Below are 46659 nucleotides of genomic sequence, written 5' to 3'. Positions count from 1 at the left end.
CGCCCATGCCCCCGGGGCCCCCCGCGTGGGGCGGGGCGCCCCCCCCCCCCGGCCCCCCCGGGGGGGGTTCGACGTCAGAGCCGGATGGCGAGGACCTGGCCGGGCCAGACGCCGCCCGGCTGCTCGACCTCGAAGCCCTCGGTCTCGGTGAAGCCGAGCGCCCGGTACTGGGCGACGAGCTTGCGGTCGGCGCCGCCGTAGCAGTCGACCCGCAGCAGGCCGATGCCGCGCCGCCGGGCCTCCTCGACCGCGTCGGCGATCAGCGCGGCGCCGATGCCCGAGCCCTTGCGGGTGCGGTCCGTGACCAGGTTGCGGACGAACAGCTCGCGCTCGTCCACGGCCGGGACGTACGAGCCGCACTCCTCGGACAGCACGCAGGAGCCGACCGTACGGCCCCCGCCGTCCACGGCGAGGCGGATCAGGAACGGCTCGCGGCCGTACCGCTCGACGTGCTCGACCCGCTCGGGCGTGGTGCTGAACGGCTGGTCGCCCCACTGGCCGGTGCGGTCCCGGCCGGCCAGCCAGGCCACGGCGCCGTCGAGCAGGGCGAGGATGTCCGGGACGTCCTCGGGGCCTCCGGTGCGGATCTTCAAGCTGCTGGAATCGATCACGGACCCGTTCTAGCCCAATGCCGCGCGGGTGGGAAGACGGCCCTGCCGGGGACCGCCCCCGCAGGGGCGGAGCGGTCGCCGGGGCCGTAGGGGGCGGAGCGGCGGCAGGGGTCGCAGGAGCCGTAGGAGCCCCTCCGGGCCGCCGGGGTCCGCACCGGGCGCTCCGCGCGGGAGGATGGGCCCATGAGGCTCTTCGTGGCGGTGCTCCCGCCGGCCGAGGCGTTGCAGGGGCTGTCCGACGCGGTCGCGCCGGTGCGCGGGCTGCCCGGGGCGGACCGGCTGCGCTGGACCACCGTCGCCGGCTGGCACCTCACCCTGGCCTTCCTCGGTGCGGTCCCCGCCGAGCGGCTGCCCGAGCTGGAGGAGGCCCTGGCCGCCGTCGCCGGGGTGCACCCGGCGCACCGGCTGCGCATCGCGGGCGCCGGGCGGTTCGGCGACCGGGTGCTGTGGGCCGGCGTCGAGGGGCGGACCCGGGAGCTGCGCAGGCTGGCCGAGGCCGTCGCCGGGGCCACCGCCGAGGTGGTCGGGGAACCGGCCGACACCTTCGCCTTCCACCCGCACCTCACCCTCGCCCGGGCCGGCTCCACCCGCGGCCACCGGCGCGCCGTCCAACGGGTCGCGGCGGCCGAGCTGGACGGCCTGGCGGCGGCGCTGGCGGACTACCGGGGGCCGGAGTGGGAGGCCGCCGAGCTGCACCTGATGAAGAGCGACCTGGACGGCGGCTTCGCGCACTACGAGTCACTGGGATCCTGGGCGCTGGCCGACCGGGACTGAGCCCCCGGGCGCCCTCGCCGTCCGGCGGGGCGGACGGCGGAGGTACTCTCGTTGACCGTGGATCCCAAGACTCGTATGCGCATCGTCTCCGGCACGCTGGTGCTGCTGCTGATCGTCGTGCTGTTCAGCTCACTCGCCGGTCGCTGAGGCCGGCCGGCGGGCATGCCTGCCGGGCGCGGTTTCCGGGGCCGCATACCGGGGTCGGCCGACGGGCCGGTGGCCGACGGCGGCCCCTGCCCGGTCCGGGCCCGACCCCGCCCCGAACGGCCGTGAGGGCCACCACCCCGGGTGGGTGGTGGCCCTCACGCATGCCTCAGCGGGTGCTCAGAGCTGCTCGACCACGTAGTCGATGCAGTGGGTGAGCGCCTCGACGTCCGCCGGGTCGATCGCCGGGAACATCGCGATGCGCAGCTGGTTGCGGCCCAGCTTGCGGTACGGCTCGGTGTCCACGATGCCGTTGGCACGCAGTGCCTTGGCGACCGCGGCGGCGTCCACCGACTCGTCGAAGTCGATGGTGCCGACCACCTGGGAGCGCTCGGCCGGGTTCGCCACGAACGGGGTGGCGAAGGAGGACTTCTCGGCCCAGCCGTACAGCCGGGACGAGGAGTCGGCCGTCCGGGCGACGGCCCAGTCCAGCCCGCCGTTGCCGTTCAGCCACTCCAGCTGGTCGGCCAGCAGGAAGAGCGTGGAGATCGACGGGGTGTTGTACGTCTGGTCCTTCGACGAGTTGTCGATGGCCGTCGGCAGCGAGAAGAACGGCGGAACGTAGCGGCCGGAGGCGGCGATCTCGGCGGCGCGCTCCAGGGCGGCCGGGGAGAAGGTGGCCAGCCACAGGCCGCCCTCGGAGGCGAAGGACTTCTGCGGGGCGAAGTAGTAGACGTCCGTCTCGGTGATGTCCACCGGCAGGCCGCCGGCGCCCGAGGTGGCGTCCACCAGGACCAGCGAGCCCTCGTCCGCGCCCACCGGGCGCCTGATCGGCATCGCGACGCCGGTCGAGGTCTCGTTGTGGGTGAGTCCGTAGACGTCCACGCCGGCCTCGGCGACCGGCAGCGGGTGGGTGCCCGGGGCGGACTTGATCACGCTCGGCTCGCCGAGCCACGGCGCGGCCTTGACCGAGGAGCCGAACTTCGAGGAGAACTCGCCGAAGTCCAGGTGCTGGGACTTCTCCCGGACCAGGCCGAAGGCGGCGATGTCCCAGAAGGCGGTGGAGCCGCCGTTGCCGAGCACCACCTGGTAGTCCTCGGGGAGCGAGAAGAGGCTGCTCACGCCCTCGCGCACGCGCTTGACCAGGTTCTTGACCGGGGCCTGGCGGTGGGAGGTGCCGAGCAGGGAGGTCTGGGTGGCGGCGAGGGCACTCAGGGCCTCGGGGCGCACCTTGGACGGTCCGCAGCCGAAACGGCCGTCTGCGGGCTTGATGTCAGCGGGGATCCGGATCTGAGCCACGCGCGCAGCCTACCGGCCGGGCACCGGGCGGGGGTACGGTCGTCCGCCCGCTGAGACTGTGATCTTGGCTGCTCGGAGACGCCGACAGCGGGCCCGGTCGAGACCGGACCCGCTGCTCAGAGGCACTGTTCGGACGTACGTCCGGTGCGGTCAGTGGCCGATGGCGTCCCAGCCCTCGATCGCCTCGGGGCGGCGCGGGCCGGGGCCGATGTAGCGCGCGGAGGGGCGCACGAGCCGGCCCGTGCGCTTCTGCTCCAGGATGTGCGCCGACCAGCCGGCGGTGCGGGCGCAGGTGAACATCGACGTGAACATGTGGGCCGGAACCTCGGCGAAGTCCAGCATGATCGCGGCCCAGAACTCGACGTTGGTGGCCAGCACGCGGTCGGGGCGGCGGTTGTGCAGCTCCTCCAGCGCGGCCTTCTCCAGCGCCTCGGCGACCTCGAAGCGCGGCGCGCCGAGCTCCTTGGCCGTGCGGCGCAGCACGCGGGCGCGCGGGTCCTCGGCGCGGTAGACGCGGTGGCCGAAGCCCATCAGGCGCTCGCCCTTGTCCAGGGCGTTCTTGACCCACGCGGTGGCGTCGCCGGTGCGCTCGATCTCCTCGATCATGCCGAGCACGCGGGAGGGCGCGCCGCCGTGCAGCGGGCCGGACATCGCGCCGACCGCACCGGACAGGGCGGCCGCCACGTCCGCGCCGGTGGACGCGATGACCCGGGCGGTGAACGTGGAGGCGTTCATGCCGTGCTCGGCGGCCGAGGTCCAGTAGGCGTCGACGGCCTTGACGTGCTTCGGGTCCGGCTCGCCCCGCCAGCGGATCATGAACCGCTCGACGACCGTCTCGGCCTTGTCGATCTCGCTCTGCGGGACCATCGGCAGGCCCTGGCCGCGGGCGGACTGGGCGACGTAGGACAGGGCCATCACGGCGGCGCGGGCGAGGTCGTCGCGCGCCTGCTCGGCGGAGATGTCCAGCAGCGGCTTGAGGCCCCAGACCGGGGCGAGCATGGCGAGGGCGGACTGCACGTCGACCCGGATGTCACCGGAGTGCACCGGGATCGGGAACGGCTCGGCGGCCGGCAGCCCGGGGTTGAACTTGCCGTCGACCAGCAGGCCCCAGACGTGGCCGAAGGAGACGTTGCCGACCAGGTCGTCGATGTCGACACCGCGGTACCGCAGGGCGCCGCCTTCACGGTCGGGCTCGGCGATCTCGCTCTCGAACGCGACGACTCCCTCAAGCCCGGGTACGAAATCGGACATGCGACGGCTCCTTCAGTTCTGTGATCGGCGCTCCGCCGTGGTGGGGCGGCGCGCCAGTGACCGAATCGTGGTTGGCACTGGGTGCCAGAGTGACAGGCACGGGGTGCATTGCGCCATACACCACCGTGGTGATGTTCGCCCCGTGCCCGCTTGACTTTTCCGTCGAGGGTCGGTCGTGCCCGGGAGAAAACACGGAACCAGGCACCCGGTTCCGGACAATTCCCCGTACGACGGTCGGCCAAGCGGTGGCGAGTCACCTTATCTCCCACCGCGGTTTGTCCGGAGGTAGCGGTGCCGGCCGCTTGTCGTACGGGATGATGTTGGCGTGCAGACCCCGGAACGCGCCCAGTCGACGCCCCCGAGCCCCGCCACCCGGACTCCGTCCGGCGCGGCCCGCCCCGGCCCGGACCCCACCGTGATGCGCGAGCACTACGTCCACGAGGGCCTGGTCGAGGAACAGCTCGCGCCCGACCCGATCGGCCAGTTCACCCACTGGTTCCACGACGCGGACGACGCCGGAGTGACCGAACCCAACGCGATGGTGCTCTCCACCGCCGACGCCGACGGCCGGCCCAACTCGCGCACCGTCCTGCTCAAGGGCTACGACGCGCGCGGCTTCGTGTTCTTCACCAACTACGGCTCCCGCAAAGGCTCCGAACTCGCCGCCAACCCGCACGCCGCACTGCTCTTCCCGTGGATCGCGCTCGCCCGCCAGATCATCGTCCAGGGCCGGGTGGAGAAGGTCGGCCGGGACGAGACCGCCGCCTACTTCCGCACCCGCCCGCACGGCTCCCAACTGGGCGCCTGGGCCAGCGAGCAGTCCAGCCCCGTCGACGGGCGCGAGGTCCTCGAACGGCGCTACGCCGAACTGGAACGCCGCTACCCGGAGGGCGAGGGCGTGCCCGTCCCGCCGTTCTGGGGCGGGTACCGGGTGATCCCGGAGACCGTCGAGTTCTGGCAGGGGCGCGAGAACCGCCTGCACGACCGGCTCCGCTACCTCGCCGACCCGACGAGCCCGACGGGGTGGCGGGTGGAGCGGCTCTGCCCGTGATCGCCGGGGGTCGGCGCGCCGTACGCCGGATGACTCCGGCGCACGCGGGTAGGTAGGTGGGGCCCGATCCACCCGTCTCCGAAGGGGCTCGGACTTCAGATGCGTGAGGCCGCGATCACCGGATCCGATGCCGCTGTCGAACTCCCGTCCGCCGAGCCGGATCCCGACCGCTCCGGACCCTCGCTCGACGAGCTCCTGGCCCGCTGCACGCCCGAGGCCGTCGGACGGCTGATGCGCCGGGTCGGCCTCGTCGGCGAAGGCCCCGGCACCGCGTCGGTGATGCGGTTCCAGTCCGCCATCTGACCGGTCGGACCCTTGTCGTCACCGGCCGTCGGGCCGGATGCGCCGCCTCCGCCACGGCTTTCCCCAACCCCCGGTACGGTAGCCACGTCGGCCGACCGGGGGGTGCCGTGGAGCCCTTGTTCTTCTTCAGTTACGCGCGGCGGGACCACCTCGCCGGCGGTGCCTTCGTCGATCAGTTCTTCCACGACCTCAAGGACGAACTCGCCCGGATCGAGCCCACGGTCGGCGCCGCCGAACTCGGCTACCGCGACACCGAATGGCTGCGCGTCGGCGACGACTGGGAGCGACAGCTCTCCGGAATGCTCGCCTCCTGCCGCAGCATGGTGGCGCTGTACTCCCCGGCCTACTTCGAGAGCCCGTACTGCGGCAAGGAGTGGACGGCCTTCCACGAACGGGTCGGTCGGCACCGGGAGTTGACCGGGGAGGTGGTTCCGGCGCTGATCCCGGTGCTGTGGGAGCCGCCGTCGCAGGAGCTGCCCGCCGAAGTGCGGCGGATCCAGTACGTCCAGCACGACATGGGCGAGGACTACGCCGCCGGAGGGCTGCACGCACTGCTGCGCGCGGCGCCGTACGGGCCGGACTACCTGAGGGTGGTCCGGGTCATCGCCGAGCGGGTGCGCGAAGCCGTGGTGCGGCCGGTCACGGCGCTGACAGCGCTGGACCTCGGCGCGGTGGAGGGCTGCTTCCCGCTGCCCGCCGCCGATCCGGCGCCGGCCCGGACCGGCCTGGTCCGGCTGTTCGTGGCGGCAGACCGGGCGCGGCCGGGTGCCCCCGCGCCGCAGGGGCCGTACCGCGGTGGCTGGTACGGCCCGCAGCCCTGGGACTGGGCGCCCTACCACCCGCCGAGGATGCCCTCGCTGGTCGCGCGCGCCCAGCAGGTGATCACCGGGGCCGGCCACATCACGACCCTGGACGAGGTCGGGCCCGGCCTCGTCGCCGACCTGGACCAGGCCCGGGAGAACAACCAGGTCAGCCTGCTGCTGGTGGACCCGTGGACGGCGGGGCGGGAGCCGTACCGGCAGGCACTGCGCGAGTACGACGGCCAGAACCACCCGGTCACCGGAGTGCTGGTGCCCGCCGGCACCGACGACCCGCCCGAGGGGCCGGCCCGCGCGCACCTGTGGGGCGGGGTGCGCGCGGTGTTCCCGCGCAACTGGTTGCACCGTTCGGGACCCGAGCCGCTCTTTCGGGTGCACGTCACCCGGGAACGCTTCGAGAGTGAACTCCTCAGAGCCGTGACCGTGGCGCAGAACCGCCTGTTGGACGAGGAGGACGTCACCGATCCGGTTGCCGCCCGCGCGTCGTTCGGGCTCGGTACGGAGGCGGCGGGCATACCTGGACTGACCATCCCGGCCTGGCCGCCGTCGGAAGCGGAGGACCTGCCGCCCCGGCCGAGCCGGCCGCCCGGAACCGCTTCCGACCACCCGCGTGAAGGAGACCCGCAGCGATGACCGCCGACCAGGCCGCACTGGCAGACGCCGGAACCGCCGCCCCGCCGGCGACCGGCTCGGTCGTCACGTTCTACTCCTTCAAGGGCGGCACCGGCCGGACCATGGCCCTGGCCAACCTCGGCTGGATCCTGGCCAGCCAGGGACTGCGCGTCCTGGTGGTCGACTGGGACCTCGAAGCCCCGGGCCTGCACCGGTACTACCACCCGCTGCTGATCGACCCCGAACTGCGGGACACCCCGGGCCTGATCGACCTGCTGCGCGCCTACGTCGACCAGGCGCTGCCCCGCTCCGGTGACGCCCCCGCCGCCGGGCCGAGGGAGTGGCTCACCGTGCCCGGCCGACTCGACGGCTACCTGTGCGGCCTCGCCCTCGACCTGCCGTCCGACGGCCGACTCGACCTGATGCCGGCGGGGCGGCAGAACGGGGCCTACTCGGCGGCCGTCACCAGTTTCAACTGGCGGAGCTTCTACACCCGGGCGGACGTCCGGGGAGCGGAGTTCCTGACGACGCTGCGGGAACAGTGGATCGGCTCGTACGACTACGTGCTGATCGACAGTCGAACCGGGGTGAGCGACACCTCGGGCATCTGCACCGTACTGATGCCCGACAGCGTCGTCGACTGCTTCACCCTCGGTGCCCAGAGCATCCGCGGCGGCGTCGACGCGGCCCGCGCCATCGCCGAGGCCGACATCCGGGAGATCCGGGTGCTCCCGGTGCCGATGCGGGTCGAGGAGACGGAACGAGCCGGGCTCGCCGCCGGTCGCGACCTCGCCCACGAGGCCTTCGCGCCGTACCTGGACCGCTGGCTCGGGTCGGCACGCCGGGACGCGTACTGGCGGGACGTGGAGGTGCCCTACAAGCCCTTCTACGCCTACGAGGAGGTGCCGGCGACGGTCGTCGACCGGCCCGGGCAGGACCGCAGCCTGCTCGGCGCCTTCGAACGGCTCGCGGACTGGCTCACCGAAGGGCGCGTGCGGGAGCTCGCGCCCGTCCCGGACCGGGTCCGCCGTCGGCTCTACGCCGCCTATCTGCGGCCCGGGCGGGCCAGGTCCCGCCGGGTGCAGGTGAGTTACGCCCCCGGGGACCGGCCCTGGGCGGAGTGGGCAGCCGCCGCCATGGCCGGATTCGGCTACCTGGCCTCCCTGCACAGCGCGGCCACGCCGCTGGACGACGCCGGCGCACTCCCGGAGGCCGACGGGCCCGCCGAGGGCGACGGACGGGTGCTGGCACTGCTGTCGCCCGAGTACCTGGCGCTGCCCCGGGCGGGCGAGTTGTGGCGCCGGCTCCGTGCGGGGGAGGACGGCGCGCTGCTGGCGGTGTCGGTGACGGCGGAGCCGCTCGACGGGGACCACGGGGAACCGTTCGACAGCGGACCGGTCGCGGTCGGGACGGCGGTCCGACTCGCGGGCTGCCCCGCCGAGCAGGCGGAGTCCCGACTGTTCGAGCTGATCGGTCCGCCACCCGGCGCCGGGCGCTGGGTCGGGGCGGAGGATGAGCCCGCCCCGCCGCCCGCCCGCTACCCCGACGGCCGCCCGCCGGTGCACACGCTGCCACCGCGCGACCCGGCCTTCACCGGCCGCGGCCGACTGCTCGATCGCCTGCGGGACGGCTTCACGGCTCCCGGTCAGGCCCGCTCCGTCCAGGTGCTGTACGGCATGGGCGGAGTGGGCAAGTCGCAGACCGCCGCCGAGTACGCCCACCGCTTCGCGGCCGCGTACGACGTCGTGTGCTGGATCCGGGCCGAGGAACCGGCCGGCGTCCCGCAGCAGCTCGCCGACCTCGCCACCAAGCTCGGGCTGACCGTCGACGACGACGTCCAGCGGGCCGCCGCCGACCTGCTGCGCCACCTCGACCGGGCCCAACCGGGCCGGCCCTGGCTCCTGGTCTACGACAACGCCGAAGACCCGGACCGGCTGGCCCGCTGGCTGCCCGCGGGAACGGCCGACGGGCACGTGCTGGTGACCTCGCGCAACCGGCGCTGGGCACGGCACCCCGGCCGCGCGGAGGTCGCGGTCTTCGACCGGGCCGAGAGCGTGCAGCTGATGCGGCAGTTCAACCCGGCGATGCGGCCGGCCGACGCCGACCGCATCGCCGAACTGCTCGGCGACCTCCCGCTCGCCGTCGGCCAGGCCGCGCGGTGGCTGCAGGAGACACCGATGCCGGCCGCCACGTACCTGCGCATGCTGGGCGAGGCCCTCACCGAGGTGCTGGACCGACCGGTTCCCGGCGAGTTCTCCACCGCCACTGCCGCCACGGCCCGGATCGCCGGCGCCGACCTGCGCCGGATCAACGCCCCGGCGATGCGACTGCTGGAACTGTGCGGCTTCCTGGGGCCGGACGCCATCCCCGTCGACCTGTTCTACTGCGAACCGGCCGTTCGGGCGATCAGGCCGCCGCAGGGCGAGGACGAGCGGATGGCGATCGGGGAGATCCTGCGCACCGTCAACCAGTACGGCCTGGTCCGCTACGACGCCGAGGGGGGCGGGACGCTCGGGGTGCACCGGATCGTCCAGGCGCTGCTGCGCGACCAGGTGGCCGCGGCCGACCGGCCGGCCGTCCGGGCCGCCGTGCACGGGGCGTTGGCGGCGGTCGGCACCGGAGCCCCGGAGAAGCCGGCGGACTGGCCCGGGTTCGCGGCGCTGCTGCCGCACCTGGAGCCGTCCGGGGCGGTGGAGAGCACCGATCCGCAGGTGCGGCGCTGGATCACCGACACGGTCCGCTACCAGCGCCACCGCGGGCTGCTGGACGCCGCGCGTGAGCTGGCCGAGCAGGCGCTCGCGCACTGGCCCGACGAGGAAACGGCGGCGCTGCTGATGCGGGTCGAGCTCGGCAACGTGCTGCGGCTGCAGGGCGCCGCGCAGGAGGCGCACCGGATCGACCGGGAGGCGTGGGAACGACTGACCGAACTGCTCGGCCCCGACCACGAGAACACCATCGCCGCAGCCGGCGGACTCGGTGGTGACCTGCGCCAACTCGGCCGCTACACCGAGGCGCAGGCGCTCGACCGGCAGACGCTGGAAGCCGCCGAGCGCGTCCTCGGACCGAACCACCTCCGCACCATGATGATCCTCAACAACCTGGCCCTCTCCGACTTCCTGGCCGGCGACCTCGGCAGCGCCGTCGAACGGCACTCGACCGCCCTGGCCCGCCAGCGGGCGGAGCTCGGTGCCGACGCCCTGAACACCCTCGGCTCCGAACTCAACCGGGCCCGCGCCCTGCGGGAGGCCGGCCGGTACGAGGAGTCCCGGGCGGTGTTCGCGGACGTCGTCGAGCGCTCCCGCGCGAGCCTCGGCGAGGACCACGACAGCACCTGCCGGGGCCTTCGCCACCTCGGCGGCGTCCTGCTGCGGCTCGGCCGGTACGAGGAGGCACGGGCGGCCGACGAGGAGGCGTACCGCAGGCTGCTGGCCCGGCACGGGGCCGACCACCCGGAGACCGCCGCCGCCGCCGGGAACCTCGCCGCCGACCTCGCGGCGCTGGGCCGGACCGGGCGGGCGGTCGAGCTGGCCCGGGCGGTGGTCGAGTACCACCGCAGCCACCTCGGAGAGGAGTACCCGACCACCCTGCTCGCCGCCGGGAACCTCGCGGTGCTGCTGCGGCGGGACGGCCGTACGGAGGAGGCCGTGGAACTGTCCGGGCGGGTGCTGGAGGGGCTGCGGGCGCACCTGGGAGAGCAGCACCGGTATGTCGGGGCGGCGCTGCTGAACCACGCCAACTCGCTGCTGGCGGTGGGTGATCCGGACGGCGCCCGGGAGCTCGACGAGCAGGCGGCGGCGGTGCTGGCGCGGACGCTGGGACCGGACCACCCGGACACCCGGGGGGCGTTCGGCAATCTGGCGCTGAGCCGGGCCGGCCGTGACGCCGGTGTGTCCGGCGCTGCCGGGCGGGTGGACATCTTCGTGGAGGCGCCGCCGGTGTGATCACTGATCCGTGAACGGCCCGTGCTCCGGTCGGAGTTCGCCCGTCGTGCCGGGTGGCCACGGCCCGGTGTGTCCGAGGCGGTCGACCGCCCGGTGGACGGCGTTGCGGTTCCCGTACCGTCCTTCGCCGAGGAGTCGGCTCGTCCCGTCCGTGGAACCGGGCGGGTCAGGCGGCGCGGCTGAGCGCACTGGGCCGTTCGGAGTCGCCGGGTACCGCACCGCCTCGCCCGCGTTCGGGAGCGGGCTCGAAGAGGCTCGAACACCTGCCCCTGCCAACGCGCTTCGGCGTGCGCCATGGCGAAGTGCGCGACCGCTGAACGGGTGAATTATCGGGGCTCTGCGCGCCGTGGTACGGCGTCGACCGGGTGGGCAGCCCAACTTGAGGAGGCAAGGTGCCGCGCGGAGACCGCGCTGGCACTACATTGGTCGCAACCGGGTGGCCTACCCGCACTCGGCAGGTCCTAACCGCGTCTAAGGAAACGAATATGACTCCGGTAACCAGCACCAGGCCCGCCGGCAACCTCACTGACACTCAGGAGGCGCCGGAACGCCCGTACCTCGCCGAACTCGCCGCCCTGGGCGCGGAAGAACTCGCCGCCCGGCTGCGCCGAGCCCTCCCAGGCACGGGATCCGGCGTCGTGCCGGTCGCGGCCTTCAACTCGTCGATCTGACCCGGCCCCGAACACCGAACGGATCCCAGGCCCAGTCGAACCCGCCACACCCATGATGACGCGAATTCCGGTGCCACTGACGCAATTCGTGGTCAAGATGCACAGCCGGTGCGATCTCGCCTGCGACCACTGCTACGTCTACGAACACGCGGACAGCAGCTGGCGCACCCGCCCCAAGGTCATCGGGGACGAGATCCTGACCAGAGCCGCCGAGCGGATCGGCGAGCACGCGGCCGCCCACCGACTGTCCGCCGTCCGGGTCGTCCTGCACGGGGGAGAACCCCTGCTCGCCGGCCCGGACCGGTTGCGCCACGCCGCCGAAGCACTCCGAGCGGCCCTCCCACCGGGCTGCGGCCTCGACCTGCGCATCCACACCAACGGCGTGCTGCTGAGCCGCACCTTCCTCACGCTGTTCGCGGAGCTGGACGTCAAGGTCGGCATCTCGCTGGACGGCGACCGCGTGTCCAACGACCGCCACCGGCGCTTCGCCGACGGACGCAGCAGCCACCCCCAGGTGCTGCGGGCGGTCGCGCTGCTGAACGAGCCCGAGTACCGCCGCCTGTTCGCCGGGCTGCTGTGCACCATCGACGTCGAGAACGACCCGGTGGCCGTGTACCGGGCACTGGCCGAACTCCGCCCCCCGGCAGTGGACTTCCTCCTTCCGCACGCCACCTGGGACGAGCCGCCGAAACGGCTCCCGGGCGGCGACCGGACTCCCTACGCCGACTGGCTGCTCACCGTCCACAGGCTGTGGGAAGCGGACCGGCGGCCGTTCGCCGTCCGCACCTTCGAATCCGTCCACCGCACCGTGCGCGGGTTCTCCAGCCTCACCGAATCGCTCGGGCTGGAACCCTCGGACCTGGCGGTCCTGGAGACGGACGGGACCTTCGAGCAGGCCGACAGTCTGAAGACCGCGTACGACGGGGCGCCCGCCACCGGGATGAACGTCTTCGAGCACAGCCTCGACGACCTCGCCCGACACCCCGGCATCGCCGCCCGCCAGTCCGGCCTGGCCGGGCTGAGCCCGACCTGCCGGGCCTGCCCCGTGGTGCGCTCCTGCGGTGGCGGGCTGTACGCGCACCGCTACCGGGCGGACACTGGCTTCGACAATCCCTCCGTCTACTGCGGTGACCTCATGACACTCATCAACGGCATTGCGGGCGAGCGCGGTTCGGCTGCCGTGCCCGCCGCCCCGACGATGTCGGCCGACCAGGCCGACCAGGCCGTTCCGGCCGTTCCGGCTCAGGGCGGTGAGTCGCTGCTGCCGACCGCGCTCACCGCTGCGCAACTGGACGAACTGGCCCGGGGGTACGGGAGCTCCGCCACGGTGGCCGCCCTCGCCCATGCGCAACTCTCCATCACCCGAGCCATGTTGGCCGCCGCCTGGGACGCCTCCGGGCAGGGGCGGGCCGAGGCGTGGGAGCTGCTGGCGGCGCTCGACGCCTCGGCTCCCGCAGCGGTGGACGCCGTCCTGGCCCATCCGTACGCCAGGGCCTGGGCCGCGCGGCGACTCGCGGGAGACCTCTCGGTGGGGCTCGGGGAGCTCGCCGCGCTGGCGGCCGCGGCGGCGGTGCGGGCCGGGCGGGGGGACACGGTCGCGGTGCCGGTGCGGGGCGGGTGGCTGCACCTTCCGACGCTGGGGCGCCTCGCGGTGCCGGACGGGGAAGCGGTGGTCACGGGGTCGCCCGAGGGCATCTCGGTGCGGGCGGCGGACGGGTCGGTGTTCACGGCCCTGGACCAGCCGCTGCGGCGGGTCCGGCTGGTCGGTGGCTGGACGGTCGCGCTGGAGGACCTCGACCCGCTGCGGGACAGCCACGACCACGCGGTGGCCGAGCGACTTCCGGACAGCGAACTCCTCGCGTGGACAGGTGCGTTGCGCGAGGCCTGGGAACTGCTCGGGCGCGACCTGCCCCGGTATGCGGAGGGCATCCCGGCCGGGCTGACGACGGTGACCCCGCTGCGGCCGGGGCCGGCGGGCCGGGACGTCAGTTCGGCGGCCCGGCAGGCCTTCGGCGCCGTCGGCATCGCCCGGCCGGCGACCGCGCCGACGCTGGCGCTGCTGCTGGCGCACGAGTTCCAGCACGTGAAGCTGGGGGCGGTGCTGGACCTGTTCGACCTCCACGACCGGGCCGACGACCGGCTGTACCTCGCACCCTGGCGGCCGGACCCGCGGCCCCTGGAGGGGCTGCTCCAGGGCACCTACGCGCACCTGGCGGTCACGGAGTACTGGGGCACGCGCACGGTCGCGTACGGCGGGCTTCCGGGCGAGGCCGCGGACCGGGCGCGGGCACAGTTCGCGCTCTGGCGGCGGTACACGGCAGAGGCGGTGGAACGGCTGGTCGAGTCGGGGGCGCTGACGGGGCTCGGAGTCCGGTTCGCCGAGGGGATGGGCGAGAGCGTCGCCCCCTGGCTCGCGGTGCCGCTGCCGGCGGCCGCCGAGCAGTCCGCCGACCGGATCCGGGAGGGGCGCGGCCACGCCCGTCCCGTCGAAGCCTGAGCCTGGTAGAACACAGTCATGCTCACCGAGACCGCCCTCACCGCAGGGCAGCTGGCCGAGGGATTCGTCGAACTCGGCGTCCGCCCGGGCGCGGTGCTCCAGGTGCAGGCGTCCCTGCGTTCCCTGGGGCCGGTGGTCGGCGGAGCCACCGGGGTGGTCGACGCCCTGCTCGACACCCTGGGCAGTGCCGGGACACTGGTCGCCTACACCGCCAACCCCGAGAACTCGGCCACCTCGCGAATCCACCGGACCGCCACCGCAGGACTGTCCCCGGCGGAGGTCGCCGTCTACCTCGACGGGATCCCGCCCTACGATCCGGCCACCACGCCCTGTTCCCCGACGATGGGGGCCCTCTCCGAGGCGATCCGCACCCGCCCCGGAGCCCTGCGCAGCAGCCACCCGCAGACCTCCTGGGCCGCCCTCGGCCGTCTGGCGCGCGAGATCACCGCCCACCACCCCCTCGGTTCCCACCTCGGCCCGGACACCCCTCTCGGCCGCCTGTACGACCTCGATGCGAAGGTCCTGATGCTCGGCGCCCCGATGGCGAAGTTCACCGCCTTCCACCTCGCCGACCTGCGGATGCCCGACGTCCCCATGCAGGAGTTCTGGTGCCGGGGCCCGGAGGGCTCGCTCACCTTCAAGGCGCCCTTTCTCGACGACCTCCACTTCGCCGACCTGGGCGCGCAGGTCCTCGCCGCCGCCACCGGCATTACCGCCGCCCGCATCGGCACCGCCGACTGCCTCCTGGTCCCGGTCCGGGAGGCCGTCGACCTCGCCGACCGCTTCCTCCGCCACGCCCGAGCCTGACCCGCTGCCCGCTCGCCCCGCCGGGTCCTCGGTCGTCGCCTCGGGAGCGGGCCGTCCTGGTCCGGTCCGCGGTGCGGGCCCGGCTCCGCTGCAGCGGTGCTGACGGAACGGCCGGCACCGGCACGCCGGCCGCACGCGGCCGTTCGCCGGTGCCTACCGGCGCTGCTCCCACACGGCCCGGGTGAGCTCGTACTCGACCTCGCCGTGCTCGGAACCGGGGATCGCGTCCGGCCAGTCCCCGGTGAAGTTCCGCAGGAACGACAGGCCGGACTTCTCCATCACGCGCCGGGAACGGGCGTTCACGGTCATGGTGTTCGCGGTGACCCGGTCCACTCCGAGGTCGGTGAAGCCCTTGTCGATCAGGGCCAGTGATCCTTCGGTGGCGTAGCCCTTGCCCCAGGCGGCCTGATTCAGCCGGTACCCGAGCTCCACGACGGCGGGGCCGTGCTCGTCGAGGGGACGGAACTCGAACCAGCCGAGGAAGGCTCCGGTGGCCTTCTCCTCGGCGGCCCAGTAGCCGCGGGTGCCGAAGCACGGGTGGTCGTGGAGGAGGCGTGGCAGGACCCTCGTCCGGACCGTCTCCAGGCTGGCCGGCGCACCGCCGTTGATGAAGCGCATGACCTCGGGGTCGTCGTCCAGGGCGAAGAGGCGGTCGGTGTCGGCTTCGGTGAACGGGCGCAGCACGAGCCGTTCGGTCTCAAGGAAGACATGCATGCCGTGATCCTCTTTCCTCCGCCACCGGGCGTGCCACCGGATATTCGGGCCGTGGGCCGTCCGGTGCGGCCGCGTCCCGTGCGGCGGTCGTCCGGGGGACGGGGTGGCGCGTCGGGAGCGGGGCGCGTGCCGGGGGCGTGCCGTTCAGGCGGCCGCGCGGGCGGGCGGGGCGGTGAGCCCGCGGACGGCGTCGATGACGGCGCGGACGTCCCGGCGGAGGATCTCGGCGTGGGTGCTCGCCGCCCTCGGGCCGACCTCGATGTCCGGGTGGCGGGCGAGCGCGGGGGCGAGGCCGGCGCGGATCCCCTCCGTCACCTCCGGGCCGCCGCCGAGGTCGGGCCCGGCCTTTCCACGATCTGCTGTTCCACGGGGTCCTCCCGGGTGTCCGGGTGCGTGGGTCAGAGGCTGCGGGCGGTGATGTCGCCGTGGGAGGTGGTGGCGCGGATGTCGAGGGTGGGGGTGCCGTCGTTGCGCAGGGTGTTGTGGGTGCGGCCGTGGGCGGTGCCGGCGTCGAGGGTGGCCGAGATGCCGGTGGCGGCGCCGACGGTGATGTTCCCGGCCCGGGTGGTGAGGGTGAGGGTGCCGTGGTGGGCTTCGGTGACGTGGATGTCGCCGCGGGCGGTGGTGAGGTCGGCGGTGCCGGTGAGGCGCCCGATCCCGATGTCGCCGTCGGTGGCGGTGAGGTGCACGTTCGCGGCTTCGTCGATCTTGGTGTGGCGGTAGGCGCCGTCGAAGGCGAGGTCGCCGAGGCGGCCGACGACGCGCAGTTCGCAGGCGGCGGCGCGGCCCTCGACGCGGGAGCCGGCGGGCAGCCGGACGGTGACCTCGACGGAGCCGGCGCCGAGCAGGGCCTTGCCGCTCTCGGGGGCCTGGATCCGCAGGACGCCGTCGGCGTGGGTGACGGTGGTCTGCTCGGCGCTGCGCACGTCGCGGTTCTTGGCGGGGTCGGCGGGGCGGACCTCGACGACGGTGTCGGTGCGGTCGGCGGCGATCAGCCGGACGCGCCCGGCGGGGATGTCGAGGACGGCGGTGATCGGCGCGGCGGTGGCGAACTTCTGCATCGTGCTCTCCTTCGTTCCGCGGCGGGCGCTCCGTCGGCCCGCTGCTTTCTGACGATGGAAAAGCTACGTTGCGTTCGAGGATGCGGCAACGCTCCTGTTGCGCACAAACTGCATAACTGCAGGTAGTTGCCGTTAAATCGTTGCAGTGGATGTGAATCTAATGCAACGTCATGAGGATTGATCGTTGCAATGGGTCAACGGCGAACGCAATTGCCGGACCGATGGAGGCGTCGTCAGGCGACGAAGTGGTCGAACTCGCCGGCCTTGGCCCCGCGGACCCAGGCGAGGAACTTGGCGCGTGTGGTGGTGACGACGCGGTCCGGGTCGTTCGACTCGCGGATGCGGACGAGCTCGCCGTCGGACGCGATCTCGATGAAGTCGGCCCCGTCGTCGCTGAGGCTGGACCTCTGCCAGTCGAGGTGTTCCACGGGTGTCCCTTCCGGTGGTTCGCGGCGACCGGGACGAGGGTACTGCCCCGAGAGCACCGACGGCGGCATCGTTTCGGTCATGTCAATTCGTGCGAGTCGTTGTGCTATTCCATTGGGGTGTCAGTCGTTCCTACACTGAAGCCCCGCCGCACGGGGGCTGCGGGAGGCAGGTTGCCGACGGGCCCGGGGGAGGCGCGTGTGACTGACCGGGGCTGGGAAGACGACGACACCCGGCCGTACTTCTTCCTCTCCTACGCGCACACCCCGAAAGCCGGTGCGCGGGGCGCCGGCGACCCGAACCACTGGGTCCGCCAGCTGTACCGGGACCTGTGCGAGGCGGTGCTGCAACTCACCACCGTCCCGGACGGGGTGCCCGTGGGCTTCATGGACGAGTCCATGCACCAGGGCGAGTTGTGGGCCGACCGGCTGTCCGACGAACTGGCGTCCTGCCGCGTCTTCGTCCCGCTCTACTCGCCCCGGTACTTCAACAGCGTGCCGTGCGGGCAGGAATGGCACGCCTTCACCCGGCGCCCGGTCTACCCGGCGAACCTCGACTCCGAGCGCACCAGCGGCATCGTCCCCGTCCTGTGGGCGCCGATGAGCCGCTACCGGCTGCCCAAAGTGGCCGGCGAACTCCAGTTCAACCACGCGAGTTTCGGGCCCGACTACGCCACCGAGGGCCTGTACGCGCTGATGAAGCTCACCTACTTCCGCTCCGCGTACGAGCTGGCCGTGCACCGCCTGGCGGCCCGGATCGTGCAGGTCGCGGAGGAGACCGTGATCCCCATCGGGCGCCGGCTCGAATTCAACGGCCTCCCCAGCGCGTTCAACGTCACCGCGCCGACCAAGCAGCTGCGGATCTCCGTGCTCGCCTACCACCAGGGCGAGCTTCCCGAGGACCGCAGCCCCGACTACTACGGCGAGCGGCGCACCGACTGGCACCCGTACCGGCCCGTCGGTTCGCCGATCGCGCAGCACGCGGTCCGGCTGGCCCGGCAGCTGGGGTTCCAGCCGACCGTGCACGAGTTCGACGAGGAGGCCGAGTCGATCATCGAGGGCCACGCGGAGGCCCCCGGCCTGCTGCTGCTCGACCGGTGGGCGCTGCGCGACCCGCGCCGGCGCGAACTGGTGCGTCGCTTCGACCGGTCGGACTCCACCTGGGTGAGCGTCCTGGAGCCGTGGAACGCCGACGACCCGGAGTGCGAGGAAAGCGCGGGCGAGCTCGGCCAATTGAGCGACGACGCGCTGCGCATCACCCGGCGGGCCGGCCGCCCGAGCTTCCTCGGTGCGACCGGCCCGACCGGGCTGCACACCCTGGAGGACTTCGACGACGCACTGCCCCGGGCCGCGATGAAGGCCAAGTACGCCTTCGAGGGCCGCACCCGGGCCGAGCCGGAGGAACCGCCGCCGCCCCGGCCCAGCCTGCGGGAGGCGTTCCGGCGCGGCGGAGGCGGACCGGGCCCGGACGGATCCGGGCCGGACCCCTTCGAGTCCGAGGACGACCAGGACCAGGGCAACGGCCCCCACGGCAACGACGCCCACGGCAACGGCGCCACCGCCCGGGGCGCCGACCCCGGCGCCCGGGGCAACGGCGACGGCCGGGGCCCCCACGGCGACCGCACCGGCAACCGCAACGACCCGTACCGCGAGCACGACCCGTACCGCGACGACGGCGATGACCCCGATGACGGGATGGCGCCCCTGGGAGGACGAGGAAACCGATGACCGAGAACCGCACCAGGAACCTCCGCCTCGGCGGCCTCACCGCCGCCGACCTGACCGCCCAGCGCGAGGCCGAGCGGCAGACCGCGGCACAGGACCGCAACGGCCGGATCATCACCTTCTACTCGTACAAGGGCGGCACCGGCCGCACCATGGCCCTCGCCAACACCGCCTGGATCCTCGCGGCCAACGGCTTCCGGGTGCTCACCGTGGACTGGGACCTGGAGGCACCGGGCCTGGCCAAGTTCTTCCACCCCTTCCTCGATCCGGCCTCCCTCGCCGGAACCACCGGGATGATGGACCTGATCGCCGAGTACCGCGAGGAGGCGCTGCGCCCGGTCGAGCACGCCGAGGGCTGGCACCTGGACTTCGCCCGGGTGCACCCGCACGCGCTGTCGCTGTCCTGGCCGCACTTCCCGTCCACCGGCAGCCTGGACTTCCTCTCCGCGGGCCAGTTCAACCGGGACTACTCCGAGGCCGTCACCCACCTCGACTGGGACATCTTCTACGACCGCTTCGACGGCGGGCAGTTCTTCGACGCCCTCAAGGCCGACATGGCCAAGCGCTACGACTACGTGCTGATCGACTCCCGCACCGGCCTGTCCGACATCGCCGAGATCTGCACCGTCCAGATGCCCGACGACCTGGTGGTCTGCTTCACCCTGAGCGACCAGTCCATCGACGGCGCCTCCCGGATCGCCCAGCACATCCACGACCGCTACCGCGAGCGCGGCATCCGCATCCTGCCCGTCCCGATGCGCATCGACGAGGGCGAGAAGGAGAAGGCCGACGCCGGCCGCGCCCTCGCCAGGGTCCGCTTCGACGGCCTGCCCGCCGGCCTCAACGGCGAGGAACTCGCCCAGTACTGGGGTTCGGTGGAGATCCCGTACCGGCCGTTCTACGCCTACGAGGAGATCCTCGCGACCTTCGGCGACCAGACCGGCACCCCCACCTCGATGCTGGCCGCCTGCGAGCGGCTGACCTCCATGCTCACCGACGGCCGGGCCCCCGGGCTGCCACCGATGGACGAGACGGTCCGGCTGCGCTACGTGGACGCGTTCACCCGCCGCCGCCCGTCCGTGCCCGCCGACCTGTACCTCTCCTACGTCCCCGAGGACCGGATGTGGGCGGACTGGATCGAGTCCGTCCTCACCCGGGCCGGCTTCCGGGTGCTGCCCCGCGACCTCAGCGCCGGCACCGACCCGCGCGAGGAGACCGAGCGGGGCATCGACTCCGCGTTCCGGACGGTCGCCGTGCTCTCGCCCGCCTACCAGCGCTCCCCGCAGGCCCGGGCGCTGTGGGAGTCGGTGGTCAGCTCCGACCCCTCCGGCACCCGCCGCCAGCTGCTGCCCGTCCGGGTCGGCGACGTCCGGCTCACCGCGCCGTTCAGCAACCGCAACCCGGTCGACCTGGTCGGCCGCGACGAGACCCAGTCGGTCCTGAGCCTGCTGCGCGCGCTCGGCCGCGGCGACGTGCCGCTCGACGACGCGCCCAACGGCGGGCCGCGCTTCCCCGGCAGCAAGCCGTCGGTCTGGGACGTCCCGCCGCGCAACCCGTCCTTCACCGGCCGCTCCGCCGTCCTGGAGCAGCTGCGCAACCAGCTGCGCGGCGGCATGGCGGCCGTGCTGCCCACCCCGCAGACCCTGTACGGGCTCGGCGGCGTCGGCAAGACCCAGGTCGCGCTGGAGTACGCCCACCGCTTCATGTCCGACTACGACCTGGTCTGGTGGATCGACGCCGAACAGACCGAGCTGGTCGCCCCGGCACTCGCCGAACTCGCCCGCCGGCTGGGCCTGCGGGTCGGCGACTCGGTGACCGAGGCCGCCGAGGCCGCCCGGGAGGCGCTGCGCCGCGGCGTGCCCACCTCGCGCTGGCTGCTGATCTTCGACAACGCCGACGAGCCCGCCGAGATCCGCCGCTTCTTCCCCGGCGGATCCGGCCACATCCTGGTCACCTCCCGCAACCAGGCCTGGACCGGGCACGCCGAGGCGCTGGAGGTCGACGTCTTCACCCGCGGCGAGAGCGTCGAGCACCTGTGCCGGCGCGCCCGCAGCCTCTCCCGGCCCGACGCCGACCGGGTCGCCGAAGCCGTCGGCGACCTGCCGCTGGCCGTCGAGGTCGCCGCCGCCTGGCTGGACACCACCGGCACCCCGGTCGACACCTACGTCACCCAACTGCACGCCGAGGCCGCCCGCGCCCTGGCCGTCGGCCGCCCCGCCGACTACCCGACCCCGGTCGCCGCGACCTGGAACGTCTCCATCGGCCGGCTGCGCCAGCAGTCCCCGGCGGCGGTGCGGCTGCTGCAGCTGTGCGCGTTCTTCGCACCCGAGCCGATCTCGATGAACCTCTTCTACAGCGACCAGATGATCCGGGCGCTGGTGAGGTACGACGCCGACCTCAGCGACAAGTTCATGCTGGGCAAGGTCATCCAGGCGATCGGCCGGTACGCGCTGGCCAAGGTCGACGCCGGCAGCAACAGCTTCCAGGTGCACCGCCTGGTGCAGGCGGTGATCCGGGCCGAGATGACCGCCGACGAGCAGGAGATCGCCGTCCACGAGGTGCACCGCATCCTCACCGGCGCCCGGCCCGTCCTCGGCGACACCGACGACCCGGCCAACTGGCCCGCGTTCGACGAGATCTGGCCGCACCTGTCGCCGTCCAAGGCGCACAACTGCGACGAGGCCGACACCCGGCAGCTGCTCATCGACCGGGTCCGCTACCTGTGGAAGCGCGGCGAACTCGACCGCGCCCGCGACCTCGGCCACGCCCTCGACGCGGAGTGGACCAGCAAGCTCGGCGAGGACGACCGGCAGACCCTGCTGCTGCGCTTCCAGCTCGCCAACGTCCTGCGCTCCCAGGGCAACTACGCCGAGGCCCTGGCCCTCGACGAGTCCACCCTGGAACGCCAGCGGGCCCTGCTCGGCGAGCACCACCCGTACACCCTGATGACGGCCGGCTCGCTCGGCGCCGACCGCCGGGCGCTCGGCCGCTTCCAGGCCGCGCTCGACCTCGACCGCGAGATCCTCGACCAGTTCCGCGAGCTGTTCGGCGACGACAACCCGCGCACCCTCTCCATGGCCAACAACCTGGCGATCGACTACCGGCTGGTCGGCGACAGCGAGGCCGCCCGCGAACTCGACCAGGAAACCCTCGACCGGCGCACCGCCGTCCTCGGCCCCAAGCACCCCTACACCCTGTCCACCAAGTCCAACCTGGCCCGCGACCTGCGCGAACTCGGCGACTACCGCGGCTCGGTGGACCTGCTGCAGGAGGTCACCTCCGACCTCGGCGACGTGCTCGACCCGGACCTGCCGGAGAACCTGCGCAACGCCAAGTCACTGGCCGTCTCGCTGCGCCGGATCGGCCAGCTCGCCGAGGCCCGCCGGATCACCAAGGAGACCTACGAGCGCTACCTGGAGCGGTACGGCGCCGACGCCCCCGACGCGCTCGCCTGCGCGCTCAACCTCGCCGCCGACCACAGCGCCTCCGGCGACAAGGAGGCCGCCCGAGACCTCTGCTCCACCGTCTTCGAGGGCCACCGCCGGCTCTTCGGCGACGAACACCCCTTCACCCTGGCCTGCGCCAACAACCTCGGCATCTACCTGCGCGGCAGCGGCGACGTCCAGGGCGCCATCGAACGCGGCCGGCTGACCGTCGAGGGGCTCACCCGCTCGGTCGGACCGGAGCACCCGTACACCCTCAACGCGATGATCAACCTGGCCAACGCCTACGGCGACGACGGGCAGCCGGCGCTCGCCGAACAGCTCGGCCGGGCCGCCCACCAGGGCCTGTGCGAGCGCTACTCGGCGCAGCACCCGGACGCGGTGGCCTGCGAGGCCAACCTGGCGGTCACCCTGCGCGGCGCCGGCCGGCACACCCAGGCCGCCGAACTGCGCTCGCGCTCGATCGCCGAGCTGATCCGGCAGTTCGGTGAGGAACACCCCAACACGGTGTCGGCGCGGGGCTGGAAGCGGATCAACCGCGACCTGGAGCCGCAGCCGGTCTGACCGGGGAGGGGACGGGGACGGGCGGAGTACGCTGCGGAGCCATGAGCGAGCGCAGCGAGCGGATGGTCAAGAGGTGTGCGTGGGCGAGCGCCCCTGCCGAGCGGGGCGGGGCGGGCGCATGAGCGAGCACGACGGGCGGACCACCGGCCGGGACACCCCGCCCCCGGTCCTGGTCACCCGGCGCCTCGCGCCCGGCGTCATCGAACGGCTCACCGCCCACCACGCCGTCACCAGCCACGACTCCGACCTGGCGATGGACCGGGCCGAGCTGCTCGCCGCCGTCCGGGGCCGGCGGGCCGTGCTCACCACCCTGGACGACCGGGTGGACGGCGAGTTCCTCGACGCGGCCGGCCCCGGGCTGCGGATCGTCGCCAACCACGCGGTCGGCTACCACAACGTCGACCTGGCGGCCTGCGCCGAGCGCGGCGTGCTGGTGTCGCACACCCCAGGCGTGCTCACCGCCGCCACCGCCGACATGGCCTGGGCGCTGCTGCTGGCCGCCACCCGCCGGCTCGGCGAGGGCGAGCGGCTGCTGCGCTCCGGCACGCCCTGGACCTGGGCGCCCGACTTCCTGCTCGGCATGGAGCTGGCCGGCACCCCGCTGGGCGTGCTCGGCATGGGCCGGATCGGGCAGGCGGTGGCCCGCCGGGCCCGCGCCTTCGACATGCCGGTCAGCTACCACAACCGCCGCGAACTGCCGCCCGAGCAGGCCGGGGGCGCCGACCTGAAGCCGCTGGAGGAACTGCTCGCGACCTCCACCGTGCTGGTCGTCACCTGCCCGCTCGGCGACGCCACCCGGCACCTGCTGGACGCCCGCCGGCTGGCGCTGCTGCCGCGCGGCGCGGTGGTGGTCAGCATGACCGCCGGGGTCGTGGACGAGGAGGCGCTGGCCGCCGCGCTGGAGTCCGGCGCGCTGTTCGCCGCCGCCGTCGACAACTTCGAGCACGAGCCCGCCGTCCCCTCCGCGCTGCTCGCCCAGGAGCGCGCGGTGCTGGTCCCGCACCTGGGCAGCGCCACCCTCGCCACCCGGCAGGCGATGGGCGGCCTGGCGGTGGACAACGTGCTGGCGGTGCTCGACGGGCGGGAGCCGGTCACCCCGGTACGGCCCTGAGGGGTCAGCCCGCCGCCCAGGCCAGGGCGGTGGTCATCACCCGGAACGCCCCGAAGTGCGCGGCGCCGGGCTCCAGGAAGAGTTCGGCGTCCGGGATGTGGTCGGCCAGCCAGCGGGAGTGGTCGACCGGCGAGAACTGGTCGTCGGCGCCGTGCCAGAGCCAGGTCGGCACCCGGATGGACCCGACCTGGAAGCCCCAGTCGGCGGTGAAGGCCAGCACGTCGTCGATCCAGCCGTCCGCGCCGTGCCGGAACGCCTCCCGGTAGTTGCTCTGCAGCATCCGCCGCAGCCCGCTGTCGGCCACCACCTCCCGGTCGGCGGGGGAGAGTTCGGTGCGCAGCCCGTTCAGCAGCCGGACCGGGTCGTCCTTGATCTGCCGGGAGCGGAACTCCATCGCGTCGGCGATCCGCCCGTGCCCGCGCTCGGCTTCCTGGTACGCGTGGACGTTGGACGGGGTCATCCCGGCGTACCAGTCGAGGCCGGTCGCGTTGCGCGGTGCGAGACCCACCAGCACCGCGACCCGGCTGACCCGCTCCGGCAGCAGCGCCGCGCAGGCCAGGGCATGCGGGCCGCCGCCGGAGCGGCCGAGCACCGCGAAGCTCTCCAGCCCGAACTCGTCGGCGATGGCCCGCACGTCGGCCGCCGCCGCGCACACCCGGCGGCCGGACAGCCGGGTCGAGTCGCCGTAACCGGGCCGGTCGTACGAGATCAGCCGCACGCCGAGCCGGTACAGCACGGTGCTGCGCGGGTGCGGGCCGACCCGGCTGCCGGGCATGCCGTGCAGCAGGAACACCGGCCGGCCGCGCGGGTCGCCGAGGGACTCGACCGCGAGGGCGCGGTCGTCCGCGGTCTTGACCATCCGTAACGACACCTGCGGCCTCCTCAGTGCTCCCGGTCGGTTGGGTGCTCCGGGCCGGCCCCCGGGACCCGGTCGTTCCGCTGCTCCCCGTCGTCCTCGTGCTCCTGGTCGTCCTCGTGCTCCCGGTCGCTGGTGGTGCGCACCTCCCGGCGGGCCTGCCAGGTGGTGTGCTCGCGGGAGATCGCATCCTCGGCGTCCCGGGCCAGCCGGGCCCAGACCTCCTCGGCGTCCAGGGCGTCCAGGTCCAGCTCGGCGAGCTGCTGCTGGATCTGCGCCAGTTCCTCGGCGGCCAGCGCGTACGCGGCGGCCAGCGGGCGGTACTGGCGCAGCTGCGCCCAGGCGGTGACCGAGGCGGCCACCGCGGAGACGGTGCCCAGCGCGTCGTAGGTGAACGCGCCGAGCGCCCGCAGCAGCGCGAGGACCAGCCCGAGCGCGGGCAGCAGCACGCCCAGCACCCCGGCCCAGTGGCCGGCCCGCGCGCAGTAGCGGGCCTTGGCGCGGTACCAGTCGTGCTGCACCTGGATCCGCTCGCCCAGGTACACCTCGCGGCGCACCGCGAGCGGCTGCTCACGCAGGTCCCGCATCGCCGCGGTGATCTCCGTCCCGCCGCCCGGCACGGCGACCGGGCTGTTCCGGAAGGCGCCGAGCACCCGGCCGAGCTGGAAGCGGTACAGGCCCTCGGCGTCCGGCAGGGTGCGCGGCGGCGGCTGGTAGGCGTCGGCCCGGACGGCGTACTTCCAGACCAGGGTCTTCACCGATTCGGCGGCCGCCCGCCCCTCGTACCAGAGGCCCTGCGGGTTCTGCCGGCTGATCACCACCGCCAGCGCGACCGCGCCGAGGTAGGCGACGGCGGCGGGCCAGGCCCAGGGCTCGCCGTCGGCGGAGCCGGTCGCGGCGGCGACCACCAGCAGGACCAGCTCCCAGGCGGAGAGCAGCACCGAGCGCCGCTGGCCGCGCAGCGAGGCCGTGTCGGCGGCCCAGAAGAACCCGGGCAGCAGGTCCCGCTCACGCACCCACCCGGTCCGTCCCGCACCAGACGCCATGTTCGGCCCCCACCCGTCGCTCCGGTCGCACCGCTCTCCTGCCCCGGGCGGCTTCCCGGTACGCCTGGTGCCGCCCGGGGCGGCCCGCAATGGCCGGGAAGGCCCGGTGGATTGTCCGGTACGCCCCGTGGTCGGGCAGCCACCCAGCGTGCGGGGCGCGGAGGGCGGCGGGCGCGCCGGGCTCCGGCGGGTGCGGCCGGGTCCGGGTCCGGGGGTTCCGGGCGATGCGGCCGGGGTCAGTAGGTGTAGTGGACCCGGTCGGCGTTGTCGGCCATCTGCCGGGCGTTCCACTCGGTACCGCCCGGGACGTTCCCGGAGCGGAACAGCGGCGGGGCGGGGGCCTCGCCGGCGGCCGCCAGGTCGGCCAGCCGGCCCACCGCCGAGGCGACCACGGCCTGCATCAGCGCGCTGGTCACGATGGTGGAGACCGGGCCGAAGGTGGTCTCGGCGCCCGGGTGGGTCAGCTCGCCGTCGCCGACCGCGATCTTGCTGTCCAGCACCACGTCGCAGTGGTCCTTCAGGTACGTGCCGGACGGGTGCGCCGAGGGCACCTCCGCGGGGTAGGCCAGCGAGGTCACCCCGACCACCTTCAGACCGCGGTCCCGGGCGTACCGGGCCAGCTCGACGGGCATGACCTGACGGCCGGACAGCGAGATCACGAACAGCAGGTCCCCGCTGGTCGCCGGGGTCAGGTCCAGGGTCGCGGTGGCCAGCCCGGGGACCCGCTCCAGGGCGCTCGACAGCGGCGCGGGCATCACCGTCACCCCGGCCGTCCCGGGCACGTTCAGCAGGTTCACCGGGACCAGGCCGCCGGCCCGGTAGACCACGTCCTGGGCCGGCAGCGAGGAATGTCCGGCACCGAAGGTGAAGACCCGGCGGCCCTGCGCCATCGCCTCCGCCAGCAGCTCGGCGGCGGCCTCGATGGTGTCGGCCTCCTCCTCGCGGACCCGCTGGAGGTGACCGATCGCGGCGTCGAAGTACCTGCCGACCAGGTCGTTCATCTGGGGCCTCCGCTCTCTGCCGGTGGGGGAGCCGGCCGGGTGGGACGGTCCGGGTGGTCCAGACCGCCGGTGGAGAAAGCTACGGCGAGCACGGTCGCGCCCCGGCGGTCCCGCTGTCAACAGGAACGAAATCCCGTACCCGAAGCCCCCGCGCGGGCCCGGTTGCCGCCCCGGTACGTCAGAATTGGCGATGAGGACACCGAAGAACGGAGCCAGCGGCGATGTCTGGGCTGATCGACACCACTGAGATGTACCTTCGCACCATCCTGGAGCTGGAGGAGGAGGGCATCGTCCCGATGCGCGCCCGGATCGCGGAGCGCCTGGAACAGAGCGGCCCCACGGTCAGCCAGACGGTCGGCCGGATGGAGCGCGACGGGCTGCTCCAGGTCGCCGGGGACCGCCACCTCGAACTCACCGAGGACGGCCGCCGCCTCGCGGTGCGCGTCATGCGCAAGCACCGCATCGCGGAGTGCCTGCTCGTCGACGTGATCGGCCTGGAGTGGGAGCAGGTGCACGAGGAGGCCTGCCGCTGGGAACACGTGATGAGCGAGACGGTCGAGCGCAAGGTGCTCGCCATGCTCGGCCACCCGACCCAGTCCCCGTACGGCAACCCGATCCCGGGCCTGGACGAGCTGGGCGACGCCAAGGCCGAGGGGGAGGGCTTCGACGCGGGGCTCGTCCCGCTGGACAGCGTCAAGCCGGGCGATTCCGGGGCCGACGTGGTGGTCCGCCGGATCGGCGAGCCGATCCAGACCGACAGTGCGCTGATGAGCACGCTGCGCCGGGCCGGCGTCCGGCCGGGCTCCACGGTCAAGGTGAGCGCCGGGGTGGCCGGCGTGCTGGTCGGCAGCGGGGACAACGCGGCGGAGCTGGGCAAGGACATCGCCCAGCACGTCTTCGTCGCCCAGGCCTGAGGCCGGGGGGGGGGGGCGGGGCCCCCCCCCCCCCCCCCGCCGGGGCTCCCGGTACGGCGATGCCGTGAAGACGGCCAGGGCCCGCTGCTCTCCCTGCAGCGGGCCCTGCTCGTCCTCCCCGTCCCTCCCTCTTCCCTCCCTGCTCCCCTCCGTCCCTCCCTGCTCCCTCCCTGCTCCCGCCCGGGCTCCCTCCCGGCTCCCCTCCAGCGCCTCGCCCGGCTTCCCCGTCCGAGCGACCCTTCCGGCGTTCCCACGCACCGCAATTCCTCCCCTCGGCCGATCATGGCAATCCTTGAGCGCTGTCACTCGTACGAGGGGCTTCTCCGCTTGACCAGCGGGTACACGGAAGCCTTATCCGGACATGCGTATGACGGGCCCCGTCTCCGGTGGGAGACGGGGCCCGTCAGTCGCGCGCGTTGTGTCGCGCGGTGCGCGCCCTCGCCCGATCGGCGTAGGGCGGCCGTTCGGGGGAGAGCGAACCGGCGGCCGACCGTGCTCAGCCCACCGCGGCCGGCTGGGCGGCGGCGCGGGCGGCGTGGTGGGCGGGTGCCTCGCGGCCGCAGGCGTACGCGAGCGGGCTGATCAGTTCGGCGGCGTCGGGCAGCCAGCGGTTGAGCGCGGAGGGGGAGCGGGCCCACTGGGCGTAGCCGGTGGAGCCGATCCGGGACGGCGGGGCGACCGTCCAGTCCCCCTCGCCGCGGGCGACCAGGTCCAGCCGGCCGGGCGGCCAGCCGAGCTTGCGGAGCATCTCCGGGAGCTTGGCCGCGACCCCGGGCAGCACCAGGAAGTGCAGCCGGCGGCCGATCCGGCCGGGGGCGACGGGCAGCACCGCGACCGGGCCGAGCTGGAGGTCCATCCGTTCCATCCGGGCCAGCGCCAGGCAGCCCGCCGTCTCCGGGACGTCCAGGACGTCGAAGGAGCGGCCGGTGGGCAGCAGGATCGAGGCCTGGGGGCGCTCGGTCCACCAACGACGCACCGCGCCCGGCCCGGCGCTCGCCCTGCGGGCCCAGTCCGCGTCCAGCGGGTGGGCGCCCGGCAGCGTGCAGCGGTGGTCGCCGCAGGAGCAGCGGGCCGGCCCGTCGCCGTCGATCAGCCAGGCGCCCGGCGCGACCTCCCAGTGGCGGTTCTCGGCGTAGCCGACGGCTTCGATGAGCAGCGTGGGCGGGTCGGCGTTCTTGTCCTGGCCGGAGGCGTCGGGGATGTCTTCCACGGGCTGCTCAACTACCGTGTGTGAGCCTGGTTACGGCCCGGCGCTGCCCGGTTGGGTGCATCCCGGCAATGTCACCCGTTCCGGTTACTCGACCGAGTTGGGGCGGCCGAGGGCAGGCGCAGCGGGGGCGCACAGGAGCATTTCCCAGGGCGCAAGGGGGGTGCGGATCGTCACCGTGGGTATCCCGGTGGCGTTGCTGATCGCTAACCTGGTGTCAGATTCCTTGGACGGTCGGACAGTCGGCAACAGATCAGCAGAATCGTCGCCCGCCGGCCGGGACCGGAGGGTGTGGGGAGGCGAAGCCCAATGGCCGCGAGACCACTCGTCGCACGACAGCCCAACGAGCGTCTGCAGCAACTGATCCAGGAGGCCAGCTGCTCCAACGCCGGCCTGGCCCGGAGGGTCAACCTCTGCGGCGCCGAGCACGGTCTGGACCTGCGCTACGACAAGACCTCCGTCGCCCGCTGGCTGCGCGGTCAGCAGCCGCGCGGCCAGGCGCCGGCGGTGATCGCCGAGGCCCTGGGCCGCAAGCTCGGCCGCAGCGTGTCGGTCGAGGAGATCGGCATGGCGGACGGCAAGAACCTCAGCTCGGGCATCGGGCTGCAGTTCGCGCCGACGCTCGGCGCCGCCCTGGAGCAGGTCTGCGAGCTCTGGCGCAGCGACGTCGGGCGCCGTGACTTCCTGACCGGGGCGACGGTCGCCGCCTCCGCGCTGGTGGAGCCCAGCCGGGACTGGCTGATCACCCCGCCGGACCCGGTGGTGGCCCGCACCGGCGGCCCCCGGGTCGGCCCGACCGACGTGGCCGCGATCAGGGCGACCACCGCGATGCTGGTCGACCTGGACCACCGCTTCGGCAGCGGGCACGTGCGGCCGGTGGTGGTGCACTACCTCAACTCGGTGGTCTCCGGCCTGCTCGGCGGCGCCTACCGGGAGGAGACCGGTCGCCAACTCTTCGCCGCGGTGGCCAGGTTGACGGAGCTCGCCGGCTACATGGCGGTGGACACCGGGCAGCCGGGGCTGGCCCAGCGCTACTACATCCAGGCGCTCCGGCTCGCCCAGGCGGCCGACGACCGCGGCTACGGCGGCTACGTGCTGGCGGCCTCGATGAGTCACCTGGCGGCGACGCTCGGCAACCCGCGGGAGATCGCCCAGCTCGCCCGGGCCGCGCAGGAGGGCGCCCGGTCGGTGGCCACCCCGACGGCGATGGCGATGTTCTACGCCGCCGAGGCCCGCGGCCACGCCCTGCTCGGGGACGCCCGCTCCTGCGAGGCGGTGTCGGCCAGGGCGCTGGAGATGATGGAGAAGCGCCGCCCGGAGGACGACCCGGACTGGATCGTCCACTTCGACGACGCCTACCTCGCCGACGAGCTGGCCCACTGCCACCGTGACCTGGAACAGGCCGGTCAGGCCGAGCACTACGCCCGCCGGGCGCTCGACCTGCACCCGCCGACCCGGGTCCGGCGCCGGGCGGTGGACCTGGTGCTGCTGGCCACCGCGCAGTTGCAGCAGCGGGACCTGGAACGCGCCTGCGAGACGGGCACCCAGGCCGTCCGGCTGCTGAGCGGACTGCGTTCCAACCGGGGCGTGGAGTACCTGGACGAGTTCCGGCGCCGGCTGGAGCCCTACCGGGAGCAGCGGGTGGTCCGCGAGTTCCACGCCAGGGCGGACGCGGAGGCGGCCTGAGCGACGGCGGACCCGTACCGTCCGTGCAGGGAGCGTGACGGATGTCCCGCCCGCGTGGTCACCCGGTGAGGTGAACCGGTAGCGTGGGCGCGACGTCCAAGGAACTGTGATGCTCCCAAGAACCGACGAGATGTGGTCCGCCGTCAGCGCGCGGTCCTGCACAGGTGAGGAATCGCGTTGAGTCAGCGCCGCTCGTACCCCAACTCGGGTGACTTCAACCTGGACGATCTGTTCCGCCCCGAGCCCGGCCAGCCGCAGGGCCAGCCGGGCCAGCCGCAGTTCCAGGAGCAGCCCGGACAGCCGTCGTTCCCCGGCCTGCCGCAGGGCCACTCCGCGGTGCCGCCGGTGGGACAGCCGTCCGGGCAGCCGGAGTACCTCGGCGAGGGTGCGTACGCGCTGCCGAACCAGGCCCCGCCCATGCAGCCCGCGCCCGGGCCGGGCGCCCCGTGGGGCACGCCGCAGCCCGGGTACGGCGTGCCGCAGGCCGACCAGGCCCCGGAGACCCAGTACCTGCCGCCGTACCCGGCCGGCGACCCGCAGGCGGGCGGCTACCCGGCGGCGGTGCCGCAGGCCCAGCCCGGCTTCCCGCAGCAGCAGCCCGCGCCCGGCTACCAGGCCTACCCGCCGGCGGCGCAGCACCAGCCGGCCTACCCGGCGCAGGACCACGGCCAGGGGTACGCCCCGGACCGCGGGCCGGGCTTCGACGCGACCCAGGGGGGTGGGTCGGCCCGGGGCGGCCGTCCGTCCAACAAGCTGATCATCGGCGGGGTGGTGGCGGGCTGCGCGGCGGCCGGCATCCTGGTCGCCGTCCTGATGAGCGGCGGCGACGACACCGGGACCGGCAAGAAGACCACCCCGGTGGCCGGGGCCACCACCGGCGCGGGCACCGGCACCGGCGCGGCGAGCGCGAGCGGTTCCGGCGCCGCCGTCGACCCGGACGTCAAGGCGCAGGCGCAGCCGCTGTCGGACCTGCTGGGCACCGCGAGCGACAGCCGGAGCGCCGTGGTCTCCTCGGTCGCCTCGGTGCAGAAGTGCGACAAGCTGCCCGAGTCCCAGCAGGCCCTGACCGCCGCGGCCGGAAAGCGGCGCGAGCTGCAGACCAAGCTCGGCCAGCTCAAGACCGACAAGCTGCCGGGCGGCCAGCAGCTGGTCGAGCAGCTGAACGCGGCCTGGACCGCCTCGGCCCAGGCCGACGACGAGTACGCGGCGTGGGCGCAGGACGCGCAGACCTCCTGCGACGCGAAGAAGCAGGACAACCAGCACTACAAGAACGCCGTCCAGGCCAGCGGCACCGCGACCAACGCGAAGAAGCAGGCCTCCACGCTCTGGAACGCGATCGCCGGCCAGACCGGACTGCCCAACCGCAGCGACGGCGACCTCTGAACCCGGCCGACGGGCCGGGGCGGGCCGTTCCCGGCCCGCCCCGTGCGCGTCAGGCCGGCGGGCGGCCCCCGGTGAGCACCCAGCGGACGTCCACGAAGCCCGGCTGCTGCAGGGTCATCCGGCCGTTCTTCACCACCTGGTAGGTGACCCAGGTGTTCACCAGCCGGGGCGACGCGGTGCTGGGCAGCATGCTGGTGGTGCCCCAGTTCAGCGGCGGGGTCAGCCCGACGTCGATGCCCTCGCCGGAGTCCAGCAGCCCGGTGACCGACTTCGGGGTGACCGGCTTGCCGGCCTCCGACAGCTTCTGCGACACCTCCCGGAACACCTCGTACGCGACCCAGGTGGTCTGCACCCCGGGGTCGGAGACGTCGATGGTGCTGCCGCCGGTGGTGTCGGCGCGCACCACCGAGCGCAGCCCGTCCCAGATCTTCGCCGACTCCGGCGGGTACCAACTCGCGACGTAGGCGCCGCTGAGCGGGCCGGAGTCGCCGCCGGTGGAGTCGACCACCGACTGCTGCACGCTGCCGATCACCGAGGCGAGCTTGGTGTTCCTCATGTTGAGCCGCCGGTAGGAGTCCAGCAGATTGCCGGTCGGCTCGGCGGCCAGGGCACTGGTGACGCAGTTGCCCGGCTCGTCCCTGCCGACCGCCTTGCGGGCCACCGTGGTGTAGTCGGAGGACTGCTCGGGAGCCTTGACGTCCAGCAGCTTGATCCCGGCCGGCCGCAGCGCGGTGCCCAGGTAGCCGACCAGGCTGTCGCCGGCCGGGGTGTCCGGGCGGACCAGCGACACGGCCTTGCAGCCGGCGTCGACCAACTGGCGGCCGCTGCCCGCGACCAGGGCCGGCAGGCCGCCGTCCACCGGGTAGGACAGCGGGCTGGAGAACTCGGGCTGGGAGAGCCCGTAGCCGCCGATCAGCGGGATGCCCGCGCGCTCCAGCACCGGCATGAAGGCCTCGCCCCACTGGCTGTAGGAGCCGAGCACGGCGACGGCCCTGGCGTCCACCGCCTGCTGGGCGCAGGCGCGGGCGCCGTCGGCGGTGTTGTGCTCGTTGCAGGTGATCACCCGCAGCCGGTGGCCGTTCAGCCCGCCCTTGGTGTTGACGTCCTGGCCGATCGCGGAGGCGATCGCGGTCATGCCCGGCCGGTCGGCGGAGCCGGTCCCGGAAGGGGCCCAGGTCATCACGGTCAGGTCGGCGCCGCTGGTGGAAGCATCGGCCGGTCCGCCGCACGCGGAGGCCGAGAAGAGGGTGGGGAACAGCACCGCGGCGGTCGCGGCGGCGGCGATCGGGCGTCGGCGGCGGCGCCGTCCGATCGGGGGGCGGGAGTGGAGCGAGTCCCTTCGGCTGGTCATCGGTCTTCCCTCTCTGGGGCGCACTCCGGCGCACCGGAATCAGCCAAGCCCCGGTGGCACAAGCCGAGAGGGCCGAAGTGCGAACGGTCGGCAAACGGCGGCTGAAATCCGAAGGGGTACGCGTGTAGATCAGGAGTGGAGTACGAACGGACGGGGAACGTACGATCGTTGACCATGTCCGTCAGCACAGATTCTTCGCACCGGTCCGCCCGAAACACTTCTCGTCCGGGCCACCGCTCCAGCACCATGGGCGGCATGCCGCTCAACGACCTGCCCTGGTGGCGCTGGCGAGCCCGACTGCGCTCGGCGCTGCACATGCTGTCCGACCCCGGTTTCCAGCAGGAGGCCTGGCTGACCGGCCGGGACGGCTACGGCGACGTCACCGACGCCGTCTACCGGCTGGTCGAGGACACCTGGCTGGACCGCTGGTCCGCCGAGAAGTACGTCGGCACCATGGTCCGCGACTCCGCCGAGGCCGCGCTGGTCGACGTCGCGGTGCTGCGGGCCGTGCAGATGCTGCACGAGGTCGGCGCGGACGCCCCGGCCTCCGCCTACCTCGGCCACCCCGGCTGGCCGGAGACCGTCCGGGCCGCCCGCGAGGCGCACGTGCTGCTCGCCACCAACGACGGGGACGACCCGGACGCGGCGCCCAAGTCGCTGGACGTGCTGCGCATCCTCACCCAGGTCTGACCCCCGGGCCGGGCCGGCCGGACGGTGCCGTCCCGCAGTACGGGCAGCGGGGCGGCGGCTGTCCAGGATGTGACACGCTGGACAGTCCGCGCACGTCACGACCTCAGAACGGGATACGCCCAGTGGAACAGCAGCCGGCCGGTGCCCAGTACGTCCTCACGCTGTCCTGCCCCGACAAGCAGGGCATCGTCCACGCTGTCTCCAGCTACCTCTTCATGACCGGCTGCAACATCATCGACAGCCAGCAGTTCGGTGACGGCGACACCGGGCTCTTCTTCATGCGGGTGCACTTCTCCGCCCCCGAGGTGGTCACCGCCGACAAGCTGCGGGCCAGCTTCGCCGCGATCGGCGCCTCCTTCGGGATGGACTGGCAGATCCACCCGACCGACGAGCGGATGCGGATCGTCCTCATGGTCAGCAAGTTCGGGCACTGCCTGAACGACCTGCTCTACCGCAACCGGATCGGCGCCCTGCAGGTCGAGATCGCCGCCGTGGTCTCCAACCACACCGACCTCCAGGACCTGACCGAGAGCTACGGGATCCCCTTCCACCACATCCCGGTCACCAAGGACACCAAGGCGGAGGCCGAGCAGCGGCTGCTGGACCTGGTCGCCGCGGAGGAGGTCGAACTGGTCGTGCTGGCCCGCTACATGCAGGTGCTCTCCGACCAGCTCTGCACCGAGCTGTCCGGCCGCGTGATCAACATCCACCACTCCTTCCTGCCGAGCTTCAAGGGCGCCAAGCCGTACCACCAGGCACACGCCCGCGGCGTGAAGCTGATCGGCGCCACCGCGCACTACGTCACCGCCGACCTGGACGAGGGCCCGATCATCGAGCAGGAGGTCGCCCGGGTCACCCACGACGTCAGCCCGGACCAGCTGGTCGCGCTCGGCCGGGACGTCGAGTGCCAGGCGCTGGCCCGCGCGGTGAAGTGGCACAGCGAGCACCGGGTGCTGCTCGACGGTGCCCGCACGGTCGTCTTCGCCTGACCGCCTGACCGCCTGACCGCCTGACCGCCTGACCGCCTGACCGCCTGACCGCCTGAGCGCCTGAGCGCCTGAGCGCCTGAGCGTCCGACCGCGTGACCGCCCGAGCGCCGGGGGCGGCGCCGCGCGTGACCGCTACGGCCGGGACAGCAGCGGGAGCGCGTGCAGCACCTCGCGGACCGCGGCCCGGTCCCCGTGCTCGCCGACCGGAAGCCGGTCCGGGTCGCGGTGCGCGGCGGCCAGTTGGCAGAGCTCCAGGCCGTCCAGCACCATCGAGGCCACCGGCTCACCGCCGGACGGCGGCGCCGCGTCCGGCCCGTCCGGGCCGTTCGCCCCGTCCGGGCCGTCGCCACCGTCCAGCGGGACCAGCCACTCGCCGGCGGCCGGGCCGTCGATCACCAGCCGCAGCCGCCGGGCGGTCCGGCCCCCGTGGTCCGGCGCCGCCGGCGCCCCGGCGTGCTCGGGCCGCTCCGCGCGCAGGCCGGCCAGCGCCCGGGGGAGCAGCCGGACCACCAGCTCCACCATCTGCCGCAGGTGCTGCGGCGCCGGCGGGTCGTACGGGTAGGCGACCGCGCGGGCCACGTCCTCGCCGTGCACGTAGCACTCCAGGGCGCGGTCCACGAACGCGTCGCGCAGCGGCAGCACGGTGCCGCCGTAGTCGACCGGGGTGTTGCCCTGCGGCGCGAGCGCCGCGCTGCGCACCAGGTCGTGGGTCTGCCGCCGCCACCGGGAGCGCACCGACTGCGGTGCCAGCGCGCCCTGCTCCGCGAGCATCCGGGCGGTGCGCGCGGCGATCGCGCCGTACGGGCCGCCCTGCGGCGGGACGCGCGGCAGCGCGGCCGGAACGGCCTGGTCCTGCGGCGGCACCCGCCGTTCGGCGGCCGCGGCGGTGGCGCCCGGGCCGGCCGGCACCGGGTCGGGCAGGCCGAGGGCGAGCGCCAGGAAGCCGTCCACGGCGGTCAGCCGGCCGAGCACCTCGGCCGGGCGCAGCCGCTCGGTGCCGCCGTGCCACGGCAGTTCGGCGACTTCCTGCCACTCCTCCGGGCCGAGGTCGCGCAGCAGCGCGTCCAGCTTGGCGGTCTCCGCGGTGTAGGGCACGCCCCAGGCGGGGACGGGCAGTTCGGCCGGGCGGCGGGCCAGGCACCAGTCGATCACCTGCTGGCGCAGTGAGCCGGGCTGGTCCAGCGGTTCGTCCAGCGAGAGCCAGCCGGCCGCGTCGCGCAGCCGGGCCGCCTCCTCGGCGCACTCCGGGCAGGTGCGCAGGTGCAGTTCCAGGTCGGCCGCGTCGCGGGTCGGGCAGGCGCCGAGGGCCCAGGCGCCGAGCAGCGAGCGCAGGGCGTCGTGCTGCTCCTCAGTGCTGCTCACGTCTCCCCGTCCCCGGTGTCGTCCTGGCGGGCGCGTTCCTCGGCCAGTTCGGTGGCCAGCAGCTCCAGTCCGAGCCGCATCCGCTGCTTGGCGGCCTGCTCGCTGATGCCGAGCAGGCGGGCCGTCTCCCGGTAGGTGCGGCCGTCGTAGTACGTCACCGCGATGGTCTCCCGCAGGGGTCGGGGCAGGGAGTCGACCACGTACTGGACGCGCGCGGCGGTGGCCACGGCGCGGATCTCCGCCTCCGCGCCCTGAGGGTCGCAGCCCGGCACGCGTTCGGCGGCCCGCCGCGCCCGCAGCCGGTCGACGGCGCGGCGGTGGGTGAGCGCGCCGAGCCAGGAGCGCAGGGTGCCCTGGGCGGGGTCGAAGTCCTCGGGGTGCTCCCAGACGTGGGCGAAGATCTCCCGGGTGAGTTGGGCGGCGGCCGCCTGGTCGGCCAGTATCCGCCCGGCCAGGCCGTGCACCATCGGCGCGAGCTGGTCGTAGAGTTCGCCGAGCGCGGTCTCCTCGCCGCGCGCGAGGCGGCGTTGCAACTGCTCGTCCCAGCGCGGGGGCCGCTCCGGGGTGGCCATCGGGAACCACCCTCCTGCCCGGGGTCGCTGGCTTACCCAACGGTATCTTGCGGCCGGTCCGCGGTGGAGGGAATCCGGCAAGAACGGAACCCGGTCTCGCGGATCCTCATCCTCCGGTCCGTCACGGCGGCGTGGATCGTCCCGTGGTGGGACGGTCCGCTCGTGGGACCGTCCGCCGGGGCCGCTGTTCGAGCGCCGCTGGACATATGTCGCACGGGTGGTTCGCGAGTGGCGGGCGGGGCGCCGGGGGCGTCCGGCGGTAGGTTCCCGACTGCGGACCGGCGGGTCGGCCCGGGCCGGACGAGCGCCGGTACGAGGCTCGCGAGAGTGAGCGGGACAGTATGCACTGCCTGTCCCCCGATCGCCGGAATATGCCCGAAGCGCTTGCTGCGGTCCGTCCGCCCGCCCATCCTGAGGCGTACTCGTGTCGCGGCCGGTGCGAGAGCGACGAGCCGGCGCGGACGAGCGGGCGCGGGCGGACGGACCGGGCGGTCGCCCGGGTGCGGCCCGGGTGGCGCCGGGCGGAGTGCGAGGACCCGCCGGCCGGTCGATCCGGCCCGATCGGGACTAGGCCGAACTGCGAGTGCGGGTGGTGGAGCGGTGCAGGTTCTTCAGGTACAGCTTGCGGTGCAGGCGGACCCCGCCGAGGTCGGCCGGGCCCGTCGGTGGGTGCGCTCGCGGCTGTTGAACCACGGGGTGGACCCGGACGCGCCGATGGCCGAGACCGTCGTGCTGGTGGTCTCGGAGCTGGTGACCAACGCCGTGGTGCACACGGGCTGTCCGGCCGTGCTGCGGCTCTGCCTGCCGATGGCCGGGGACGCGGAGGGGGCGGACGGGCCGGCCGCCCCGCTGCGGGTGGAGGTCGCCGACGCCAGCCGGGCCGCCCCCGCCCCGCGGCACGCCGGGGCCGACGAGGACGCGACCAACGGCCGTGGCCTGGAGCTGGTCGAGCTGCTCTGCGAGCGCTGGGGCTGGTACCCGGACGGCTCGGGCAAGCGGGTCTGGTGCGAGATCGGCGCCGCTGCCCGCCCGGCCGATCCGCTCGCGGACGTGGACTGGGCGGCTTTGGCGCAATAGCGGCTGTCGCGACGGCCGCGGACCCGTGGCGATCACCGGCCGAAAGGTGACGCAACCATTCCGAATTTCGGACTACCCATTGACGTGACGTATCCGACTGATCACGCTTGGGTGCGGCTCTCCGTTGCGAGGGGACGCCGAGGGGCCGTCCGACCACCGCCGCGGTGCCGCTGTCCAGGGGGATCGTGTCAGCGAGGGGGGCCGCGGACTGCCGGTCGCGGGCCGCTCCTCGGCGAGTGCGGAGGCCGCGGCGCGGGTTCAGGGCCCGCGCGTCGCGGTTGGATGGCGGCGTGCCGTTCCGTGCTCGGGGTGCGCGCGGCCTGCCGCCATCCAATGCGTCGCCGCTCGGGGGGCTGGATCCGGCCACCCGGCGGTCCTTTGCCGGATCGTTCCCGGGACCACCTCCGGTGGGTCCGGTGCCTTCGGTGGATCCGGCACCTCCGGTGCGTCCGGTGGGACTGCCGCGGACGCTAGCGGGGGGTGGTGCGGAAGGTGCGCCGGTAGGCGCTGGGCGCCACGTCGAGCCGGCCGCGCAGTTGCAGCCGCAGCGAGGCGGCGGTGCCGAAGCCGGACTCCCGGGCGACCTGGTCGATCGTCAGGTCGGTCCGCTCCAGCAGTTGGCGGGCCCGCTCGGTGCGCTGCGTGGTGATCCACTGGCCGGGGCTGGCGCCGGTCTCCTCGCGGAAGCGCCGGGTGAAGGTCCGTACGCTCATCCCCGCCCGGTCGGCGAGCCGGCGCAGTTCGAGCGGCTGGTCCAGGTGCTCCAGGGCCCAGGCGCGCACCGCGGCGGTGCCGTGGCCGCCGGCGTCCACCGGGCTCGGGGCCTCCACGTACTGCTTCTGGCCGCCCTCGCGCCACGGCGGCACCAGGCAGCTGCGGGCCACCGCGTTGGCCACCGCGCTGCCGTGGTCACGGCGCACCACGTGCAGGCAGAGGTCCACCCCGGCGGCGACCCCGCCGGAGGTGAGGACGTCGCCGTCGTCGGTGTAGAGCACGTCGGGGTCGAGCCGCACCCGGGGGTACATCCGGGCGAACTGCTCGGTGTACCGCCAGTGGGTGGTGGCCGGTCGGCCGTCCAGCAGCCCGGCGGCGGCCAGGACGAAGGAGCCGGTGCAGATCGACATCAGCCGGGTGCCGGGCCGGATCCGGGCCAGGGCCTCGGCCAGCGCCGGGGTGAAGCAGGCGTCGACGCCCGCCGGACCGGCGTCGGCGGAGGCCGGGATCACCACCGTGTCGGCCCGCTCCAGCAGTTCGGGACCGTGGTCGACCGTGACCCTGAAGTCGGCGCTGGTGGCGACCGGCCGTCCGTCCGGGGTGCAGGTGGCCACCTCGTAGTGGGGCCGCCCGGCCGCGTCCCTGGCGCCGCCGAAGATGCGGGCGGGGATGCCCAGTTCGAAGGCGATCACGCCCTCCAGGGCGAGTACCGCGACCAGGTGTGCCATGCCGTCCCCTCGGGTGTCGGTGGGTCCGGGCCAGCGTACGCCCGGTCGTGGCCCGATTCTTGCGAAAGCTGTCATTCAGGCCACTCGTCCGGGCCCCGGCGGCCCGGAACACTCGTCGCGTGACCGAACGCAGCGCCCTCGCCCCCACACCCGAACCCGGCCCCGGACCCGCCACCGACTCCGCTCCCGCTCCGGCCCCCGGACCCGACCCCGCTCCCACCGGGCGCCCCCGGGTCCACTACGCCTGGGTGGTGGCGGGCGTCGCCCTGCTCGTCCTGCTCGGCTCGGCCGGCTTCCGCTCCACGCCGAGCCTGATGATGGACGCCCTGCACAACGAGTTCGGCTGGTCGCTCGGGACCATCTCCGCCGCCACCTCCGTCAACCTGACCCTCTACGGCCTCACCGCCCCCTTCGCCGCCGCGCTGATGGACCGGTTCGGGGTCCGCCTGGTGGTGGTCTGCGCACTGCTGACCATCTCCGTCGGCTCCGGGCTCACCATGCTGATGCGCCAGCCCTGGCAACTGGTGCTCTGCTGGGGCGTGCTGGTCGGCCTCGGCAGCGGCTCGATGGCGGGCGCCTTCGCCACCACCATCACCGGCCGCTGGTTCCAGGCCCGCCAGGGCCTGGTCACCGGGGTGCTCACCGCCGCCGGCGCGGCGGGCAACCTGGTCTTCCTGCCGGTCGGCGCCTGGCTGGTCGAACAGCACGGCTGGCGGTCGGCCGTGGTCGTGGTCTCGCTCGCCGCCAGCGCCGTCGCCGTCCCGGTGCTGCTGCTGATGCGCGAACGGCCCGCCGACGTCGGCCTGCTCCCGTACGGCGCGACCGAGGCGCCGCCCTCCTTGCCCGCCGACGGGCAGGAGGGGCCCGGCGCGCCCGTCACCGACGGCCGCGCCCTGGCCCGCTCGCTGCGGGTGCTGCGCGACGCCGCCCGCATCCGGGCGTTCTGGCTGCTGGCCGGTTCCTTCGCGATCTGCGGCGCCACCACCGCCGGCCTGGTCGGCACCCACTTCATCCCGGCCGCGCACGACCACGGCATGCCGGTCACCACCGCCGCGAGCCTGCTCGCCCTGATCGGCATCTTCGACGTGGTCGGCACCGTCTTCAGCGGCTGGCTCACCGACCGGGTCGACTCCCGGGCGCTGCTGACGGTCTACTACGGGCTGCGCGGCCTGTCCCTGCTCCTGCTGCCGCAGCTGATGGCCGGCTCGCTGAAGCCGCCGATCCTCGCCTTCGTGGTCTTCTACGGCCTGGACTGGGTCGCCACCGTGCCGCCGACCGTCGCGCTGTGCCGCCGGCACTTCGGCGAGGACGCCCCGATCGTCTTCGGCTGGGTCCTGGCCAGCCACCAGATCGGCGCGGCCGTCGTCGCCGGGCTGGCCGGCCTGGCCCGCGACGCGCTCGGGAACTACGACCTGACCTGGTACGGCGCCGGCGCACTGTGCGCCGTCGCGGTCGGGCTCTGCCTGGCGCTGCGCACCGGACGGACCGACCGCCCGGGTGCCGCCGGTGCCGCCGGAAGGGCGGTCACCGCGGAGGTCTAGGCTCCGGTCCATGGCGCTCACCTTCACCCTCGACCCGAAGCTCGACCCCGACCTGCGGGCGGAGGTCGTCCGCCTGTGGGCCGACGTCACCAACGCCGGCGGCGCGGTCGGCTTCGTGGCGCCGGTCACCGAGGACGAGGTGTGGGACACCGCCGACCGCCAGTTCGCCGGGGTCGGGCCGGACGGCCCCGACCGGCTGCTGGTCGCGCACGACGACACCGGCCGGCTGGTCGGCGTGCTGTTCTTCGAGTCGATGCGCTTCGGCCCGATGGAGCACTGGCGGATGCTCAAGCGGGTCATGGTGCACCCCGACTGCCAGGGCCGCGGCCACGGCGCCGGACTGCTCGCCGAGGCCGAGCGGATCGCGCGGGCGTGGGGCCTGCAGTCGCTGCGGCTCACCGCGCGCGGCGGCCTGGGCCTGGAGCGCTTCTACGCCCGCAGCGGCTACCGGGAGGTCGGCCGGGTGCCGGCCGCGATCCGGGTCGCCCCCGGGGACGACCGCGACGACATCACCATGTGGCTCGACCTGCGCTGACCCCCGCCCCGGAGCCCGTCCCGGCCGGGCCCCGCCGCGCAGGAGGGGCCCCGGCCGCTCCGGCCGTCAGGCATGCTTGACTGGAGGACCCGACCCCCGCCCGGACCCGCCCCGCGCAACGAGAAGGATGTGTTCCAGTGAGCAGCAACGGCCCGGACAAGTCGCACGCCACGCTCCGCTACACCTCCATGCGGGTCAGCATCTTCCTCGGCTGCCTGCTGGTGGCCCTGCTGCTCGGGCACTTCCAGATCATCCCGGTCAGCGGCCAGACCGGTGTCGTCTTCCTGTTCCTGCTGGCCGCGGTCGCCTCCGCGCCGCTCAGCTACGCGCTGCTGAGCAGGCAGCGTGACGAGATGTCCGCCCAGATCAGTGGCAAGGTCACCGGGATGCGCAACCGCACCGCCGAGCGGATCGCCGCGCAGAACGCGGAGGAGGACGCCGCGGACGACGCCGCCCGCGCGGCGGCCGCCGGGCAGAACTGACCCCGGCCCCACCCCGACCGCCGAGCCCCGCCGCAGCCGCCGTGCCCGCGACCCCAGACTCCGCGCCGCCCGGGCACCCGTCCGGGCAGCCCGTCGAGCAGCCGTCCGAGCAGCCCGTCGGGCAGTCGTCCGAACAGTCCGTCGGGCATCCGTCCGGGCAGTCGTCCGCCGAAAGCGCGCTCGGGACCTGGCCGGCCCCCGTCCGTCGGCCCACCGGGCGCGACGTCGCCCGGCTCGCCGGGGTCTCCCAGGCCACCGTGTCGCTGGTCTTCTCCGGCGCCGAGGCCGGCCGCCGGGTCTCCGAGGCCACCCGGCAGCGGGTCCGGGAGGCGGCCCGCAGCCTCGGCTACCGCCCGCAGGCGGCCGGCCGGCAACTGCGGCTGGGCCGCAGCGGGATGATCCTGCTCGCCGTGCCGAACCTCCAGGGGCCGTTCTTCGGCCGGGTGCTGGAAGGGGTCCACCAGGAGGCCGGCCGCAACGGCCTGGCGGTCGTGGTCAGTTCCGGCTGGGGCAGCGCCACCCTCGCCGAGGCCGCCACCGCCGGCCGCTTCGACGGCCTGCTGATCTGCTCCCCGGACGACAGCCAGCTCGGCGAACTGCCCACCGACATCCCCGCCGTCTTCCTGGACGCCGACCCGGGCACCGACCGCACCCGCCCGACCGTCGAACTCGACGTGGCCGGCGGGATGCGCGCCGCCGTCGAGCACCTGGCCGCGCTCGGCCACCGCCGGATCGGCCGGCTGCGTTCCACCCACGCCGCGTACACCTTTCGGGTGCGGCAGGCCGCCTTCGAGCGAGTCGTGCGTGAACTCGGCCTGGACGTAGTGGAGTTGGGAGTGAGCCTGAACGAGGGGCACCGGGCCGCACGGACCGTGGCGGACCGCCTGCTGGCACGGGCGGACCGGCCGCGCGCGGTGATCTGCGACGACGACGTGGTCGCCTCCGGGGTCTACCAGGCCGCCGCCGAACTGGGGCTGCGGGTGCCGGAGGACGTGTCCGTGGTCGGCATGGACAACGTCGCGGTGGCCGCGCTGCTCGCCCCGCCGCTGACCACCGTCGACCTGCCCGGCGAGGAACTGGGCCGGGCGGGCGCGGCCGCGCTGGCGGGCCTGCTGCGCGGGGAGCGGGTGGAGCCGGTGGCGCCGCTCGCCACCTCGCTGGTCCTGCGGGCCTCCACGGCCTCGGCGCAGTAGGGGCGGCCGGGCCCGGCGGTCGGGCTCCCGGCGGTTGAGCCCGGCGGTCGAGCTCCCGGCGCGGGAGTCCGTTGCGCGGGTCGGTCCGGGCGGGTTACGGGTCGTCCGCCGTGATCGCCAGAGGGCGCCGGGGCTGCCGTGGCCGTCCGGGGACGTCGGGCCGCCGGGGCCGACGCGGTCGATCGCTCGCGGGCAGTGGACAACGCGGGCCGTGGACAAAAGGGGACTGGGCCCGCGCCCCCCCCCCCCCCCGGCGGCCGCCGGGTCGGTGGCGCGGGCGCGCGCGGCCCCCCGCGCCCGCCCCCCCCCCGCGCGCGGGGCGGGGCCCCCCCGGGGCGCGCCCACCCCCCGGCCCGCCCCCCCCCGCCCCCCCCCGGGGGCGCCGCCGTCGTTCGTGGGGCGGGCTCAGCCCACCGGGACGGGCCGCGCCGGGACGGGCGCCACGGGCGCCGGGTGGAACCAGCGCCGGGCACCGAACAGCAGCAGCGCGCCGAGCGCGATCCCGCCGGAGGCGCACAGCGCGACGGGCTGCAGCGAGCCTTCGGCGAGGTTGCCGGAGACCGCGTAGCCGAGCGAGTTGCCGGTGGCGAACAGCGTCACCAGCCAGGCGAAGGCCTCGGTGACCGTGCCGGTCGGGGCCAGCTCGGCGACCAGGACGAACGCCGCCGCGAGCATCGGGGCCAGCATGACTCCGGACAGGAAGGCCAGCGCGGCCATCGGGTACGGCCCGGGCAGGAGGACCAGTGGCAGGTAGGAGACCGCCATCGCGAGCGCCATCACCCAGGTGCGGGTGGCGGTGGTCTGCCGCCACTTGACCGCGCCGTAGGCGAGCGCGCCGAGCAGTCCGCCGAGCGCGGCCAGGGCCAGCAGAGTGCCGGCGCCGCCCGGCAGCGCGTCGGCGTGGTGTTCGGCGTAGGCGATGAACAGCACGTTCTGCGCGCCGACCGCCCAGCCGGCCCCGGCCAGTCCGACCAGCAGCAGCACCAGGCCGGGGGAGCGCAGCGGTCCGAGCAGTCCGGCGGAGTGTTCCCGGACCGGGGCGCGCCAGGCCCTGGCGGGTGCGGTGGTGGCCACGATCAGTGCGCCGGCCAGGCCCAGGCCTGCGGCCGCCCAGAGCGCGACCACCGGGCTGAACAGGCCGGCGATCCCGGCGACGGCCAGCGGCCCGGCGACGTAGAGGATCTGCTGCGAGGCCGAGTCGAACGCGTAGGCGGTGTCGAGCTGTTCCTCCTCGACGACCTCCGGCCAGAGCGAGCGCAGGCAGGGTTCCAGCGGCGGCATGGCGAGGCCGGCGACCGCGGCGCCGACGGTGGCGGCGAGCGGGGAGCCGGGTGCGAGGGCGAGCAGCGCGTACCCGCCGCCGGCCACCGCGGCCGAGGCGAGCAGGACGCGCGGCTGCCCGGTGCGGTCCACGATCCGGCCGAGGACCGGTCCGCCGACGGCCGCCGAGATCGCGTAGGCGGCGGTGGCCAGCCCGATCCGCCCGTACGGCGCGCCGGCCTCGCGCAGGGCGAGGGCGATCACCAGGGCGGTCATGCCGGCGGGCAGGCGGCCGAGCAGGGTGCCGAGGAGCAGGCGGGTGACGTGCGGGGCGCGGAGCAGGGCGAGGTAGCCCATCGGCGTCTTCTCCGGTCTGGGCAGGCGGGGGCGGGGACGTCGTCAAAGTTATACGTATAACTGCTCGGCGGTCAATCTGCCCGGAGATCGTGACTGATGGGGCGTCAGGTTCGTTCGTGTCCGGAACTCGCCTGCGGGGCGGCGTGTCGACGGGGTGCGGGTTCGCGCCATCTCAAACAACTACTTTGAACATCTCAAACCTTTACTGCTAACGTATCGGCCATGACAGCCTCAGACGCACTGCGGATGCACGGCCCGGGCCCGCGGCCCGGCGCCGCCCGCCCGTGCGCTCTGACCGGTGCTGTGGACAGCCCGCGCCGTTGTCGCGCCCTGAGCTGTACTGCCCTGAGCTGTACCGCGGCGGCACGCCCCTGACCGGGGGCCCGACCCCTCCCGTCCGGCCCCGCGCCGTGCCGCCCGCTCCGCCCCGCACCTCACCTCACCGTCAGCAACGCCCTCCCCCGGAGTCGCTCCCCCATGTCCACAGCGCCCGAGGCGACCTCGTCGCCGTCCGTGCTCGCCCGTATCCGCAAGACGCCGTTCTGGGTGCAGATCGTCGCCGGCCTCGTGCTCGGTGTCGGCCTCGGCTACCTGGCCCGGGCCGCCGACATCTCCTGGCTGGCCACCACCCTGGAGACCATCGGCAAGATCTTCGTCCAGCTGCTGAAGCTGGCCGTCCCGCCGCTGGTGTTCACCGCGATCGTGGTCAGCGTCGCCAACCTGCGCAACGTCACCAACGCGGCCCGGCTGGCCACCCGCACGCTGCTCTGGTTCATGATCACCTCGCTGATCGCGGTCGGCATCGGTCTGGGCCTCGGCCTGCTGACCAACCCCGGCCAGGGCACCGACCTGAAGACCGAGGGCCTCAAGGCGCTCGACTCCAAGGGCACCTGGATCGACTTCCTGACCGGGATCTTCCCGACCAACATCGTCGACGCCTTCGCCAAGGTGAACGTGCTGCAGATCGTCTTCATGGCGGTCGTGGTCGGCGCGGCGATCATCAAGCTCGGCGCCAAGGCCGAGCCGGTCCTCAAGCTCAGCGAGTCCGTGCTGGAGCTGACCCAGACCGCACTGTGGTGGGTCATCCGGCTCTCCCCGCTCGGCACCCTCGGCCTGATCGGCAAGTCCGTCGCCAAGTACGGCTGGGACCTGCTCAAGCCCTTCGCCACGCTGACCCTGGACATCTACGTCGGCTGCGCGCTGGTCCTGTTCGTCGTCTACTCGCTGCTGCTGCGCTTCGCCGCCGGCCTCAACCCGCTGCACTTCTTCAAGGGCGCCTGGCCCGCGATCCAGCTGGCCTTCGTCTCGCGCTCCTCGGTCGGCACCCTGCCGGTCACCCGCCGCGTCACGGAGCGCCTCGGCGTCCCGAGCGAGTACGCGTCGTTCTCCGTCCCGTTCGGCGCCACCACCAAGATGGACGGCTGCGCCGCGATCTACCCGGCGATCGCCGCGATCTTCGTCGCGCAGGTCTACAACATCGAGCTCGGCATCAAGGACTACGTCCTGATCGCCTTCGTCTCGGTGGTCGGTTCGGCCGCCACCGCGGGCCTCACCGGTGCGATCGTCATGCTGACGCTGACCCTGTCCACCCTGGGCCTGCCGCTGGAGGGCGTCGGCCTGCTGCTCGCCATCGACCCGATCCTGGACATGATGCGCACCGCGACCAACGTCGCCGGTCAAGTTGTAACGCCGATCATCGTGGCTGCCCGAGAGGGCATCCTCGACCGCGAGGCCTACGACAACCCGCAGGGCGACCTGCTGGACGAGCCGGTCGCCATCCCGGCGCAGGCCTCCGCGAAGGCCGCTGCCGCCGCCTGATCCTCGTCGGACACGCCCCATTGGTGGAGCACCCCCACCGGGGGGGCAGAACGCCGGTGGGGGTGTGGGGCGGGG

38 protein-coding genes are annotated in these 46659 nt (G+C 74.1%); 22 read left to right on the top strand and 16 right to left on the bottom strand.

Annotated features, from left to right (window positions below; all coding sequences use genetic code 11):
- Nucleotides 1-74 precede the first annotated feature (74 nt).
- Complete coding sequence (locus tag ACFV0O_RS22830; RefSeq protein ID WP_360257143.1) at nt 75-611, bottom strand: GNAT family N-acetyltransferase; 537 nt, start codon at nt 609-611, stop codon at nt 75-77.
- Between the two features lie 183 nt (nt 612-794).
- Here ACFV0O_RS22830 and thpR point away from each other — a divergent pair, with 183 nt between their 5' ends.
- Nucleotides 795-1385, top strand: coding sequence for an RNA 2',3'-cyclic phosphodiesterase (thpR, locus tag ACFV0O_RS22825; RefSeq protein WP_360257141.1), 591 nt, complete (start codon nt 795-797; stop codon nt 1383-1385).
- Between the two features lie 324 nt (nt 1386-1709).
- Here thpR and serC read toward each other — a convergent pair whose 3' ends face one another.
- Both serC and ACFV0O_RS22815 read right to left on the bottom strand, forming a co-directional pair.
- Nucleotides 1710-2828, bottom strand: coding sequence for a phosphoserine transaminase (gene serC, locus ACFV0O_RS22820; RefSeq protein ID WP_360257139.1), 1119 nt, complete (start codon nt 2826-2828; stop codon nt 1710-1712).
- A gap of 150 nt (nt 2829-2978) precedes the next feature.
- Nucleotides 2979-4079 (bottom strand): citrate synthase 2, encoded by a 1101-nt coding sequence (locus tag ACFV0O_RS22815; protein ID WP_360257136.1) that lies wholly within the window; start codon nt 4077-4079, stop codon nt 2979-2981.
- A gap of 418 nt (nt 4080-4497) precedes the next feature.
- Between ACFV0O_RS22815 and pdxH the strand changes: the two genes are divergently transcribed.
- From pdxH to ACFV0O_RS22780, 7 genes are all read left to right on the top strand, one after another.
- Nucleotides 4498-5130, top strand: a complete 633-nt coding sequence (gene pdxH / locus ACFV0O_RS22810; protein ID WP_380344687.1) for a pyridoxamine 5'-phosphate oxidase — start codon at nt 4498-4500, stop codon at nt 5128-5130.
- 99 nt (nt 5131-5229) lie between these two features.
- Nucleotides 5230-5433, top strand: coding sequence for a hypothetical protein (locus tag ACFV0O_RS22805; RefSeq protein WP_380344676.1), 204 nt, complete (start codon nt 5230-5232; stop codon nt 5431-5433).
- 116 nt (nt 5434-5549) lie between these two features.
- Nucleotides 5550-6884: a TIR-like protein FxsC gene (locus ACFV0O_RS22800; RefSeq protein WP_380344673.1), complete on the top strand. Its 1335-nt coding sequence runs from the start codon at nt 5550-5552 to the stop codon at nt 6882-6884.
- Nucleotides 6881-10804, top strand: coding sequence for an FxSxx-COOH system tetratricopeptide repeat protein (gene fxsT, locus ACFV0O_RS22795; RefSeq protein ID WP_380344671.1), 3924 nt, complete (start codon nt 6881-6883; stop codon nt 10802-10804). The genes ACFV0O_RS22800 and fxsT (ACFV0O_RS22795) overlap by 4 nt, the downstream gene beginning before the upstream one ends.
- Nucleotides 10805-11289: 485 nt before the next feature.
- The gene (gene fxsA, locus ACFV0O_RS22790) at nt 11290-11475 is read left to right on the top strand and encodes an FxSxx-COOH cyclophane-containing RiPP peptide (protein ID WP_380344668.1); all 186 of its coding nucleotides are present in this window, start codon (nt 11290-11292) and stop codon (nt 11473-11475) included.
- Nucleotides 11476-11530: 55 nt separating this feature from the next.
- Nucleotides 11531-13972: an FxsB family cyclophane-forming radical SAM/SPASM peptide maturase gene (locus tag ACFV0O_RS22785; RefSeq protein WP_380344684.1), complete on the top strand. Its 2442-nt coding sequence runs from the start codon at nt 11531-11533 to the stop codon at nt 13970-13972.
- Nucleotides 13973-13990: 18 nt separating this feature from the next.
- Nucleotides 13991-14779, top strand: coding sequence for an aminoglycoside N(3)-acetyltransferase (locus ACFV0O_RS22780; protein WP_380344665.1), 789 nt, complete (start codon nt 13991-13993; stop codon nt 14777-14779).
- A gap of 153 nt (nt 14780-14932) precedes the next feature.
- Here ACFV0O_RS22780 and ACFV0O_RS22775 read toward each other — a convergent pair whose 3' ends face one another.
- From ACFV0O_RS22775 to ACFV0O_RS22760, 4 genes are all read right to left on the bottom strand, one after another.
- Nucleotides 14933-15493, bottom strand: a complete 561-nt coding sequence (locus ACFV0O_RS22775) for a GNAT family N-acetyltransferase (protein ID WP_380344662.1) — start codon at nt 15491-15493, stop codon at nt 14933-14935.
- A 144-nt stretch (nt 15494-15637) separates the two neighbouring features.
- Nucleotides 15638-15808: a hypothetical protein gene (locus ACFV0O_RS22770; protein WP_380344659.1), complete on the bottom strand. Its 171-nt coding sequence runs from the start codon at nt 15806-15808 to the stop codon at nt 15638-15640.
- Nucleotides 15809-15891: 83 nt separating this feature from the next.
- The gene (locus ACFV0O_RS22765; RefSeq protein WP_380344656.1) at nt 15892-16554 is read right to left on the bottom strand and encodes a DUF4097 family beta strand repeat-containing protein; all 663 of its coding nucleotides are present in this window, start codon (nt 16552-16554) and stop codon (nt 15892-15894) included.
- A gap of 233 nt (nt 16555-16787) precedes the next feature.
- Nucleotides 16788-16982 (bottom strand): DUF397 domain-containing protein, encoded by a 195-nt coding sequence (locus ACFV0O_RS22760; RefSeq protein ID WP_380344653.1) that lies wholly within the window; start codon nt 16980-16982, stop codon nt 16788-16790.
- Between the two features lie 198 nt (nt 16983-17180).
- Here ACFV0O_RS22760 and ACFV0O_RS22755 point away from each other — a divergent pair, with 198 nt between their 5' ends.
- The 3 genes from ACFV0O_RS22755 (at nt 17181) to ACFV0O_RS22745 (ending at nt 23822) form a co-directional block, all read left to right on the top strand.
- The gene (locus ACFV0O_RS22755; RefSeq protein WP_380344650.1) at nt 17181-18707 is read left to right on the top strand and encodes a TIR-like protein FxsC; all 1527 of its coding nucleotides are present in this window, start codon (nt 17181-17183) and stop codon (nt 18705-18707) included.
- Entirely contained in the window at nt 18704-22711 is a 4008-nt protein-coding gene (fxsT, locus tag ACFV0O_RS22750) for an FxSxx-COOH system tetratricopeptide repeat protein (protein ID WP_380344647.1), read from the top strand. The genes ACFV0O_RS22755 and fxsT (ACFV0O_RS22750) overlap by 4 nt, the downstream gene beginning before the upstream one ends.
- Before the next feature lie 118 nt (nt 22712-22829).
- On the top strand, nt 22830-23822 hold the full coding sequence (locus ACFV0O_RS22745) for a 2-hydroxyacid dehydrogenase (protein ID WP_380344644.1): 993 nt from the start codon (nt 22830-22832) through the stop codon (nt 23820-23822).
- A gap of 4 nt (nt 23823-23826) precedes the next feature.
- Here ACFV0O_RS22745 and ACFV0O_RS22740 read toward each other — a convergent pair whose 3' ends face one another.
- The 3 genes from ACFV0O_RS22740 to ACFV0O_RS22730 all read right to left on the bottom strand — a co-directional run bounded on the left by ACFV0O_RS22740 (nt 23827) and on the right by ACFV0O_RS22730 (nt 26725).
- Nucleotides 23827-24681 (bottom strand): alpha/beta fold hydrolase, encoded by an 855-nt coding sequence (locus ACFV0O_RS22740; protein ID WP_380344681.1) that lies wholly within the window; start codon nt 24679-24681, stop codon nt 23827-23829.
- Nucleotides 24682-24704: 23 nt separating this feature from the next.
- Complete coding sequence (locus ACFV0O_RS22735; protein ID WP_380344643.1) at nt 24705-25694, bottom strand: DUF4231 domain-containing protein; 990 nt, start codon at nt 25692-25694, stop codon at nt 24705-24707.
- A gap of 266 nt (nt 25695-25960) precedes the next feature.
- Nucleotides 25961-26725, bottom strand: coding sequence for a sugar isomerase domain-containing protein (locus ACFV0O_RS22730; protein WP_380344640.1), 765 nt, complete (start codon nt 26723-26725; stop codon nt 25961-25963).
- Between the two features lie 221 nt (nt 26726-26946).
- Here ACFV0O_RS22730 and ACFV0O_RS22725 point away from each other — a divergent pair, with 221 nt between their 5' ends.
- The gene (locus ACFV0O_RS22725; RefSeq protein WP_360257111.1) at nt 26947-27639 is read left to right on the top strand and encodes a metal-dependent transcriptional regulator; all 693 of its coding nucleotides are present in this window, start codon (nt 26947-26949) and stop codon (nt 27637-27639) included.
- Between the two features lie 496 nt (nt 27640-28135).
- Here the strand turns inward: ACFV0O_RS22725 and ACFV0O_RS22720 are convergent, their stop codons facing one another.
- On the bottom strand, nt 28136-28849 hold the full coding sequence (locus tag ACFV0O_RS22720) for a bifunctional DNA primase/polymerase (RefSeq protein WP_380344636.1): 714 nt from the start codon (nt 28847-28849) through the stop codon (nt 28136-28138).
- Between the two features lie 306 nt (nt 28850-29155).
- Between ACFV0O_RS22720 and ACFV0O_RS22715 the strand changes: the two genes are divergently transcribed.
- Nucleotides 29156-30532: a transcriptional regulator gene (locus ACFV0O_RS22715; protein WP_380344633.1), complete on the top strand. Its 1377-nt coding sequence runs from the start codon at nt 29156-29158 to the stop codon at nt 30530-30532.
- A 177-nt stretch (nt 30533-30709) separates the two neighbouring features.
- The gene (locus ACFV0O_RS22710; RefSeq protein ID WP_380344630.1) at nt 30710-31915 is read left to right on the top strand and encodes a hypothetical protein; all 1206 of its coding nucleotides are present in this window, start codon (nt 30710-30712) and stop codon (nt 31913-31915) included.
- A 49-nt stretch (nt 31916-31964) separates the two neighbouring features.
- Here the strand turns inward: ACFV0O_RS22710 and ACFV0O_RS22705 are convergent, their stop codons facing one another.
- Nucleotides 31965-33266, bottom strand: a complete 1302-nt coding sequence (locus ACFV0O_RS22705) for an ABC transporter substrate-binding protein (protein ID WP_380344627.1) — start codon at nt 33264-33266, stop codon at nt 31965-31967.
- Between the two features lie 174 nt (nt 33267-33440).
- Here ACFV0O_RS22705 and ACFV0O_RS22700 point away from each other — a divergent pair, with 174 nt between their 5' ends.
- Together ACFV0O_RS22700 and purU are read left to right on the top strand one after the other, a co-directional pair.
- The gene (locus ACFV0O_RS22700; RefSeq protein ID WP_380344624.1) at nt 33441-33956 is read left to right on the top strand and encodes a hypothetical protein; all 516 of its coding nucleotides are present in this window, start codon (nt 33441-33443) and stop codon (nt 33954-33956) included.
- 122 nt (nt 33957-34078) lie between these two features.
- Nucleotides 34079-34945: a formyltetrahydrofolate deformylase gene (gene purU / locus ACFV0O_RS22695; protein ID WP_380344621.1), complete on the top strand. Its 867-nt coding sequence runs from the start codon at nt 34079-34081 to the stop codon at nt 34943-34945.
- A 132-nt stretch (nt 34946-35077) separates the two neighbouring features.
- On the opposite strand, the gene ACFV0O_RS22690 is transcribed toward purU, so the two are convergent.
- Nucleotides 35078-36307, bottom strand: coding sequence for a zf-HC2 domain-containing protein (locus ACFV0O_RS22690; protein ID WP_380344618.1), 1230 nt, complete (start codon nt 36305-36307; stop codon nt 35078-35080).
- On the bottom strand, nt 36304-36879 hold the full coding sequence (locus ACFV0O_RS22685) for a sigma-70 family RNA polymerase sigma factor (protein ID WP_380344615.1): 576 nt from the start codon (nt 36877-36879) through the stop codon (nt 36304-36306). Before ACFV0O_RS22685 ends, ACFV0O_RS22690 begins: the two co-directional genes overlap by 4 nt.
- Nucleotides 36880-37479: 600 nt before the next feature.
- Here ACFV0O_RS22685 and ACFV0O_RS22680 point away from each other — a divergent pair.
- Nucleotides 37480-37956: an ATP-binding protein gene (locus ACFV0O_RS22680; RefSeq protein ID WP_360257091.1), complete on the top strand. Its 477-nt coding sequence runs from the start codon at nt 37480-37482 to the stop codon at nt 37954-37956.
- Between the two features lie 470 nt (nt 37957-38426).
- On the opposite strand, the gene ACFV0O_RS22675 is transcribed toward ACFV0O_RS22680, so the two are convergent.
- Nucleotides 38427-39398: a GlxA family transcriptional regulator gene (locus tag ACFV0O_RS22675; protein WP_380344612.1), complete on the bottom strand. Its 972-nt coding sequence runs from the start codon at nt 39396-39398 to the stop codon at nt 38427-38429.
- Nucleotides 39399-39517: 119 nt separating this feature from the next.
- Here ACFV0O_RS22675 and ACFV0O_RS22670 point away from each other — a divergent pair, with 119 nt between their 5' ends.
- The 4 genes from ACFV0O_RS22670 to ACFV0O_RS22655 all read left to right on the top strand — a co-directional run bounded on the left by ACFV0O_RS22670 (nt 39518) and on the right by ACFV0O_RS22655 (nt 43149).
- Nucleotides 39518-40939: an MFS transporter gene (locus ACFV0O_RS22670; protein ID WP_380344609.1), complete on the top strand. Its 1422-nt coding sequence runs from the start codon at nt 39518-39520 to the stop codon at nt 40937-40939.
- 10 nt (nt 40940-40949) lie between these two features.
- Nucleotides 40950-41474 carry a GNAT family N-acetyltransferase gene (locus tag ACFV0O_RS22665; protein WP_380344606.1) on the top strand — a complete coding sequence of 175 codons (525 nt, stop codon included), beginning with the start codon at nt 40950-40952 and terminating at the stop codon, nt 41472-41474.
- Between the two features lie 137 nt (nt 41475-41611).
- Complete coding sequence (locus ACFV0O_RS22660; protein WP_360257080.1) at nt 41612-41956, top strand: DUF4229 domain-containing protein; 345 nt, start codon at nt 41612-41614, stop codon at nt 41954-41956.
- Nucleotides 41957-41997: 41 nt separating this feature from the next.
- Entirely contained in the window at nt 41998-43149 is a 1152-nt protein-coding gene (locus ACFV0O_RS22655) for a substrate-binding domain-containing protein (RefSeq protein WP_380344603.1), read from the top strand.
- Between the two features lie 405 nt (nt 43150-43554).
- Here ACFV0O_RS22655 and ACFV0O_RS22650 read toward each other — a convergent pair whose 3' ends face one another.
- Nucleotides 43555-44766 (bottom strand): MFS transporter, encoded by a 1212-nt coding sequence (locus ACFV0O_RS22650; RefSeq protein ID WP_360257076.1) that lies wholly within the window; start codon nt 44764-44766, stop codon nt 43555-43557.
- Between the two features lie 477 nt (nt 44767-45243).
- Between ACFV0O_RS22650 and ACFV0O_RS22645 the strand changes: the two genes are divergently transcribed.
- Nucleotides 45244-46584, top strand: coding sequence for a dicarboxylate/amino acid:cation symporter (locus ACFV0O_RS22645; RefSeq protein ID WP_380344599.1), 1341 nt, complete (start codon nt 45244-45246; stop codon nt 46582-46584).
- Nucleotides 46585-46659 lie beyond the last annotated feature (75 nt).

The organism is Kitasatospora sp. NPDC059577 (assembly GCF_042735475.1).
In the GTDB taxonomy this organism is placed as follows: Bacteria; Actinomycetota; Actinomycetes; order Streptomycetales; family Streptomycetaceae; genus Kitasatospora.
The sequence above is the reverse complement of the archived record's forward strand: the minus strand, read 5'-3'. Positions and strand labels throughout refer to the sequence as shown.

Coding starts and splice junctions, on each gene's coding strand:
- fxsA (WP_380344668.1), top strand. CDS start 11,290: ATGACTCCGGTAACCAGCACCAGGCCCGCCGGCAACCTCACTGACACT.
- ACFV0O_RS22730 (WP_380344640.1), bottom strand. CDS start 26,725: ATGAACGACCTGGTCGGCAGGTACTTCGACGCCGCGATCGGTCACCTC.
- ACFV0O_RS22715 (WP_380344633.1), top strand. CDS start 29,156: ATGGCCGCGAGACCACTCGTCGCACGACAGCCCAACGAGCGTCTGCAG.
- ACFV0O_RS22740 (WP_380344681.1), bottom strand. CDS start 24,681: ATGGTCAAGACCGCGGACGACCGCGCCCTCGCGGTCGAGTCCCTCGGC.
- ACFV0O_RS22805 (WP_380344676.1), top strand. CDS start 5,230: ATGCGTGAGGCCGCGATCACCGGATCCGATGCCGCTGTCGAACTCCCG.
- ACFV0O_RS22785 (WP_380344684.1), top strand. CDS start 11,531: ATGACGCGAATTCCGGTGCCACTGACGCAATTCGTGGTCAAGATGCAC.
- ACFV0O_RS22650 (WP_360257076.1), bottom strand. CDS start 44,766: ATGGGCTACCTCGCCCTGCTCCGCGCCCCGCACGTCACCCGCCTGCTC.
- ACFV0O_RS22815 (WP_360257136.1), bottom strand. CDS start 4,079: ATGTCCGATTTCGTACCCGGGCTTGAGGGAGTCGTCGCGTTCGAGAGC.
- thpR (WP_360257141.1), top strand. CDS start 795: ATGAGGCTCTTCGTGGCGGTGCTCCCGCCGGCCGAGGCGTTGCAGGGG.
- ACFV0O_RS22645 (WP_380344599.1), top strand. CDS start 45,244: ATGTCCACAGCGCCCGAGGCGACCTCGTCGCCGTCCGTGCTCGCCCGT.
- fxsT (WP_380344671.1), top strand. CDS start 6,881: ATGACCGCCGACCAGGCCGCACTGGCAGACGCCGGAACCGCCGCCCCG.
- pdxH (WP_380344687.1), top strand. CDS start 4,498: ATGCGCGAGCACTACGTCCACGAGGGCCTGGTCGAGGAACAGCTCGCG.
- ACFV0O_RS22780 (WP_380344665.1), top strand. CDS start 13,991: ATGCTCACCGAGACCGCCCTCACCGCAGGGCAGCTGGCCGAGGGATTC.
- ACFV0O_RS22765 (WP_380344656.1), bottom strand. CDS start 16,554: ATGCAGAAGTTCGCCACCGCCGCGCCGATCACCGCCGTCCTCGACATC.
- ACFV0O_RS22675 (WP_380344612.1), bottom strand. CDS start 39,398: ATGGCACACCTGGTCGCGGTACTCGCCCTGGAGGGCGTGATCGCCTTC.
- fxsT (WP_380344647.1), top strand. CDS start 18,704: ATGACCGAGAACCGCACCAGGAACCTCCGCCTCGGCGGCCTCACCGCC.
- ACFV0O_RS22665 (WP_380344606.1), top strand. CDS start 40,950: ATGGCGCTCACCTTCACCCTCGACCCGAAGCTCGACCCCGACCTGCGG.
- ACFV0O_RS22775 (WP_380344662.1), bottom strand. CDS start 15,493: ATGCATGTCTTCCTTGAGACCGAACGGCTCGTGCTGCGCCCGTTCACC.
- ACFV0O_RS22705 (WP_380344627.1), bottom strand. CDS start 33,266: ATGACCAGCCGAAGGGACTCGCTCCACTCCCGCCCCCCGATCGGACGG.
- ACFV0O_RS22745 (WP_380344644.1), top strand. CDS start 22,830: ATGAGCGAGCACGACGGGCGGACCACCGGCCGGGACACCCCGCCCCCG.
- ACFV0O_RS22685 (WP_380344615.1), bottom strand. CDS start 36,879: ATGGCCACCCCGGAGCGGCCCCCGCGCTGGGACGAGCAGTTGCAACGC.
- ACFV0O_RS22700 (WP_380344624.1), top strand. CDS start 33,441: ATGTCCGTCAGCACAGATTCTTCGCACCGGTCCGCCCGAAACACTTCT.
- ACFV0O_RS22725 (WP_360257111.1), top strand. CDS start 26,947: ATGTCTGGGCTGATCGACACCACTGAGATGTACCTTCGCACCATCCTG.